The 56,285-nt window shown below is 69.6% G+C and carries 27 protein-coding genes and 1 pseudogene; 5 read left to right on the top strand and 23 right to left on the bottom strand.

The features are described 5' to 3' along the window. The 13 genes and pseudogenes from RJ05_RS03890 to rpsJ form a co-directional block, all read right to left on the bottom strand. A pseudogene (locus RJ05_RS03890) lies at positions 1–441 on the bottom strand (LLM class flavin-dependent oxidoreductase); the annotation flags it as partial. A gap of 94 nt (positions 442–535) precedes the next feature. Continuing rightward, on the bottom strand, positions 536–1,129 hold the full coding sequence (locus tag RJ05_RS03885; RefSeq protein WP_228790384.1) for a hypothetical protein: 594 nt from the start codon (positions 1,127–1,129) through the stop codon (positions 536–538). Between the two features lie 154 nt (positions 1,130–1,283). Next, entirely contained in the window at positions 1,284–1,556 is a 273-nt protein-coding gene (rpsQ, locus tag RJ05_RS03880) for a 30S ribosomal protein S17 (RefSeq protein WP_036533191.1), read from the bottom strand. Further along, a complete protein-coding gene (rpmC, locus tag RJ05_RS03875) occupies positions 1,553–1,792 on the bottom strand; it encodes a 50S ribosomal protein L29 (RefSeq protein WP_036533190.1) in 240 nt (79 codons plus the stop codon). The genes rpsQ and rpmC overlap by 4 nt, the downstream gene beginning before the upstream one ends. Then, complete coding sequence (gene rplP, locus RJ05_RS03870; RefSeq protein ID WP_014349059.1) at positions 1,792–2,208, bottom strand: 50S ribosomal protein L16; 417 nt, start codon at positions 2,206–2,208, stop codon at positions 1,792–1,794. Before rplP ends, rpmC begins: the two co-directional genes overlap by 1 nt. Positions 2,209–2,211: 3 nt before the next feature. Continuing rightward, positions 2,212–3,009 (bottom strand): 30S ribosomal protein S3, encoded by a 798-nt coding sequence (rpsC, locus tag RJ05_RS03865; RefSeq protein WP_036533189.1) that lies wholly within the window; start codon positions 3,007–3,009, stop codon positions 2,212–2,214. Then, positions 3,010–3,411: a 50S ribosomal protein L22 gene (rplV, locus tag RJ05_RS03860; RefSeq protein ID WP_036533187.1), complete on the bottom strand. Its 402-nt coding sequence runs from the start codon at positions 3,409–3,411 to the stop codon at positions 3,010–3,012. Next, entirely contained in the window at positions 3,408–3,689 is a 282-nt protein-coding gene (rpsS, locus tag RJ05_RS03855) for a 30S ribosomal protein S19 (protein ID WP_014349056.1), read from the bottom strand. The genes rplV and rpsS overlap by 4 nt, the downstream gene beginning before the upstream one ends. Before the next feature lie 15 nt (positions 3,690–3,704). After that, positions 3,705–4,541 carry a 50S ribosomal protein L2 gene (gene rplB / locus RJ05_RS03850; RefSeq protein ID WP_036533184.1) on the bottom strand — a complete coding sequence of 279 codons (837 nt, stop codon included), beginning with the start codon at positions 4,539–4,541 and terminating at the stop codon, positions 3,705–3,707. Positions 4,542–4,574: 33 nt separating this feature from the next. Next, the gene (gene rplW / locus RJ05_RS03845; RefSeq protein WP_011207266.1) at positions 4,575–4,880 is read right to left on the bottom strand and encodes a 50S ribosomal protein L23; all 306 of its coding nucleotides are present in this window, start codon (positions 4,878–4,880) and stop codon (positions 4,575–4,577) included. Next, positions 4,877–5,557, bottom strand: a complete 681-nt coding sequence (rplD, locus tag RJ05_RS03840) for a 50S ribosomal protein L4 (protein WP_036533182.1) — start codon at positions 5,555–5,557, stop codon at positions 4,877–4,879. The genes rplW and rplD overlap by 4 nt, the downstream gene beginning before the upstream one ends. Further along, positions 5,554–6,219, bottom strand: coding sequence for a 50S ribosomal protein L3 (rplC, locus tag RJ05_RS03835; protein WP_036533181.1), 666 nt, complete (start codon positions 6,217–6,219; stop codon positions 5,554–5,556). Before rplC ends, rplD begins: the two co-directional genes overlap by 4 nt. Before the next feature lie 14 nt (positions 6,220–6,233). After that, the gene (gene rpsJ, locus RJ05_RS03830) at positions 6,234–6,539 is read right to left on the bottom strand and encodes a 30S ribosomal protein S10 (protein WP_003938093.1); all 306 of its coding nucleotides are present in this window, start codon (positions 6,537–6,539) and stop codon (positions 6,234–6,236) included. Positions 6,540–7,002: 463 nt separating this feature from the next. Here rpsJ and RJ05_RS03825 point away from each other — a divergent pair, with 463 nt between their 5' ends. Next, on the top strand, positions 7,003–7,479 hold the full coding sequence (locus tag RJ05_RS03825; protein WP_036533179.1) for a hotdog fold domain-containing protein: 477 nt from the start codon (positions 7,003–7,005) through the stop codon (positions 7,477–7,479). A gap of 30 nt (positions 7,480–7,509) precedes the next feature. Here the strand turns inward: RJ05_RS03825 and RJ05_RS03820 are convergent, their stop codons facing one another. Together RJ05_RS03820 and RJ05_RS03815 are read right to left on the bottom strand one after the other, a co-directional pair. After that, a complete protein-coding gene (locus RJ05_RS03820) occupies positions 7,510–8,400 on the bottom strand; it encodes a lipase family alpha/beta hydrolase (RefSeq protein WP_036533200.1) in 891 nt (296 codons plus the stop codon). A 64-nt stretch (positions 8,401–8,464) separates the two neighbouring features. Further along, a complete protein-coding gene (locus RJ05_RS03815) occupies positions 8,465–9,475 on the bottom strand; it encodes an alpha/beta hydrolase (protein ID WP_036533177.1) in 1,011 nt (336 codons plus the stop codon). 242 nt (positions 9,476–9,717) lie between these two features. On the opposite strand from RJ05_RS03815, the gene RJ05_RS03810 reads away from it, so the two are divergent. Further along, positions 9,718–10,914: a lycopene cyclase family protein gene (locus tag RJ05_RS03810; protein ID WP_036533174.1), complete on the top strand. Its 1,197-nt coding sequence runs from the start codon at positions 9,718–9,720 to the stop codon at positions 10,912–10,914. 1 nt (position 10,915) lies between these two features. Here the strand turns inward: RJ05_RS03810 and RJ05_RS03805 are convergent, their stop codons facing one another. From RJ05_RS03805 to RJ05_RS03795, 3 genes are all read right to left on the bottom strand, one after another. After that, a complete protein-coding gene (locus RJ05_RS03805) occupies positions 10,916–11,788 on the bottom strand; it encodes an ABC transporter permease (protein WP_036533197.1) in 873 nt (290 codons plus the stop codon). Next, positions 11,785–12,564 carry an ABC transporter permease gene (locus RJ05_RS03800; protein WP_228783621.1) on the bottom strand — a complete coding sequence of 260 codons (780 nt, stop codon included), beginning with the start codon at positions 12,562–12,564 and terminating at the stop codon, positions 11,785–11,787. Before RJ05_RS03800 ends, RJ05_RS03805 begins: the two co-directional genes overlap by 4 nt. Positions 12,565–12,674: 110 nt before the next feature. Beyond that, on the bottom strand, positions 12,675–13,658 hold the full coding sequence (locus RJ05_RS03795) for a daunorubicin/doxorubicin resistance ABC transporter ATP-binding protein DrrA (RefSeq protein WP_051016205.1): 984 nt from the start codon (positions 13,656–13,658) through the stop codon (positions 12,675–12,677). A gap of 272 nt (positions 13,659–13,930) precedes the next feature. On the opposite strand from RJ05_RS03795, the gene RJ05_RS03790 reads away from it, so the two are divergent. Continuing rightward, positions 13,931–15,451 (top strand): aldehyde dehydrogenase family protein, encoded by a 1,521-nt coding sequence (locus RJ05_RS03790; RefSeq protein ID WP_174343893.1) that lies wholly within the window; start codon positions 13,931–13,933, stop codon positions 15,449–15,451. Positions 15,452–15,479: 28 nt separating this feature from the next. On the opposite strand, the gene RJ05_RS03785 is transcribed toward RJ05_RS03790, so the two are convergent. Next, a complete protein-coding gene (locus RJ05_RS03785) occupies positions 15,480–16,703 on the bottom strand; it encodes a TetR/AcrR family transcriptional regulator (protein WP_036533194.1) in 1,224 nt (407 codons plus the stop codon). 130 nt (positions 16,704–16,833) lie between these two features. Between RJ05_RS03785 and RJ05_RS03780 the strand changes: the two genes are divergently transcribed. Together RJ05_RS03780 and RJ05_RS03775 are read left to right on the top strand one after the other, a co-directional pair. Further along, the gene (locus tag RJ05_RS03780; protein ID WP_036533168.1) at positions 16,834–17,625 is read left to right on the top strand and encodes an enoyl-CoA hydratase; all 792 of its coding nucleotides are present in this window, start codon (positions 16,834–16,836) and stop codon (positions 17,623–17,625) included. Positions 17,626–17,674: 49 nt separating this feature from the next. Beyond that, on the top strand, positions 17,675–18,739 hold the full coding sequence (locus RJ05_RS03775; RefSeq protein ID WP_036533166.1) for an SDR family oxidoreductase: 1,065 nt from the start codon (positions 17,675–17,677) through the stop codon (positions 18,737–18,739). 82 nt (positions 18,740–18,821) lie between these two features. Here the strand turns inward: RJ05_RS03775 and RJ05_RS03770 are convergent, their stop codons facing one another. The 4 genes from RJ05_RS03770 to RJ05_RS03755 all read right to left on the bottom strand — a co-directional run. Then, the gene (locus tag RJ05_RS03770; RefSeq protein ID WP_036533164.1) at positions 18,822–19,847 is read right to left on the bottom strand and encodes an alpha/beta hydrolase; all 1,026 of its coding nucleotides are present in this window, start codon (positions 19,845–19,847) and stop codon (positions 18,822–18,824) included. A gap of 235 nt (positions 19,848–20,082) precedes the next feature. Next, a complete protein-coding gene (locus RJ05_RS03765) occupies positions 20,083–36,774 on the bottom strand; it encodes a non-ribosomal peptide synthase/polyketide synthase (RefSeq protein WP_444547119.1) in 16,692 nt (5,563 codons plus the stop codon). A gap of 324 nt (positions 36,775–37,098) precedes the next feature. Next, positions 37,099–49,488, bottom strand: a complete 12,390-nt coding sequence (locus RJ05_RS03760) for a non-ribosomal peptide synthetase (protein ID WP_373365050.1) — start codon at positions 49,486–49,488, stop codon at positions 37,099–37,101. Between the two features lie 438 nt (positions 49,489–49,926). Beyond that, a partial coding sequence (locus RJ05_RS03755; protein WP_036533159.1) for a non-ribosomal peptide synthetase occupies positions 49,927–56,285 on the bottom strand: 6,359 nt, incomplete at its 5' end.

Below are 56,285 nucleotides of genomic sequence, written 5' to 3'. Positions count from 1 at the left end.
GCCGGAAGATCTGCACACCCTCGCGCAACGCCCCAGCCGCTCGCGCGCCGGCGGAAACCCGTAGCCGTAGGCGCGCCACTCGTGCTCGTACCAGCCGCCGCCGATCCCCATCTCGATCCGGCCGCCCGAGATGACGTCCGCGGTCGCGGCCACCTTGGCCAGATAGGCCGGATTGCGGTAGCTCATCGCGGTGCACATCTGACCGAGCCGGATCCGGTCGGTCACCGCGCCGAGCGCCGAGACCAGCGACCACGCCTCATGGGTGGCCTCGTCGGTGGGCACCGGCACGGTATGGAAATGGTCGTAGACCCACAGCGATTCCCACTCCGTGCCCGCGTCGGCTCGCTGGGCGAACTCGCGGATGAGCGGCCACTGGCGTCGCGGCTCGATCCCGACCAGGTCCAGCCGCCACCCCTGCGGAACGAACATTCCGAATCGCATGATCACACCCGTCCGTGTCGTGGGAGCGCACGCGCGAAACGCGAACGCGGCCGCCGGTGGCGACCGCGTTCCATCCTGCCCGAGGACGGCAGGTTCAGCAGTGCTCGCAGATGCCGGTGGCGGGCAACTGGATGAAGCAGCTCGAGCACACCACGGTGCGGCTGTCCGGATCGGGCTTCGCGGCGACGGTCCGGGTGCTGCTGCTGCCGCTGCGCCGAGCCGTTCCACCCCGCGGGACGAGCGGTGGAATACCGCCGTCGGCAGGCACATCCGCGCCGTAGGCGGCGTAGCAGGCCCAACGGGCGTAGGCGGCATGCGATTCGATATCGGCGGGGATGGGGAGATCGGCGAGTTCGAGGACGTACTTGTAGCTGTCGCTGACCTTGAGGTTCTGCTTGACGCACAGTGCCGTCAGCGGCGGCTCGCCCGCGGTGTGGCAGCGGCGCGCGACCTTGCGCAGGATCGCGTCGATCCAGGTGCGCGTCGGTGCGTCGGTGCGCACTCCCGCCATGGTCTGCACCCGCTCGGCCAATTCCTTGACCGTCACGAAATGCCCGTAGCCGGTGGCGGTTTCGGCGAGCACCTCGTGCGCGGCCAGAGCCCACGCCACGGTTGCGTCCCGGAACATCACCCCCGTGCCGTCGTCGATCCGCCAGGCTCCCGATGTCGTCGTCGCAGCATCCCTCATAGCCCGTTCACGTTAGCCCCCAATACCCGCGACACGCCAAACCGGCAACCGGCGAATCATGTTTCGGCTTCATCACATTCGCCGCCGGAAACGACGAAGGCCCGCTTCCGGTGACGGAAGCGGGCCTTCGCGACTTCGAGCCGAGGAGAAGGGCTTACTTGGCCTTCTCCAGGACCTCGACCAGACGCCAGCGCTTGGTGGCCGACAGCGGACGGGTCTCCATCAGCTGAACGCGGTCGCCGATGCCGGCGATCTCGTTCTCGTCGTGCGCCTTCACCTTGGAGGTGGTGCGAATGATCTTGCCGTAGAGCGGGTGCCGGTTACGGTCTTCCAGCTCGACGACGATCGTCTTGTTCATCTTGTCCGAGACAACGTAGCCGGTACGAACCTTGCGGCTGTTGCGCTGTCCTTCCACTTTTTCGCTCATGCCGCATCTCCCTTACCAGCGGGTCCGGTGGCCAGACCGAGCTCGCGCTCACGCATGACCGTGTAGATACGCGCGATCTCGTGACGCACCACACGCAGACGACGGTTGTTGTCCAACTGTCCCGTCGCCATCTGGAAGCGCAGGTTGAACAGCTCTTCCTTCGACTCGCGCAGGCGGGCGACGAGCTCCTCTTCGGTGAGCTCACGGAGCTCTGCGGCCGGTGTTCCGGTAGCCATCAGAACTGCTCCTCCCTGGTCACGATCCTGCACTTCATGGGGAGCTTGTGCATCGCGCGGCGCAGGGCCTCACGAGCAATCTCCTCGTTGGGGTAAGACATTTCGAACATCACGCGGCCGGGCTTGACGTTCGCGACCCACCACTCCGGCGAACCCTTACCGGAACCCATGCGGGTTTCGGCAGGCTTCTTGGTGAGCGGGCGATCCGGGTAGATGTTGATCCAGATCTTGCCGCCACGCTTGATGTGGCGGGTCATCGCGATACGCGCCGACTCGATCTGCCGGTTGGTGACGTACGCAGGCTCGAGCGCCTGGATACCGAACTCACCGAACGCCACCGAGGTGCCGCCCTTGGCCATACCGGACCGGCTCGGGTGATGCTGCTTGCGGTGCTTGACCTTGCGAGGCATCAGCATGCGTCAGCCCTCCTGTGTCTCTGCCGGTGCCTCCGCCACGGCGGTGGCGGCGCGGCCGGCCTCGGTGCTGGTCGCAGTGGTGCCGGTGGAACCGGAACGACGCGGACGGCTCGGACGCTCGCGGCGCGGGCGATCGCCGGCCGGAGCGCTCGGGGCGGCCAGCTCACGCTTGCCACCGACGATGTCGCCCTTGTAGATCCAGACCTTCACACCGATACGACCGAAGGTGGTCTTGGCCTCGTAGAGGCCGTAGTCGATGTCGGCACGCAGCGTGTGCAGCGGCACCCGACCTTCGCGGTAGAACTCCGAGCGCGACATCTCGGCGCCACCGAGGCGGCCCGAGCACTGCACGCGGATGCCCTTGACGTTCGGCGAACGCATGGCCGACTGGATGGCCTTACGCATCGCGCGACGGAACGCCACACGGTTGGACAGCTGCTCGGCCACACCCTGGGCAACCAGCTGGGCATCGGACTCGGGGTTCTTGACCTCGAGGATGTTCAGCTGAACCTGCTTGCCGGTGAGCTTCTCCAGCTCGGCGCGGATGCGGTCGGCCTCGGCGCCACGGCGACCGATGACGATGCCAGGACGCGCGGTGTGGATGTCGACGCGAACCCGGTCACGGGTGCGCTCGATCTCCACCTTCGAGATGCCCGCCCGCTCCATGCCGGTGGACAGCAGCTTGCGGATGGCGACGTCTTCCTTGACGTAGTCCGCGTACTGCTTGTCGGCGTACCAACGGGACTTCCAATCGGTGGTGATACCGAGGCGGAAGCCATGGGGATTGATCTTCTGTCCCATTTACTTTGCCCCTCCCTTCCGGCGGCTACGAGTGGCGCCGGCAGTGGGCACGCTCTCGACCTCGATGGTGATGTGGCTGGTGCGCTTGCGGATCCGGAACGCGCGGCCCTGGGCCCGCGGCTGGAAACGCTTCATGGTGGCGCCCTCGTCGACGTAGGCCGTCGAGATCACCAGCGTGTCGGGGTTGAGGCCGAGGTTGTTCTCGGCGTTCGCCGCGGCGCTCGCCACGACCTTGGCGACCGGTTCGCTCGCGGCCTGCGGCGCGAACTTCAGGATCGCCAGAGCGTCTTCGACCCGCTTGCCGCGGACCAGGTCCACGACGCGACGAGCCTTCATCGGGGTGACGCGCACGTGCTTGGCGGTCGCCCGGGCAGTGGGGTTCTGAGTCTCAGTGGTCGTCATCGCCGCTTGCTCTTCCGGTCTTCCTTGACGTGGCTCTTGAACGTCCTGGTCGGCGCGAACTCACCGAGCTTGTGCCCGACCATGTTCTCCGAGACGAACACCGGCACGTGCTTGCGACCGTCGTGGACGGCGAAGGTGTGACCGATGAAATCCGGGGTGATGGTCGAACGACGCGACCAGGTCTTGATGACCTGCTTGGTGCCCTTGTCGTTCTGCACGTCCACCTTCGCTTGGAGGTGGTCGTCGACGAACGGGCCCTTCTTGAGGCTGCGTGGCATTTCTTACCTCCTCCTTCAGCGCTTCTTGCCGGTCTTACGGCGGCGGACGATGAGCTTGTCGCTCGGACGGTTGGGCTTGCGGGTGCGGCCTTCCGGCTGGCCCCACGGCGAGACCGGGTGGCGACCACCGGAGGTCTTGCCCTCACCACCACCGTGCGGGTGGTCGACCGGGTTCATGACGACACCACGGACCGTGGGACGGCGACCCTTCCAGCGCATGCGGCCGGCCTTGCCCCAGTTGATGTTCGACTGCTCGGCGTTGCCGACCTCGCCGACGGTGGCGCGGCAGCGCACGTCGACGCGGCGGATCTCACCGGAGGGCATACGCAGCGTGGCGTAGGGGCCTTCCTTACCCAGCAGCTGGATGCTCATACCGGCCGAACGGGCCAGCTTGGCACCGCCGCCGGGACGCAGCTCCACCGCGTGGATGGTGGTACCGGTGGGGATGTTGCGCAGCGGCAGGTTGTTACCCGGCTTGATGTCGGCGGTGGGGCCGGACTCGATCGGGGTGCCCTGCGTCACGCCCTTGGGGGCGATGATGTAGCGCTTCTCGCCGTCGCGGTAGTGCAGCAGCGCGATGTTCGCGGTCCGGTTGGGGTCGTACTCGATGTGCGCGACCTTGGCCGGGATGCCGTCCTTGTCCAGGCGACGGAAGTCGATCAGACGGTAGGCCCGCTTGTGACCGCCACCGCGGTGCCGGGTGGTGATGCGGCCGTGGGCGTTACGACCACCGCTCTTGGTGAGCGGACGGATCAGCGACTTCTCGGGGGTCGACCGGGTGATCTCGGCGAAGTCCGAGACAGACGACCCGCGGCGGCCCGGGGTTGTCGGCTTGTACTTACGGATTGCCATGAGTTCTTCTCTGCTTTCTGGATTCCCAGGCGCTTACGCGACCGGGCCTCCGAAGATCTCGATGGGCTTGCTGTCGGCCGAGATGGTCACGAGCGCGCGCTTGGTGTTCTTGCGCTTGCCGTAACCGAAGCGGGTCCGCTTGCGCTTGCCCTGACGGTTGGCGGTGTTGACGCTGGTGACCTTGACGCCGAAGACCTTCTCGACGGCGATCTTGATCTGCGTCTTGTTCGAGTCCGGGTGCACCAGGAAGGTGTAGGTACCTTCCTCGATCAGCCCGTAGGACTTCTCCGAGATGACCGGCGCAAGCAGGATGTCGCGGGGGTCGGCGATGGTGGTCACTTGCTCTCCTCCTGTGCCGCCTCAGCCGGCCCGTGCACGAAGGCGTTGAGGGCCTCGACGCTGAACACGACTTCGTCGCTTTCCAGCACGTCGTAGGTGTTGAGCTGATCCGGCGCGATTGGGTGCACGAACTCGAGGTTCTGCACGCTCTTCCAGGCCGCGATGTCCTCGCGACCGAGCACGACCAGGAACTTCTTCCGGTCCGACAGCTCGGACAGGAAGGTCTTCGCGGTCTTGGTCGACGGGGTCTGGCCCGCGACCAGTTCGCTGATCACGTGGATCCGCTCGTTGCGCGCGCGGTCCGACAGTGCTCCGCGCAGCGCGGCGCGGATCATCTTCTTCGGGGTCCGCTGGCTGTAGTCGCGCGGCTTCGGGCCGTGCACGGTGCCACCGCCGGCGAACTGCGGCGCGCGGGTCGAGCCCTGACGGGCGCGGCCGGTGCCCTTCTGCCGGTACGGCTTCTTGCCACCACCGCGGACTTCACCGCGGGTCTTGGTGGAGTGCGTGCCCTGACGCGCGGCGGCGAGCTGGGCAACGACCACCTGGTGCATCAGCGCGATGTTGGCGGTGGTGTCGAAGATCTCCGCGGGGAGTTCGACGGTGCCGTTGGTCTTGCCACCCAGTTCCTTGACCGGCAGGGTCAGGTTGGTCTTCTTCTCAGTGCTCACAGCGCTCATGCGTGCGCACCACCCTTCACGGCGCTCTTGACGATCACGACGCCGCCCTTGCGACCCGGGATCGCACCCTTGATCAGCAGCAGGCCGTTCTCGGCGTCCACCTTGTGAACCGAGAGGTTCTGCGTGGTGACGCGGTCGTTACCCATGCGGCCCGACATGCGCATGCCCTTGAACACGCGGCCGGGGGTGGCGCAGCCACCGATGGAACCCGGGCGACGGTGCACGGCCTGCGCACCGTGGGAGGCACCCTGGCCACGGAAGCCGTGGCGCTTCATGGTGCCGGCGAAGCCCTTGCCCTTGCTGGTGCCGGTGACGTCGACGTAGGTGCCCTCTTCGAAGACGTCGGCGGAAAGCTCCTGGCCGACCTCGAAGGAGGAGGCGTCGGCGACGCGGATCTCCGCGATGTGCCGACGCGGGGTGACGCCGGCCTTGGCGAACTGGCCGGAGACCGGCTTGTTCACCTTGCGCGGGTCGATCGCGCCGAAGGCGAGCTGCACGGCGCTGTAGCCGTCGCGCTCTTCGGTGCGGATCTGGGTGACGACGTTCGGTCCGGCCTTGATGACGGTCACCGGGACGACGCGGTTCTTCTCGTCGAACACCTGGGTCATGCCGAGCTTGGTGCCCAGGATGCCGGCCGCTGGCCTGTTCTTGTTATCAGTCATGTCTCGAGTCCCCGTCACTGAATGTTGACGTCGACGCTGGCCGGCAGGTCGATACGCATGAGCGCGTCGACCGTCTTCGGCGTCGGGTCGAGGATGTCGATCAGCCGCTTGTGCGTACGCATCTCGAAGTGCTCGCGCGAGTCCTTGTACTTGTGCGGCGAACGGATGACGCAGTACACGTTCTTTTCGGTCGGCAACGGCACCGGCCCGACGACCCGGGCCCCAGTGCGGGTCACCGTCTCGACGATCTTGCGCGCAGACGCGTCGATCGCCTCGTGGTCATAGGCCTTGAGCCTGATGCGGATCTTCTGTCCCGCCACGCTAAGTGTCCTTTTCTCCGCTTTCGTTCGTGATCCGGAAGCTGGGCTTCCGTACCACCCTCATTGGCACAGTCCGAACACACGAAGACGTCTCAGGGAGACCACGACCGGGACGCACCCAGTCTTCGCCGCTGTTCATCTGTCATGGTTCTCCGGTCCACGCGGTCGGGCGTGTCGCCCGCCCGCTCATTCCTCGGCCCCGGAATTCACTCCATGTCAGGCTCGGAACACTGTCCCGGACGTACCCACACCGAAAACGGTGAGGTACACGATTTGGTACTGCCTGCCCCGCCCGACCAACCGTTTCACGGAAACGGGCACGGCCCGGTGCAAGGCAACCCGAACAGTATGCCCGAACCCCCCAGCCCGATCAAATCGGGGTCGCCGCGCCCGGGAAAACCGGGCTGACGTGCACCGTCGCAGCCTACTACCGAGCTATCTTACCGCAGAGTAAGATAGCCGCATGAGCAAAGAGACCGCGACCTACCGCGGCTGGAAGAAGCTGCCGGACAATCGGCTGGGCCACACCCTGTTCTCGCTCGGCATGGTCGCGCGGGTGCCCTACTTCGGCACCGTGCTGCCCAACGTCGTCCGGCTGGAACCGGGATTGTGCGAGGTCACCTCGCCGAAATGGTTCGGCATCCACAACCATCTCGGCACCTATCACGCCATCGCGGCGTGCAATCTGGCCGAGGTCGCGATGAGCATGCTCAGCGAGGCCACCGTGCCCGCCACCCATCGCTGGATCCCCAAAGCGATGAACGTGCAGTACCTGGCCAAGGCCGAGACCGGACTGCGCGCGGTGGCGAAACTGCCCGAGATCCCGGATTTCGACTCGATCGTCGAAGGCACCGACGTGGTGGTGCCGGTGTCGATCTACGACAAGCACGGCCTCGAGGTCGTGCACGCCGACATCACCACCTGGGTCACCCCGAAGTAGCCCGCGCGGGCGGGCCGCCGCTGCCGCCGCTCAGCAGGGCAGCGGGCGGTCCCGGCCGTCGAGGGCGTTGAGCACCGCGGTGATCGCGCGGGCATCGGCGAGCATGGCGCTGTGATCGGCCTTGTCGGACGGGCAGCCGTCCTGCAACCAGATATTGCGGTCGTCGGCGTCGGGATGGGCGAGCACGGCGGTATCGGTGGGGGTGATCACCGTGTCGGCGCGGGAGGCGATCGCGGTGTAGCGGATGCCGGGCAGCGTCTCGCCGCCGGCATTGAGCCGGTGCAGCACGGGCGAGCCGGCCGCCTGCTGCGCACCAGGGGTGCCGAAGACCTGGGTGGCGATCTGGGCGTCGGTCAGTCCGAGCGAGGCGAGATCGGGATACATCTCGCGCAGCCCGTCCCAGGTGGTGCCCCGATACGGCGTGCCGAGAGTGACAACGGTCGCGATGTCCGCGCCGCCGCGTTCGCGCAGGTACTGCCGGATCACGGTGCCGCCGGTGGAATGACCGACCAGGGCCAGGCGCGGAGCGCCGGTGCGTTCGCGCACGGTGCGCACCACGTCGGCGAGTTCATCGGCCATGTTCTCGATCGAGGCCACACCCCAGACCGGCCGGCCGGACAGCGCCGCACCCACCGGGCCGACACCGACCGAGGAGCCCGCGTGCCCGCTGACCGCGTCGACCAGGGCGGGTCCCTGACCCAGATTCGCCGCGAACACACAGTGCCCGTCGGCATGCAGGGCCGGTGCCAGCACACCGAAACTGCGGGTGATGTCGGTGCCGGAGCCGTGTACCAGCAGCACCGGCTCCCGACCCGGCGCGAGCACGCAGCCGGAATCGTTGGCACCGGCCAGTGGCGGAAGAAATACTTGCGCCGTCCCGGAGGGAGCGAGAGTGATCGCCGCGAATGCGACGGTCGTCACTATGACAGCGAGGCGGGCTGCCCCTCGGACCAGCGGTCCCAGGGCCGATTTTCCGATCCGCATGTCATATCCCCAGCGCCGGAGCCAGCGTCGGCCAGGAATCCTTCAACGCGTCCTGCCAATAGCCCCAGGAATGGGTGCCGTCGGGCCGGAAATTGTAGGTCGCCGGAATTCCGAGATCGGTCAGCCGGTCCTGCATATTGTGCGAGCAGTAATTCGTCGCGGCCTCGATGATTCCGCCGAGCACGATTTGATTCGCGAAAAGCCATGGACCTTCGAGCGAATACTTGCCGCCGTATTGGTCGTACATACCGGGCAGGCCGCTGCCGCTGGAAATGTAGAGCGCTTTTCCGCGCAGGCCCTCGGCCTGGACATAGGGGTCGTTGGCGGCCCAGGCCGGATCGCTCGGCGGGCCGTACATGTTCTCCTTGTCGGCCAGGCCCCACTCTTCGATGGTGAGCCGGACGAACTCCTGGCCTGCCGGATCGCTGATCTGCGCGCATCCGCTGTAGGCGGCGGCGGCGTCGTAGAGACCCCCGGTGGTCGCCGCGAGCGCCAGGCTGCTGGTGCCGGACATGGAGAAGCCCGCGATGCCGTTGCGCCCGTTGCTGCCGAGATACTCGTCGATCAGCGGCGGCAGCTCGCTGGTGAGGAAGGTCTTCCACTTCTGCTTGCCCAGCCGTGGATCGTCGTGGTGCCAATCGGCGTAGTAGCTGAACATGCCGCCGATCGGCGAGACCGCGTGCACGTTCTTGTCCGCGAGGAAGTCCAGCACATCGGTCTTTGTCCCCCAATTGGAGCCGTCCACCCCGCCGCCGGCGCCGAGCAGCAGGTACAACACCGGCCGCGGCACGCCGGTATCGGCGGCCTTCATCACCTCGACCGGAATATCGAGATCCATGGCCGCCGAATGCACGGTGAGGGTGACATTGCGGGCGTCGCGCTCGGCTACCGAAACAATCGACGATGCCGCGCGGGAATCCGTCGGCTCGGCGGACGCCGAGACGGGAAGAATCGCGGCCGCGGTGACGGCGGCGGCCAGCAGCCCGAGCTGGCGGAGGTAACGGCCTCTCATGATGTCCCTTCTGCACAGTGGAACACCTCGATGCTCCGAAAGCAACGCTATGTTGCGGCACAACAACTTTCACGACTGGAATTGCGGGGACACCAGAAATGGGGGCAGCTACCGAGGGCCTGGCGGCGGAATTCGGACCTATTCGAATTTCTCTGTAACACCGGCACTTTGCCCACCGATATATCGCGGCACACGCGCGGCGATGGTTGCGTCGGCGCCTCGGATGCGGTTTGAATGCCTCTATGGCAGTCAGCGCGGTTCACAATGTCGACGTGTGCGTCGTCGGCCTCGGCCCGACCGGCCGGGCGCTGGCACACCGCGCCGCAGCCGCCGGCTTGTCCGTCGCCGCGATCGATCCCCGCCCCGACCGGTTGTGGCCCCCGACCTACTCCTGCTGGGTGGACGAGCTGCCCGAGTGGCTACCGCACACCGCCATCGCGACCCGGATCGAGGCGCCCACCGTCTGGGCCAGGACCGAGCATCGTATCCCCCGGCCGTATTGCGTGCTGTCCAAGCCGGGCCTGCGCGACGCGCTGCCGCTGGACCCGGCGAGCGTCCGCGCGGGACGGGCGGTGCGAGTGGAACCGCATGTGGTGGAACTGGCCGACGGCACCGTCATCGCCGCCGACACCGTCGTGGACACCAGGGGCCTGCCCTCCCCCGGCACGCGGCGCGCGGCCAGCGCCCACGGCATCTTCGTCGACGCCGAGACCGCCGCCCCGATGGTGGCCGACGGTGAGGGCCTGCTGCTGGACTGGCGGCCGGACAACGGCGCGAGTAATGACGAGCCGCCGTCGTTCCTGTATTCGGTGCCGCTGGGCGATGGCACGGTGATCTTCGAGGAGACCAGCCTCGGACTGCGCGGTGGGATGCCGCAGCACGAACTGCGCAAGCGCACGCTGAACCGGCTCGCCGCGCACGGCATCAGCCTCACCGGCAGCGAACCGACCGAGGCCGCGCACTACCCACTCGATCAGCCGCCACCGAGGAAGGGCACCGGCCGGGTGATCCCGTTCGGGTCCCGCGGCGGCATGATGCACCCGTGCACCGGCTACAGCGTCGCCGATTCGCTGGCACTGGTGGACACGGCGGTCGCCGCGATCCAGCAGGGCCGCGATCCGGTCGCCGCGCTGTGGTCGCCGCGGGCTCGGCTGGTCTATTGGATGCGGATGCGCGGGCTGTGGGGGTTGGGCAGGCTGACGACCGAGCAGTCCATCGCGATGTTCGAGGCGTTCTTCACCGCCTCACCGCGCGGACAGCGGGCGCTGCTGTCCGCGCACGACGACTACACCGCGCTCGGCGCCGTGCTGGTCAATACCGTCGCCCACACCTGGCCCTTCCGCTGGCGCTACGACCTGGTCGGCTGGACCAACCGCAACCGCTGGGCCGGCTACGAGTACGGGCCGGCGCCGGCCCGCGAAACCCGCCGGATCGGCTGAATCAGGCGCCGGTTTCCGCCGCGCGGCGGTAGCCGCGCACGGCCGGGTAGGCGAACACGATGACGATGCCGACGGTCCACAACAGCGTCTTGGTCATCGGCTCGGCCACCGGCCCGCCGTAGGACAGCCCGCGCATGGCGTCGATCGCGCAGCTCATCGGCTGGTTGGCCACGACATCCTGCAACCACACCGGGTAGGCGTAGACCGGGACGAATCCGGAGTTGAAGAACATCAGCAGGGTGTTGATGATGCCGATGACGTTGACCAGCATGACGCCCTCGGTGAGGGTGGCCAGCGCGGTCACGAACACCGCGAACCCGACGCCGAACAGCACCGGAATGCCGATCAACGCCAGCGCGGCCACCGGCCCCTGGTCGAACCGGAACCCGATGCAGAAGCCGACCGCGATCACGAACAGCGTGGTGACCAGGACCCGGATGGCCTCGGCGAACAAGCGCCCGGTCAGCCCGGCGGCCCGGTGCACCGGCATGGTCCAGAACCGGCCGAGCAGTCCGGTGGCTTTCTCGGTTTTGAAGCCGAGCGCGCTCACCACCGCGCCGGCCATAGCCGCGACCAAGGTGATCATCGGGACGGTGCCGTAGACGCTCGGTTTACCGGTGGCCGCGGTGATCGAATCGCCCAGCACGATCCAGAACATCAGCAGCGTCAACGCCGGATACAGGATGGTCTGGATGGTGGTCGCCGGATCACGAGCCCACACCAGCAACAGCCGCTTGGTTTGGATCAGGCTGTGGGTCCACCAGTTACCGAGCGAGCTCTCCGAGCGCGCGTGCACCGTCGGCAGCGGGGTGTTCCAGCCGGTCGGCGCCGACGCCGGCGCTTCGACGGTCTCGGGTGTCTGCACTGAACTCATGACCGCCTCACGCTCGCCCACACCGCCAGCGGCGCGAAGATCACGCCCGCGCCGATCAACCACACCAGCGGCACCCACAGCACCTGCCAGGTCACGCCGTCTGCGGCCATATCGCGCAGCGCGAACGACAGCTGCGAGATCGGCTGATTGCGCACGAACGGCCGGATCCACTCCGGGAACCCGGACTCCGGCACGAACCCGCAGGAGAGCATGCCGAAGATCAGCGTGGGCAGGGTGAGCGCCTGGCTCAGCGACTCCGGGCTCTTGGTCAGGCTGCCGAGCGCGTCGGCGCCCAGCGACAGCACGATGCTGATCGCCAGCGAGAACACACAGAACAAGATCGCCTGGCCCCAACCGGCCTCGAACCGGAAGCCGATGATGTGGCCGTAGATCAGGGCCGCCGTCAACGAACACACCGACCGCACCACACCGGCGGAGATCCGCGCCGACAGCGGCACCAGCGTGCCGATCGGCATGGTCTGCAACCGGGTGCTGAGCCCGGTCAGCGCCTCGAACGCCGACAGCTGGGCGTTCGACATCATGGTGAACGCCATCGTCTGCAACACGATGATCGGCATGACGAACTGGGCGTAATCGATGCCCTGGAATTTCATCACGTACCGCAGCGGCAGATAGAAGCCGAGGGTGAACACCAGCGGGGTGATGATCGCGACGATCAGCTCACCCTTGGTGGCCATGGTCCAGATGATGCGGCCGGTCAGCGCGCGCCACTGAGCGAAGGAGGACAGCTTGGCGACGGGCAGTTCGGCGAACAACTGGGCGCCGCCCGCCTCGGTGGTGGCAGCAGCGGTCACGCTCTGCCCATCTGACGTGAGTGAGGGGCCTGCGTGGTTACGCTCCGCTACCGCCTCCGGCCCTGACCCACTCACGCCGCCCCGCCCGAATGACCGGTGATGGAGAGGAACACGTCGTCGAGGGAGGGCCGCCGCAGCGCGATATCGGCCAGGTCTACCCCGGCGGAGTCCAGCCGTCGCAACGCCTCGGCCAGGGTCGCGGCGCCGTCCGGGGCGGGAATCGAGAGCCGGTCGGCGCCGTTCAGTTCGGCCGAGACCGCCGACGGCACCAGATCACCGAGCGCGGCTGCCGCCTTGGACAGATCCGACGGGTCCAGCGGGACGACTTCGCAGTAGCTGCCGCCGGTCTTCTCCTTGAGTTCGTCGGCGGTGCCCTCGGCGATGACGGTGCCCTTGTCGATGACGATGATGTTGTCGCTGAGCACGTCGGCCTCTTCGAGGTACTGCGTGGTCAGCAGGACGGTGATGCCCTGCGCCTTGAGGGCGTTGACCAGGTCCCACACGCCTTGGCGGCTGCGCGGATCCAGGCCCGTGGTCGGCTCGTCGAGGAACACCACTTCGGGCCGCACCACCAGGCCGCAGGCGATATCGACGCGCCTGCGCATGCCGCCGGAGTAGTTGCGTACCGCGCGACGACCCGCGCTGACCAGATCGAATTCCTCAAGCAGGGTGTCGGCGCGCTTGCGGGCGGCCGATTTGCTCAGGCCCATCAGCCTGCCGAACAGTTCCAGGTTCTCCCGGCCGGACAGGTTCTCGTCCAGCGCGGCGTACTGGCCGGTCATCATGATCGAGCGGCGCACGCCCGCCGGATCCTTCTGCACATCGTGACCGGCGACGATCGCGGTGCCCGAATCCGGCCGCAGCAGGGTGGACAGGATCTTGACGGTGGTGGTCTTGCCTGCTCCGTTGGGGCCGAGCACACCGAGCACACTCGCCTTCTCGGCGGTGAAACTGATGCCTTGCAGCGCGTGCACCTCACCGAACGACTTCCGCACGTCCACGACCTGGACGGCGGGCTCGCTCGCGGGCGACTCGACATGATTCGAACTCGGCATCAACTCTCCACTATCGGCCGGGCAGGGGTGGGTCGCCGGAGCGCACGCAGCGACGTCCCGCATGGTGATCCGTACCGCCGGGCGCGATGTTACCGGCCCGGGTTTCGCATCCGGGGCGGTCCGGGCGCACCGCAGCGGCGGACCGTTCGGTTGTGCGCTTACTCACACTATCCGCCGGGTTTCGAATAGGCGCAGGTACGGCGAGTGTTCGGCAGCGGTATGGCAGCGCAGGTACCTTGTCGCCCGGTCACCGCGCCCATAGTCTTGGACGCATGGCCGAGTCCGCGCAGCCACATGTGGCGGCGCGTTCGGGAGGATCGGGCCGACCGAGCGTGCTTACGTCCTACGACCCACGCACCGGGGAAACGGTCGGCACTTACGCCGTCCAGGGTTCCAGCGAGCTGAAACGTGCCGTTCGCGCGGCCCGTGCGGCCGAAAAGTGGTGGGCGCACCTGAGTTTCGGTGCCCGCAAGCGATGGCTGCTGGACTGGAAACGCAGCATCGCACGGCGCTCAGGGGAACTGATCGACCTCGTCCGCGAGGAAACCGGCAAGCCCGAAGCCGACGCCGCCATCGAGGTGATGCTGGCGATCGAGAACCTCGATTGGGCCGCCCGCAATGCCGGGCGAACCCTCGGCCGCCGCGTCATCGATTCCACCTGGCTCACCCGCAATCAGCGCGCTTCGGTGGGGTTCCTGCCGCTCGGGGTGATCGGCGTGATCGGCGCTTGGCACAACCCGGTTTTCACCCCGATGGGTTCGATCGCCTACGCGATGGCGGCGGGTAATGCGGTCGTGTTCAAACCGCACGAACTCACCACCGGCGTCGGCGTGTGGCTGGCCCAGACCTGGGCCGACCTCGCGCCCGATCAGCCGGTGCTGCAAGCGATCACCGGTGATGCGACCACCACCGCGACGCTGTGCCGGGCCGGGGTCGACAAGATCGCCTACGCGGGCCCGGAAGCCGAGGGCCGCAAGGTGATCGAACTGTGCGCCCAGACGCTGACGCCGGTCGTGGTCGAGTACAGCGGCAAGGGCGCCATGGTGGTGCAGGTCGACGCGAAGCTCGACGAGGCCGCCGAGGCGGCGGTGTTCGGCGCGATGGCCAATGCCGGCCAGAACGCCGCCGGGATCCAGCGCGCCTATGTCGCCGAATCGGTGTACGAGCCCTTCCTCGATCTGGTGATCGAGCACGCGAGGCGGCTGCGCCCCGGCGCGGCCAAGCACGCCTGCTACGGGCCGATGATTCTCGAAGAGCAGACCGACGTGGTCCGCAGGCAGGTGCGCGACGCACTGGCCAGGGGCGGGCGCGCGGTGGTCGGCGGGCTCGATTCGATCCGCGAACCGTATGTCGAGCCGATCGTGCTGGCCGAGGTGCCGGAGGAGAGCCTGGTCGTCAGCGGCGAGGCCATCGGTCCGGTCCTGGTGGTCAACAAGGTCGCCGATATGGACGAGGCGGTGCGGCGGGTGAACGCCGTCGGCAGCGGGTTGTCGGTCTCGGTGTTCACCCGCGATGTCGCCAGCGTCGAAGCCTTCGCCGAACGGCTGCGGGTCGGCGTGGTGACGGTGAACTCCGCGACCGCGTGCACGGGCATCCCGGCGCTGCCGTTCGGCGGGGTCGGCGAATACGGGCAGGGCCACAGCCACGGCGAACTGGGGCTGCTGGAATTCACCCGCACCCTCGCGATCGCGCGGACCAAGTATCGCGCGCCGCTGAAACTCACCACTTTCGAACGCAATTCGCGCCAGCTGCGGATCGCGCGCACGATCTTCCGGCTACGGCACGGGCGCTGAGGCGCGCCCGGTCGGCCGGAGAAGCGCGTCAGCGCGCGGGACCGAGCAACACCGCCATCATCAGCGCGTGGACCCGGGAAATGTGCTCGGGTCGCGCGTCGAACCGCACCAGCCTGCCCACATCGATCACCTGCCCGATCGCGGCGTGCACCCGGAAACGTGCCTCGATCGGGTCGCCGTCGAGCAGGTTGGCCCACTCGAGGACGTTCTGCCGCTGGATCGCGCGCAGCTTGTGCTGCTCGGCCTGCGGCAGATTGCTGAACTCGGCGTAGTAGACCGGCATGATCTCCGGCATCGCGAAGCTGAGCCGGGCGTACCGGTCGGCGATGCGGTCGACGGCGTCGGCGCGGCTGGTGGCCTCGGCCAGCGCCTCGCTGATGGCGATGGCGAGCCGGTCGCCGGTGCGATGGAAGGCCGCGGCCAGCAGGTCGGATTTGCTGCTGAAGTAGCGGTAGACGCTCGAGGCGTTGATCCCGACCGCCGAACCGATCTCTTCGATGCTGGCCTCGTGATAGCCCTGCCTGCCGAAGATGCGGATGGCCTCGGTGAGCAGCTGTTCGCGTTTCGAGGTGACCGGAAGCCCGCGCGGCTGCGGCGCCGGATCGGCCGCACTCGGCGCGGGTGGCAGCTCGGCGCGCACGATCGCGGTCGACATCTCACGCAGCAGCGGCAGCAGCCGGGCGGTGGACAGTGCGGTGCGGTGAGCGGAGATGCTGCCGATGGTGCTGAGCACGCCCGCGGCGAGCAGCGCGACGTCCTCCGGCGCGGATTCCGGGCGCAGCTGCGCGATCGGCGCGGCGAAGGTGGCGTTGAGCCCGTCGTAGAGGGTCTTGATGCGGGTGCGGTCCGCCTTCTCCAGGTAGCGCCGCTCCCAGCGGTAGAGCCCGGCTTCGCGCCGGATATCGATGGTGTGGTCGGCGACGGCGCGGATCAGCGCGTCCAGGCGGTCGGCGGGATCGAGCGCCGGATCGTCGGCGGCGACGGCGACGTCGAGCAGTTGACGCGCGCCCTCTTCCGCGGCGGCGACCAGCAAGGCGTATTTGTTGGCGAAATGGCGGTAGAGCGCCGGGCCGGAGATGCCGACCTCGGCGGCGATCTCGTCCACCCCAACCGGGTAGTAGCCGCGTTCGCTGAAGGCACGAGCCGCCGCCCGGATGATCTGGACCTTGCGATCCTTGGGCCTGCGACGCACGGTTCGACCGCCCGCCGGCCGCGTGCGCACGAGGTCGACCTCGCTGCGATCGGCGACCATGTTGCTCTCCATTCTGCGGCGGCGCCACCGGTTGACAGCGCCGGACGAATCATCCTAAGTTAACCACAATTCGCAAAGTTAACCACGATTCACGGCCGGTGTCCGCCGAATCGCAGCACAGGGAGCGGAAATGGTCAGCGACGGTTCATCATCCCCGACGGCCGGGTTCACCGCGGTGCGGGACGGCAGGGTCCTGCGGATCACCATCAGCAATCCGGGCCGGAAGAACGCCATCTCCTATCAGACGATGGTCGCCCTCGGCGACACCTTCCTGGCCCTGGCCGAGGACACCGGAGTGCGGGTGGTCCTGCTGACCGGCGACGGCGAGGATTTCTGCACCGGCGCGGATCTGGCCGCCGACACCGACGGCATCACCCCCGAGATGACGATGGACGCGGCCAACCGGCTCGTCCGCGCGATCGTCGACGCTCCGGTACCCGTGATCGCCCGGATTCGCGGGGCGGCCGCGGGCATCGGTGTCGGCATCGCGCTGGCCGCCGACCTCGTCTACGCGGCCGACGATTCCTATCTGCTGCTCGCCTTCATCAATATCGGCCTGATGCCCGACGGCGGTGCGGCGGCCCTGGTGGCGGCCGCGGCCGGACGCCCGCTCGCCACGGAGATGGCGCTACTCGGCAAGCGCCTGCCCGCCACGGCCGCGCGCGAGGCCGGTTTGCTCACCGCGGCACTGCCGGTCGACGAACTCGACGCCACCGTGCAGGCGGCGGTGGACAAAATCGCGCACGGCCCGCGCCGCGCGCTCGAGCTCACCAAGAAAGCGCTCAATCTGGCCACCCTGCGCGCCCTGGACGACGTGCTCGACGCGGAGAAGACCGGTCAGGTCGAACTGCTGGAGTCGGCCGATTTCCGCGAGGGCGCCGCGGCCATGCTCGGCAAGCGCAAGGCCGTTTTCGCCGACTAGCCCACACCGGTCGCGGCGGCCCCGAGACCGGGGACTATGTTGACCGGCTATGACTTACCTGGTTACCGGGGCGACTGGGTTCATTGGTCGGTTCCTCATCCCCGAACTCCTCAAACGTGCGGATGACATTCACGTCGTGGTGCGGCCGGGGCCGAATTCGGCCGCACGTTTCGACTATTGCGCCAGAGAGTGGTCGGCCGGCGATCGGGTGCGGCCGGTGCCCGGCAATCTCGGCGCGCCGGGACTCGGCCTCGACCCGATGTGGCTGGCCGAGCATCGCGGACGCATCGACCACGTCTTCCATCTGGCCGCGGGCTACGACGAGCAGCGATATCGGGACGCGCAGCAACGGCCGCTCGCCGAGCCCGGCGTCGGGAACGACACCCGCAACGTGGTCGAGCTGGCGGCCGACCTGCGCGCACAGCGACTGCATCACCTGTCCACGGTCGAGGTCGCCGGGCGCTTCGAAGGCCTGTTCACCGAAGACATGTTCGACGTCGGACAGCAGGTGGCGACACCCGCCCAGCGGGCCGCCTTCGAGGCCGAGCGGATCGTGCGCGCATCCGGGCTCAACTGGCGGATCTACCGGCCCTCGATCGTCGTCGGGCATTCGGTGACCGGCGTCAACGATCGCGTCGACGGGCCCTACTACTTCTTCCGGCTGCTGCGGATGGCCGCCCAGCTGCCACGCCTGCTGCCGGTACTGGTGCCGAAACTGGGCGAAACCAACATGGTTCCGGTGGATTTCGCCGCGCAGGCGCTGGCCCATCTCGCCCACCTGCCCGGACCGGGTGAGCAGACCTTCCATCTGGTCGACCCGCGCCGGCGGGGCGCGGTGGCGGCATTGAATCTGTTCGCCGACGAGGCGGGCGCGCCGCATCTGGTGGAGATCATGCCCAAACGCACGCTGGAGATGATGCTGCGCCTGCCCGGCGCCGAGCGGGTACTGCCCAGAGTGGGCGTGCCGCTCGACCTTCTCGAGCACAGCGAGTTCAGCTGCTGGTTCGATTGCCGGCACACCACCGCCGCGCTGGCGGACAGCGGAATCGCGGTGCCGCCGCTGGAGTCGTACGCGCCGGTGCTGTGGCGGTACTGGATCGAGAACTGGGTCTAGCCGGGCGCACGGCGACAACTAGCCCACGAACGGCGACAGCCGCCCCGGTGTACCGGAGCGGCTGTCGTAGGTCGACGAAGGATCAGATCCCGAGGCCCTTGGCCAGGACCGGCCAGGAACGCTGGAACTCGTCACGCCAGTAACCCCACGAGTGGGTGCCGGAATCCCGGAAGTTGTAGGTGGCCGGGATTCCGAGCGAGTCGAGCTTGTTCTTCAGGTTGTGGGTGCAGAAGTTGGTGCCCGCCTCGATGACGCCACCGATGACGATCTGGTTGGCCAGGCCGTAGGCGCCGGGCAGCGCGTAGGGGCCGTTGAGGGTGTCGTACTGGCCGGGCAGGCCGTTGCCGGTGGAGATGTAGAGATCGAGGCCGCGCAGGCCCTCGGCGTTGACGTACGGATCGTTCTTGACCCATTCCTCCGAGCCCTGCGGACCCCACATGTTCATGGTGTCGCCGCCGCCCCAGGTCTCGACGGTCAGCTTCACGAACTCCGAGCCCACCGGGTCGCTGGTCTGGGCGCAACCGCTGTAGGCGGCGGCGGCCTTGTACAGGCCGGGCTTGGCGATGGGCAGCGCGAGCACGGTGGTGCCCGAGGTGGACAGGCCCGCGATGGCGTTGGTGCCGTTGGTGCCGAGCGCGCCGTCGATCAGTGGGGGCAGCTCTTCGGTGAAGAAGGTCTTCCACTTGTTGCGGCCGAGCACCGGATCGTCGGCGATCCAGTCGGTGTAGTAGCTCCACTTGCCGCCGACCGGCTGCACCACGTTGACGTTCTTGTCCGACAGGAACTCGAGGGCGTCGGTCTTCACCTGCCACGAGGCGTCGTCCTCGCCGCCGCCGGCACCGTTGAGCAGGTACAGGGTGGGGCGCGGGACCGAGGCGTCGGCCGGGCGCTGCACGTCGATGATGACGTTCTCGTCCATCGCGGTGGAGTGCACGTGCAACCGGATGTTGCGGTCGTCCTTGTACTCGGCCTTGACGATGCGGGAACCGTCGGGCGCGGTGGGGTCGGCCAGCAGACTCCGGTTGTCGATGATCGGGTCAGCCGCTGCCGCCGGGGATGCGCCGAGTCCGGACATGACGCCCGCGAGAACTGCCGTTGCCGCGATCATCGCCGCGGCACGAGTACCGCGGCGCCGGGTGGGTCGACGTGTCAATTTCGCACCTTCGCTTCTTATCGAGATTTATCGGGCATTCCCATGACGACTTCGGTCGGCGGGCATCCCGGGCCGGGCCGGGACAGACACCGCCGCGTCACGCCCGACCATACGGTCTATGTAGTCGTGACAACAGTGGACATCGTTACCTCACCGTTGCCACCATCATGCCGGAGCCGCCCATATCTGATCATGTCCGACCCGCCGTACGGGCGGGATCGAGCCGGTCGGCGAGCAAGGGACCGATCTCGGCCAGCGCCTCGGGCGAGGTCATCTGATCGTGATCTGCCGCCACCGGGTGGTCGGCGACGGTGCCGTCGACGTAGGCGTCCCAGTTCCCGGCCGCCGTGTCGTGGCCCGCGGCGCTGAAGTAGTCCAGCCTGCCGCGGAACACTCCGGGCCGGTGCTCGGCGATGAGTTCGGCCGAGCGGACCGCGCTGCGGTAGATGCGGCGCACCCGCTCGGGTGTGAGCACCGCCATATCCGGCGGGATGGTGGCGTGCAGGGCGGCCAGTGCCTCGTCGGTGAGGTCGTGGATATCGCCGTCGGGCAGTTGGGCGTCGCCGATGCCGAGTTCGGCCAGCGCGTCGCGGATGGCGGCACGGAAATCGGTGACGTCGATGGCGGGATGGCTGTCCAGCATCGCCAGCAGCGTCACCTCGTGGCCCGCGGCCTGGAGCTCGGTGGCGATCGCGTGCGCGATCACCCCGCCCAACGACCAGCCGAGCAGCCGGTACGGGCCCTGCGGCTGGACCGCGCGGATCTCGGCGGCGTAGCGGCGGGCCATCTCGGTCAGCGATCGCGGCAGGTAGCCGTCCTCCGACAGCGCCGGCGACTGCAGGCCGTAGATCGGGTACCGGGCGGGCAGGTAGCGGGCGAATCCGGCGTAGCACCAGGACAGTCCGTACATCGGGTGGATGCAGAACACCGGGTCGTCGGGCGCGGTGTCGTGCGGCACCCGGGTGCGGATGGGCAGCACCACGCCGAGCGCGGCGTTGGAGTCCAGGTCGTAGTCGTGTTCGCCGGACAGCACGGCCAGGATCCTCGTTGCCAGGTCGGCCGGGGTGGAGTCGGTGAAGAACCACTGCACCCGGATCTCGGCGCCGGTGCGAGTACGCAGCCTGCTCACCGCACGGGTGGCGATGAGCGAGTTGCCGCCGAGGTCGAAGAAATCATCGTCCATGCCGACCCGCTCGACGCCGAGGACTTCGGCGAACACCTCGGTGATGGTGCGCTCCAGCGGGGTGGTCGGTGCCCGGAAAGGACGGCCCGACAGTTGCGGCACCGGCAGCGCCATCCGGTCGAGTTTGCCGCTGGCGTTCAACGGCATCTGCTCGAGCACCACCACGGCCGAGGGCACCATGTACGACGGCAGTGCGGCCCGCGCGTGGGCGAGCAGTTCGCGGTCGTCGATGGTGTGGCCCGGCGCGGCGACCACATAGGCCACCAGACGGTCGCCGGTGGCGGCGCGCACCAGCGAGACGGCCGCGTGCCGGACCGTTTCGTGGCCGAGCAGGATCGTCTCGATCTCGCCGAGCTCGACGCGCTGGCCGCGCAGTTTCACCTGGAAGTCGCTGCGGCCCAGGTATTCCAGGGCCGCGTCCGCGCCGGTGCCGGTCCAGCGGACCACGTCGCCGGTGCGGTAGAGACGGGTGCCGCCCGCGCCCGCGACGAAGCGTTCGGCGGTCAGCGCGGGCCGGTCGTGGTAGCCGCGGGCCAGCTGCACCCCGGCGACATACAGCTCACCGGCCGCACCGGGCGGCACCGGCCGCAGCTGCCGATCCAGCACCAGCACCTCGGTATTGGCCACCGGGGTGCCGATCGGGATCGCCGTGACACCGGTGTCGGTGACCGGATGCGCGGTCACCACCGTGGCTTCGGCGGGCCCGTACCAGTTGATCAGCGCGGTGCCGGGCAGCGCGGCGGTGAACGTCGCGGCGGTCTCCCCGGACAATGCCTCACCGGCGGCGAACACCCGGCGCAGCGACGGGTATTCGGCCACGGCGGCACCGCTGGCCACCGGATCGAGGAACGCGTCCAGCATCGAGGGCACGAAATGCACGGTGGTGACGGCATTGTCGGCGATGGTGCGTGCGAGGTAGGCCGGATCGCGGTGCCCGTCGGGTTCGGCGATCACGATCGAGGCGCCGGTGTGCAGCGGCCAGAACAGCTCCCAGGTGGAGATGTCGAAGGTGATCGGCGTCTTGTGCAGCACCACATCGCTCGTGTCGTGCGGGTAGGTGCGCTGGGCCCAGCGGAACTGGTTGGCCATCTGCCGGTGCGTGATCATCACACCCTTGGGGCGGCCGGTGGAGCCGGAGGTGTAGATGACGTAGGCGATGTCGTCGGGGTGCACGCGGGGGCCTGCGAAGCCGTCGGCCGGTGCGAGATACAGCGTGTCCACCGCGACCACCGGCACACCGGTGCCGGTGCCGAAACCGTCGGCGCTGGTGGTGAGGACGCAGATCGGCGCGGCACCGGAGAGCACGTATTCGCTGCGCTCGGCCGGATGGTCCGGGTCGATCGGGACATAGCCCGCCCCTGCGCGCAGTACCGCGTAGATCGAGACGACCAGATCCAGACCGCGACGCATGGCGACACCGACCAGCGTGCCGGGGCCGACGCCGAAGGTGTTCAGCTCGGCGGCCAGCGCCCGCGAGCGCGCGTCGAGTTCGCGGTAGCTGAGCACCGCGTCGCGGTAGCGGACGGCCGGCGCGTCCGGAGTGCGGGCCACCTGGGCGTCGAACAACGTCAGCAGGGTCGCGTCGTCGAGCAGTTCGGGCACCGCGGTGGCATTGCGCGCGGCCAGTTCGGCGGCCTCCGCGGGCAGCAGCACGTCGATATCGGCGACCTTGGCCTGCGGCTCGGTGACGAACCGGCCGATCGCCGCTTCCAGCCTGCGTGCCAGGGCGTCGGCGGCGGCGGTGTCGAACAGATCGCGCAGGTACTTCACCGACACTCGCAGCTGGTGGTCGAGCACCACCATGACCGTCACCGGATAGTGGGTGCCGTTGACCGCGCCGACACCGGTGATGTTCATTCCGTCGATGGCACTGGCTTCGGCCAGCCCCTCGCGGTCGACCGGGAAGGACTCGAAAACGACCAGCGAGTCGAACAGGCCCTCCACACCCACGGCGTCCTGGATATCGCTGAGCCCGAGGTAGTGGTAGCCGAGCAGATCGGCCTGTTCGGCCTGCAACTGCCGCAGCAGCCCGCCGAGGGTGTCGGTCGCGCCCAGCCGCACCCGCACCGGGATGGCGTTGAGGAACAGCCCGACCATGGCTTCCACGCCGTCGAGCTGCGGTGGGCGACCGGACACGGTGGCGCCGAACACGACGTCGTCACGGTCGACGCTGCGACCGATCAGCAAGCCCCACGCGGCCTGGACCACGGTGTTCACCGTGACGCCGAGGTGGGCGGCCAGCCGGGTCAGCGCGGTCGTATCGGCCTGGGACAGTTCGAATCCCACCTCACCGACGCCGGCCGAGATCTCCCGGCCCGGATCCACCGGCGCCAGCGGCGTCGGCTCGGTGATGCCGGCCAACGCGGTGCGCCAGGCCTGCCGCGCGGCCTCCGGGTCCTGCGCGATCAGCCAGGCCAGGTAGTCGCGGTAGGGCGGGACCTGCGGCAGATGCCGCGAGTTGCCGCCGAGCGCGTAGAGGGTGAGCAGATCCTTCATCAGCAACGGCATGGACCAGCCGTCGATGAGGATGTGATGGCTGGTGACCAACAGCTGGTAGGCGCTTTCGGCACCGATTCCGGCGGCGCTGGTGCGGATCAGGGTGAAGCGCAGCAGCGGCGCTGTCCGCATGTCGAAATGGTCGGCCAGATCAGCGGATTTGATGCGTTCGGCCTCGGCAGCGGCGGCAGCCGGGTCCAGATGCGAGAGGTCGATCATCCGCCACGGAACCTCGATGCCGTCCTGCACGATCTGCACCGGCGCGCCCTCGGCGTCGTCGGCGAAGGCCACCCGCAGGTTGGCGTGCCGGTCCAGCACCGCCTGCGCGGCGGCCTGCATCCGGGCCGGATCGACGGTGCCGCCGAGCTCGAGCACGAATTGGGTGGTGTAGACGTCGACGGAGGTGTCGGCCAGCAGCGCGTGGAACAGCATGCCCGACTGCAACGGCGTCACCGGCCAGGCATCGGTCAGCTGCGGATAGTCGCGGGCGAAACGGTCGATATCGTCCTGGCGCAACGAGATCAGCGGGAAATCCGACGGGCTGAACCCGCCGGCGTCGGGCCGCAGCCCGTGCTCGGCGAGTCCACCGAGGGCCCGGATCCAGTGCTCGGCGAAGGTCTTCACCTCATCGGCGGCGAACACCGCTGCCGCGTAATCGAATCGGGCCAGCAGGCCGTCGTCGGTGGCGTCGACGGTGAGCGCGAGCAGCAGATCGTCGGCCGGTGCGTCGGTGTGCACCCGGGCCGGGCGCAGATCCCGGTAGCGCAGCGCGAAGCGCCCGCGACCGAAATCGCGCAGACCCGCGGCGGCTTCCGGATTCAGGTAGCACAGCAGGCCGTAGCCGACGCCGCGTCCTGGCACCGCCCGGTGCAGTTCCTTGATCTGGGTGAGCGCGGCGCCCGCGGCCCGGCCGCCGACCAGCGCGTCGGGGACGTCGATGCCGTCGAGGCGCAGCGGCAGCGGGTACGCGGTGCGGAAGCCGCCGACGATATTGCTCGCGTCGATCTCGGCGACGGCGCGGCCGTCGGCGTCCAGGCGGATCACCGAACCCACCGCGCGGGTGACGGATTCGCGCTGCGCGGTGTGCAGGGCCAGCGCGACGGCGGTGAGCAGCACCTCGTCGACGGAGGCGTGGTAGGCCTCGGCCACCGCGGCCACGGCCTCGGTGCCCTCGGCGGTGATGGTGAGCGAGACCCGGCGCCGGGAGCGCAGGTCGGCGGCGCCGGTGGGCAGGTCGTCGCGGGTGGCGGCGGCCAGCGTCTGCTGCCACCACTGCGCTTCGGCGGCGATGGCGGGCGAATGCGCCCGCTCGGCGAGCGAGCGGATCAGCGCGCCGAGACCGGATTCCGGCGCGGCGGGGGCGGCGTGCCTGCCACGGTTCCATGCGGTGGTGAGCTGGTCGATGATGGTCCGCCAGGACACATCGTCGACGACCATCGCGTTGGCCACCACCACCAGCCGGAAGGCCTCCGGGGTCCCGGTGGCCACGAAGTGGATGTTGCGGCCCTGCTCCGGGTCGAGGGCGTCGACGGCCGCGCCGACGACGTCATCGATGGGCAGGGTGGTCTCGCCGAGTTCGGGATCGAGCCAGCTGAACTGGCGCTCGCCCCGGTCGGCGGCCACGGGGATGCGCAGCACCGGGACGGCACCGCGGGTGTCGAGCCGCGCCCACAGCATCGGATGCTGATCGAGCACCGCACCGACGGCGGTCTCCACCGCCTCGGCCGGGCAGCTGGCGGGCACCTCGAGCACGATGGCGCGCGGCTCCACCCCGGAACCGCCGTGCTCGAGCAGCCGCATCGCGGTGGGTGTGGCGGGCAGCTCGCCTGCCTCGTCGCCGGGCGCTCCACCGACGGTGGCCGCGGCGGCCAGCGCCTCGACGGTCCTGGCCTGGAAGACCTCGCGCGGGGTGAAGTCGACGCCCTTGGCCCTGGCCCGCGACACCACCTGGATGGAGACGATGCTGTCGCCGCCGAGGGCGAAGAAATCGTCGTCCAGGCCGACCTGGTCGACGCCGAGAACCTCGCCGATGACCTCCGCGATCACCTGTTCGGCGGTGCTGCGCGGGGCCCGGTAGGCGCGGGTCTCCAGCACCGGTTCCGGCAGCGCGCGGCGGTCCAGTTTGCCGACCGGGGTCAGCGGGATCTCGTCGAGCACCACGATGGCGGTGGGCACCATGTAGTCGGGCAGCACCCGGCCCAGTTGGGCGGTCAGCTCGCCGACGTCGGGGGTAACACCGCGCTCGGGCAGCACATAGGACACCAGAATGGTCGCGCCCGCGGCGGTTTCGCGGCCGATGGTGACCGCGAAACCGATGCCCGGTTGGGCGGCCAGCGCGCTGTCGATCTCGCCGAGTTCGATGCGGAAACCGCGAACCTTCACCTGGAAGTCGTTGCGGCCCACATACTCCACTTCGCGGCCAAGCCAGCGCACCACGTCGCCGGTGCGGTAGAGCCGCTCACCCGGTGCGCCGTAGGGGTCGGCGACGAAGCGGGCGGCGGTGAGGCCGGCTCGCGCGTGATAGCCGCGGGCCAGCTGGATCCCGCCCAGGTACAGCTCACCGGCGACGCCCTCGGGCACCGGCCGCAACCTGGTGTCGAGTACCAGCGCCCGCATACCGCGGATCGGCGCGCCGATGGTCACCGGATCGCCGGGACGCAGCGGGTCGCTGATGTTGGTCATGATGGTGGTCTCGGTGGGCCCGTAACCGTTGTGGAAGGCCCGCCCGTTCATCCCGCCCCACTTGGCGACCAGCTCGGCCGGCACGGCCTCACCGCCGGCCACGATGGCGCGCATCCCCGACAGCGCCGACGAATCCAGCGACGCCAGTACCGACGGGGTGATGAAGGCGTGTGTCACGCCTTCGGTCCTGATCAGTTCGGCCAGCTCGTCACCGCCGAACATCAGCGGCGGCGCCACCACCAGCGTGCCGGCCGACCCGAGCGCGAGCAGCAACTCGAGCATCGAGGCGTCGAACGACGGCGAGGCGAAAGCCAGTGCGCGGGTGGAGGTGTCGAGGTGGTAGCGCTGCACCTGCTCCGCGCTGAAATTCGCCAGGCCCGCGTGGGTGACGACGACGCCCTTGGGCAGGCCGGTGGAGCCGGAGGTGTAGATGACGTAGGCGGCGTTGCCCGCGCGGATCGGCCCACGCCGGTCGGCGGCGGTGATCGGGCGATCCGAGCGTGCGGCCACGTCCATGGTGAAGCCGCGATCGTCCATCCGGATCCAGCCGCCGCCGGTCATCGGGGGCAGGTCGTCGAGTTCGGCGTTCATCGTGATGCCGAGCGAGGCACCGGAATCGCGCACCATATGCGCGATCCGGTCGGCCGGATAGGTCGGGTCGATCGGGACCAGCGCCGCGCCGGTCTTGGCCACCGCCCACAGCGCCAGCACCGATTCCACCGAGCGGCGCAGGGCCACCGCCACCAGCACATCCGGTCCGGCGCCGCGCTCGATCAGCGCGCGCGCCAGCTGGGCGGAGGCGGCATCGAGTTCGGCGTAGCGGAAGGAACGCTCACCCACCACGACGGCCACGCCGGTGGGATTGGCGGCCACCGCGTCGGCCATCAGCTCGGGCAGGGTGCGCACGGGCTCGGCCGGTGCGCCCATGCGGCTGATCAGGTCGAGGCGTTCGGAGTCGTCGAGGATGTCCAGATCGCCGACGGCGCGGCTGCTGTCGCGGGCCACAGCGGCCAGGATGCGCCGGAAGCGACGGCCGAAATCCACCACCGTCGACTCGTCGAACAGGTCACGCGCATAGGTGAATTCGGCGGCGATACCGGCTTCGGCGCCGTGCTCGTCGCGCTGCTCGCGCACGGTGAGCAGCAGATCGAACTTGGCGGCGTCGGCGGCCGGATCGAGGGCGGCGAAGCTCAGGCCGGGCAGCTCGAAGCCGGTGGCGGCCAGGTTCTCGAACGACAGCGCCACCTGGAACAGCGGATGACGTCCGGCCGAGCGTTCCGGGTCCAGCGCTTCCACCAGCCGCTCGAACGGGATGTCGGCGTTGGCGAAGGCGCGCAGATCGGTATCGCGGTTGGCGGCGAGCAGCTGGTCGAAGCTCAGCTCCGGTGCGACCCGGGTGCGCAGCACCAGGGTGTTGACGAACATGCCGATGAGGTCGTCGAGTTCGGCTTCGCCACGGCCCGCGATCGGGGTGCCGACCGCGATGTCGTCGGTCCCGGACATGCGCGACAGGAAGACCGTCAGCGCGGTGTGCACCACCATGAACAGGGTGGCGTTGTGGGTGCGGGCAAGGTCGGTGAGCGCGGCGTGCACGCCGGCGTCGACCACGAACTCGGTCTTGCCGCCGGCGAAGCTCTGCGCCGGCGGACGCGGCCGGTCCGACGGCAGGTTCAGCTCGTCGGGCAGGTCGGCCAGTTCCTTGGTCCAGTAGTCGAGCTGGGCGCCCGCCACCGAGTCCGGATCGGTTTCCTCGCCGAGCACTTCGCGCTGCCACAGCGCGTAGTCGGCGTACTGCACCGGCAGCGGCGTCCAGGCGGGCTCGTTGCCGTTGCTGCGGGCGGCGTAGGCCAGCATGAGGTCGCGGGTCAGCGGGCCCATCGACCAGCCGTCGGCGCTGATGTGGTGGGCCACGAAAACCAGCACGTATTCACTGCCGGCGAGCTGGAAGAGCTTGGTGCGGAACGGGACTTCGGCGGTGACGTCGAAGCCGGTGCCGACCACCGCGGCCACCTCGTGGCCAACCCGCTCCTCGCCGATCTGAGCGGGGGTGAGGTCGACGGGCACCTCGCGCGGGGCCAGCACCTGCTGGACCGGGCCCTCAGGGGTGTTCGGGTAGATGGTGCGCAGGATCTCGTGGCGGGCGACGATATCGCCGACGGCCTGCTCGAGCGCCCGCACATCCAGCTCGCCGGAGAGCCGGATGGCGGCCGGGATGTTGTAGACCGCGGCGGCGGTGTCGAACTGGTTGAGGAACCACATCCGCTGCTGGGCGAACGACAGCGGAATCCGCTCCGGCCGGGGCCTGGCCACCAGCGGGACGCGCGCGGACCCGGTCGCGGTGTGCTCGACCTTCACCGCGAGGGCCGCGACGGTCGAGGCCTCGAACAGCGCCCGCACCGGCACCCGGGTGTCCATGGCCGCGCCGATGCGGGCGGCGACCTGGGTGGCCAGCAGCGAGTTGCCGCCGAGGGCGAAGAAATCGTCGTCGGCGCCGACCTGATCGACGCCGAGGACCTCACCGAAGACCGCGGCCACGATCTCCTCGACCGGCGTTGCGGGGACACGGTATTCGCGCGCCTCGAACTCCGGTTCCGGCAGGGCGTTGCGGTCCAGCTTGCCGTTGACGTTCAACGGCAGCGCGTCCAGCACCACGAACGCCGAGGGCACCATGTACGACGGCAGGGCCGAGCCGAGCGCGGCGAGCACCTGCGGCAGATCGAAGCCGGCGCCGTGCTGCCCGGCCGGAACCACGTAGGCGACGAGCCGGTCACCGGTGTGCGGGTCCGACTTGGCCAGCACCGCGGTCTGCGCCACCTCCGGCAGCGCAAGCAGCGCCGCCTCGATCTCACCGAGTTCGATGCGGAAGCCGCGGATCTTCACCTGGAAGTCGGTGCGGCCGCGGTATTCCAGCTCGCCGTCGCGGTTCCACACGACCAGGTCGCCGGTGCGGTACATGCGCTCGCCGGCACCGAACGGGTCGGCGACGAAGCGGTCGGCGGTCAGATCCGGGCGGCCGAAATAGCCGCGGGCCAGCTGCGCACCGGCCAGGTACAGCTCACCGGGGACGCCCACCGGCACCGGTCGCAGCCGGGCATCGAGGACGTAGGCGCGGCTGTTCCATTCCGGGCCGCCGATCGGCACCGTCGTATGGTCGGCGCTGGTGACCCGGTGGCTGGTGATCGAGACCGCGGCCTCGGTCGGGCCGTACAGGTTGTACAGCGCCACAGCGGGATTCGCGGCCAGGAAGCGCTGGGCCAGCGTGCCGGGCAGCGCCTCACCGATGGCCAGCACCCGGCGCAGCGAAGGCGGCGCGGTGTCGGCGGCGACCAGCAGCGCGTCCAGCATGGACGGCACCACATGCAGCGTGGTGACCTGCTCGCGCACCATGAGGTCGTGCAGGTAGGCGGGGTCGCGGTGGCCGTCGGGGGCGGCGATGACGAGCCTGCCGCCACTCACCGCCGCCGACCAGAACTCCCACACCGACAGATCGAAGGTTGCCGCCGTCTTCAACAGCACGGCGTCGTCGGCACCGAGCGCGAATTCCGCGGTCTTCCAGCGCAACTGGTTGACGATCGCGCTGTGCGGAACCGCCACGCCCTTGGGCCGGCCGGTCGAGCCGGAGGTGAAGATGACATAGGCGGTGTGGCCGGGTCGGATCGGCGCCACCCGCTCGGCGTCGGTGATGGGCGCGGCGGAGGTCAGCGGGTCGACATCGTCGAGGCGGACCAGCAGCGCCTGATCGGTATGGAAACCGGTGGCCGCGTCGGTCAGCACGCAGACCGGTCGCGCGGTATCGAGGATGTAGCCGGTGCGGTCGATGGGCTGGTCCGGATCCAGCGGAACGTAGGCGCCACCGGCCCGCGCGACCGCGTACATGGCGATGACCAGCTCGGGCGAGCGGCGCAAGGCCAGCGCGACCCGGGATTCCGGGCCGACGCCGAGGGCGAGCAGGTGCCGGGCCAGCCGGTTGACGCGGGCGTCGAGCTCGGCATAGCTGAGCCGGGTCGGCGTGCCGTCCTGATCGGCGACGAGCGCCACGGCCTCGGGCGCGGCGGCGACCGTGCGGTCCACCAGCGTGACCAGAGTGGTCCGATCCGCCTCGGGCAGTTCCCGGCGGGTGTCGTTCCAGATGGTGAGCACATCGGCGCGTTCGGCGGAGTCGAGCAGGTCGATATCGCCGACCACCGCGCTCGCATCCGCGACCACGGCGTTCAGCAGCCGCACGAGCCGATCGCCGAAGGCGCGAACGGTGGCGGCATCGAACAGGTCGGTGGCGTAGGTGAAGAAGCCGCCGAGGCCCGCGGGTGCGCCGGACTCGTCATAGACGTCCGAGACGATCAGATGCAGATCGAACTGCGACACATCCAGATCGGCGTCCACCGCGCTGACGCTCAAGCCGGGCAGTTCCAGTTCTGCCCTTGCGACGTTCTGGAACGACAACCCGACCTGGAACAGCGGATGCCTGGCGGTCGAGCGCGGCGGGTTCAGCACCTCGACCAGCCGCTCGAACGGCACATCGGCGTGGGCGAAGGCCTGCAGGTCGACCTCGCGCTGGCGGGCGAGCAGATCCTCGAACGAGGCGCCGCCGTCGACCCGGGTCCGGAAGACCACGGTATTGACGAACATGCCGATCACGTCGTCGAGTTCGCGCTCACCGCGCCCGGCGACCGGGGTGCCGACGGCGATGTCGTCCTGCCCCGACAGCCGCGACAACAGCACCGCGAACGCGGTGTGCACCACCATGAACAGGGTGGCGTTGTGGCTGCGCGCCAGGCTCATCAGGCCGGCATGGGTGTGCGCGTCGATCGACACCTCGACCCGTCCACCGGCCATCGACGCCACCGCCGGACGTGGCCGGTCGGCGGGCAGCTCCAGCACATCCGGCAGTCCGGCCAGCTGCTCACGCCAGAACGTGATCTGGCGCGCGGCAACGGATTCCGGATCGGCTTCGTCGCCGAGCACCGCGCGCTGCCACAGCGCGTAATCGGCGTACTGCACCTTCAGCGGCGCCCACGACGGTGCCTCGCCCGCCACTCGCGCGGCGTAGGCGACCATCACGTCGCGCACCAGCGGGCCCATCGACGAGGCATCGCCCGCGATGTGGTGCACCACGACGGCGAGCACGTACTCGGGTGCCGAGCCGGCCGGGGTATCGGTGATTTCCATCAACCGCACCCGGACCGGCACTTCCTCGGTCACGTCGAACGGCTGCGAGGCCAGCGCGTACACCGCGCCGGCGACGTCGACCTGGGCCAGCTTGCGCACCGCCACGTCGAGACCGACCTGCCCGGCCGGCAGCACGACCTGGACCGGGCCCTGCGGCGTCTCCGGGTACACCGTGCGCAGCACCTCGTGCCTGGCGACCACGTCGTCGAGGGCGGCGCCGAGCGCGGCGGTGTCCAGCGCGCCGGTCAGCCGCAGCGCGAACGGCAGGTTGTAGGCCGCCGATCCGGCCGCGGCGGCCGCGCCTTCGCCCTGGTCGAAGCGGTTGAGGAACCACATGCGTCGCTGCGCCAGCGACAACGGCAGCTGCGGCGGGCGCGGGATGCTGCCGAGCGCGACGCGGTTGTCGTCGGTATGGGTCTGCGAATCGAGCGCGGCGGCCAGCGCCGACACCGTCGAGGTCTCGAACAGCGCGCGGACCGGGACGCGGGCACCCATGGCGACGCCGAGCCGCGCGACAACCTGGGTGGCGACCAGAGAGTTGCCGCCGAGGGCGAAGAAGTCGTCATCCGCGCCGACGCGGCTGAGCCCGAGCACTTCACCGAACACACCGGCGACGATCTCCTCCACCGGCGTGGACGGCGCGCGGAAGGCGCGCGTCTCGAACACCGGCTCGGGCAGGGCTTTGCGGTCCAGCTTGCCGCTCGGGTTCAGCGGGAACTCGTCCAGCGCGACGATGGTCGCCGGCACCATGTAGGCGGGCAGGGTCTCGCCGACGGCCGCGAGCAGCGCGTTCTGGTCGATGCCGTGGCCGGGCGCCGGGACGGCGTAGGCCACCAGCTGATCGCCCAGCGCGGTACCGACCACCAGGGCCACGGCCTGGCTCACCGACGGCTGTGCCAGCAGTGCGGTCTCGATCTCCCCCAGTTCGATCCGCTGGCCACGGAACTTCACCTGGAAGTCGGTGCGGCCGAGGTAATCCAGGCGATGCGGGGTGGTGCTGGTGGCTTCGCGCCACACGCACAGATCGCCGGTGCGGTACATGCGCTGGCCGTTGCCGAACGGGTTGGCCACGAAGCGGTCGGCGGTCAGGTCCGGGCGGCGCACGTAGCCGCGCGCCAGCTGATCCCCGGCCAGGTACAACTCACCGGCGACACCTGGCGGCACCGGGCGCAATCGCGAATCCAGCACGTACACGCGGGTATTCCACTGCGGCAGGCCGATCGGCACCGTGCGTTCGATGGATCCGGCGGCGGGCCAGAAAGTCACCGAGACCGCGGCTTCGGTGGGGCCGTACAGGTTGTGCACATTCGCCGTGCACACCGCGCGCAGCGCCGCCACCGTCTCCGGCGGCAGCGCCTCACCGATGACGAACACCTCACGCAGCGTCGGCACCGAGCCGGGACGAGTGTGCGCGGCGAACACCGTCAGCATCGACGGCACGAAGTCGGTGACCGTCACCTGCTGTGCGGCAATGGTTTCCGCGACGTAGGCCGGATCGCGATGCCCGTCCGGGGTGGCCACGACCAACCGTGCGCCCGCGCGCAGTGGCATGAAATAGCCCCACAGCGATACGTCGAAGGTGGTGGCGGTCTTCTGCAGATACACGTCGTGGAAGCCGAGCGGGTACTCCGCGAGCATCCAGGTGATCTGGTTGTGGATGGCCGCGTGCGAGATCGCCACACCCTTGGGGCGGCCGGTGGAGCCCGAGGTGAAGATGACGTAGGCCGGGTGGTCGGGCCGCACCGGACGCAGCAGCTCCTGCGGGCGCACCGGCGCGGCGTCGAAGCCGGACAGATCGGCGGTGTCGATGTGCAGTGCTGGGGTGCCCGCCGGCAGCGACCGGGCGTCGGTGCTGGTGGTGACCACGCACACCGGTTGCGCGGTGTCGAGGATGTGCGCGATCCGCTCGGCCGGATGATCCGGATCCAGCGGCACATACGCACCGCCCGCGGTGACGATGGCGTACATGCCGACCACCAGGTCCAGCGAACGCCGCACCGCGAGACCGACCAGCGATTCCGCACCGACACCCTGCGCGATCAGCAGCCGGGCCAGCTGGTTGACCCGGTCGTCGAACTCGCGATAGGTGAGCTCCTCGCCCTCGTACACCACGGCCACCGCGTCGGGCCGCTGCTCGACCGTGCGCCGGTAGCCGTCCAGCAGCAGTTCCGGCGCGACCGGGAAGCGGGTGTCGTTCCACTCCCGCAGCACGCGGTCGCGGTCGGCCGCGGCCAGCAGCTCGATCTCGCCGACCGGAGCCTGCGGGTCGGCGGCGACACCGGTGAGCACCCGGGCGAAACGCTGGGCGAACTCGGCCACCGTCGGCTCGTCGAACAGATCGGTGGCGTAGGTGAACTGGGCCGACAGGCCGGCGGCCGCACCGTCGACGGTGCGCGGCACGATCGTCAGCTGGAGATCGAATTTGGCGATCGCACCGGCGAATTCGACGCCCTCGGCGGCCAGGCCGGGCAGGTCCAGCCGCGGCGCGCTCATGTTCTGGAAGAACAGCGCCACCTGGAACAGCGGATGATGGGCCTGCGAACGCACCGGGTCGAGCACCTCGACCAGCCGCTCGAACGGCAGCTCGGCATGCGCGAACGCGGCCAGGTCGGCGTCTTTGACCTCGTCGAGCAGTGCGGTGAACGAGGAGCCGATGTCGACGTGGGTGCGCAGCACCAGCGTGTTGACGAACATGCCGATGAGCGCGTCGAGTTCGCGTTCGCCGCGGCCGGCGACCGGCGTGCCGATGGTGACGTCGTCGGTGGCGGCCAGCCGCGCCAGCAGCACCGCGAAGGCCGCGTGCACCACCATGAACTCCGAGGCCCCGGTGTGCTGGGCGATCTCGGCCAGCCTGGCATGGGTGGCGGCGTCGATCTCGAAGTCGTAGACCGCGCCGCGACCGGAGGCGACCGTGGGTCGTGGCCGGTCAGCGGGCAGTTCGATGCGATCGGGCACGCCGGCCAGCGCGTCGCACCAGAACCGGATCTGGGTGGCCGCCAGTGACTCCGGGTCGTCCTCGGAACCCAGCACCTCGCGTTGCCACAGCGTGTAATCGGCGTACTGCACCGCCAGCGGCGCCCACGACGGGCGGGCACCGTTGCGGCGGGACAGGAACGCCGCGAGCAGATCCCGCATGAACGGCGCCACCGAGGCGCCGTCGGCAGCGATATGGTGCACCGCCACCGCGACGACGTGCTGTTCGGGCCCCACCTCGGCCAGCGCCATCCGCAACGGCACCTCGGCCGCCACATCGAAACCGGTGAGCGCGAGCCGGCCGAGCCACTCCGGCAGTTCGGCCTCCGGCACCGGCTTCGGCGCCAGATCCGGCACCACCTCGGCCGCGGGCAGCACCACCTGATAGCCGGTGCCGTCGATGGCCGGGTACATCGTGCGCAGCGTTTCGTGCCGTTCGATGACGTCGGCGACGGCGGCTTGCAGCGCGGCGACGTCGAGCTGGCCGTCCAGGCGCACCGCGAACGGGATGTTGTTGGCCGCCGAGGCGGTGTCGAACTGGTTGAGGAACCACATGCGCTGCTGGGCCAGCGACAGCGGGACGTGCTCGGGGCGCGGCATGGGAGTGAGCGGGCGACGTCCACCCGCACCCTTCAACGGTTCGAGCTTGCCCGCCAGCCCGGCCACCGTCGGGGCCTCGAAGATGAGCCGGGCAGGCACGCGCGCGCCGACGGCTTCACCCAGCCGGGCGGCGACCCGGGTGGCGATGAGCGAGTTGCCGCCGAGTTCGAAGAAGTCGTCGTCGGCGCCGACGGGTTCGCCGGTGCCGAGCAGCTCGCCGAAGACCTCGGCGACGGCCTGCTCCAGCGGACCGCTCGGCGCGCGGAACACCCTGGTCTGCAACTGCGGTTCCGGTAGTGCGCGCCGGTCCAGCTTGCCGACCGGCGTCAGCGGGATCTCGTCGAGCACGGTGATCGCGGTGGGCACCATATGCGCGGGCAGGCTGCGTTCGGCGAACGCGTCCAGTTCCGCGACATCGATGACGGCACCGGGCGCGGCGTGCACATAGGAGGCCAGGATGGTGGCGCCGGATTCGAGCCGGTGCCCGACGGTCACCGCGAAGTCGACGGTCTCGTGCGCGGCCAGCACCGCGTCGATCTCACCGAGCTCGATCCGGAAACCACGGATCTTGACCTGGAAGTCGTTGCGGCCCAAGTACTCCAGCGCACCATCGGCAGTGATGCGCACCAGGTCGCCGGTGCGGTAGAGGCGGGCGCCGCTCGGGTTGAACGGGTTGGCGACGAAACGCGCCGCCGTCAACGCGGGACGGTCGTGGTAGCCGCGCGCCACCTGCGCACCGGCGATGTAGAGCTCGCCGACGGCGCCGTCGGTCACCGGAGCCAGCCGCTCGTCGAGGACGTATTCGGTGATGGCGCGGATCGGCCCGCCGATGGTCACCGGTTCGCCCGGCACCAGCGGCGCGCTGATATTGGTCATGATGGTGGTCTCGGTGGGACCGTAACCATTGAAGAATTCGCGGGTGCGCCCCTCGGAAATGGGCAGCACCCAGCGGCGCACCAGCTCCGGCGGACAGGCCTCACCACCGGCGACGATCACCCGCAGCTCGTCGAGGCCCGCCGGATCCACCGAGGCCAGCGCGGCCGGGGTGATGAACGCGTGCGTCACGCCTTCGCGCCGCAGCAGCGCGGCCAGCTCGTCGCCGCCGTACACCGTCGGCGCGACCACCACCATGGTGGCCGGGCCGCCCAGCGCCAGCAGCAATTCCAGCACCGAGGCGTCGAACGACGGGGACGCGAAGTGCAGGGTGCGCGACTCCGGGCCGACCCGGTAGCGCTCGCGCTGTTCATCGCAGAAACTCGACAGCCCGGCCTGGGTGACGACGACGCCCTTGGGCAGACCGGTGGAACCGGAGGTGTAGATGACGTAGGCCGGATGTTCGGCGCGCAGCGGCCGCACCCGGTCGGTATAGGTCACCGGATCGACCGGATAGCTCTCCAGTGCCCGCGCCGTCTCCGGGGTATCGATGAGCAGCCACTGCACCCGGTCGGGCAGGTCATCGCGCACCGCGTCCACGGCCAGGCCGAACACCGCACCGGAGTCGGTGACCATGTGCTCGACCCGGTCGGCGGGATAGTTCGGGTCCACCGGCACGAAGCCGGCGCCGGTCTTGGCGACCGCCCACACCGCGATCACCGATTCCAGCGACCGCGGAATGCCGACGGCGACCAGATCCTCCGGACCGATGCCGCGCGCGATGAGCAGATGCGCCAGCCGGGTGGAACGTTCGTCCAGCTCGGCGTAGGTGAGGCTGCCGAGGGAGGTGGTGGCGTCGGCGTAGGTGACCGCGACACCACCCGGATTCGCCTCGACGGCGGTGGCCAGCAATTGCGGCAGGGTGGTGACCCGCGGGCGCCGGATGCGGGTGGGGCGAACTCGTGCCGGGCGCTGACCGGTCATGCCGGCATCGTCCCCCGGACCTCGCCGCGCCACTGCCCACCCACCGGTTTCATGTAGCTGCCTCACCCTGCCTGTAGTCGTATCTTCGGGCCATGCGGGACCGATCGACGGAGCACGCCGTCATCACTCAATCGAGTGGACATGTGCCGATCGTTACCGTTCGCGGCGGTTCATCGCTGCCACCGACGAACTACCGGGGCCGATTATCCCCCGCCCGCGCAAGCAGCGGGCGGTCACGGCCACGTCCGGTCAGTCCGCGGGATCGAGCAGGGCGGCCAGGCGCGGGCCGATCACTTCGAGCGCGGCGGGTGCGGTCATCTGATCGTGGTTCACCGGAACCGGATGATCCACCACCGATCCCGAGACATAACGCTGCCAATCCGCGGCTCGCGGGCCCCCGGTGAGCTGGCGCGGATGCGGGACCGAGGCGCTGAAGTATTCGACTGTGCCGTCGAAGACGCCCGGCCGGTACCCGGAGATCAACTCCGCCGAGCGCACCGCGCCGCGATAGACCCGCCGCAGCCGCTCGGGGGTGAGGGCGAGCAGTTCGGACGGGATCATCGCGTGCAGTGTGGCCAAGGCCTCGTCGGACAGGTCGTAGATATCGTCGCCGTCGCCGAGCACATCGGTGCCGAGGCCCAGTTCGGACAGGGCCTCACGCACCGCGGCCCGGAATCCGGCCACATCGGGATCGGGATGGCTGTCCAGCATGGCCAGCAGGCTCACCTGCTCGCCCGCGGCCTGGAGTTCGGTGGCGATGGCATGGGCCAGCACGCCGCCGAGCGACCAGCCGAGCAGCCGATACGGGCCGTGCGGCTGGACCGTTCGGATCTCGGTCAGATAACGATGCGCGAGTTCGGCCAGCGTCTCGGGCAGTTCGCCCTCGCCCGACAGCGCGGGCGACTGCAAGCCGTACAGCGGCACCCCGTCCGGCATGTGCCCGGCGAGCCCGGCATAGGACCAGGCCAACCCGTACATCGGGTGCACACAGAACAGCGGCTCGGCCTCGCCTTCGGCGCGCAGCGGCAGCAGCACATCGAGGGCGGCGCCCGCGTCGAGTTCCGCTGCGGGGGCATGCAGCCGGGTGGCCAGGCCGGCGACGGTGGCGTCGGTGAACAACCACTGCACCGCCACCGGCACACCCGTCGCCGCGCGCAGTCGTGCCACCGCGCGGGTGGCCAGCAGCGAATTGCCACCGAGGGCGAAGAAGTCGTCGTCGAGCCCGACGCGAGTGGCGCCGGTCAGGTCGGCGAACACCTCCGCGACCGTCCGCTCCAGCTCGGTCTCCGGTGCGCGGAAGGCAGCCGCGCCGGTGAACTCCGGTTCCGGCAGGGCGCGGCGGTCGAGCTTGCCGTTCGGGGTCAGTGGCAGCGCGTCGAGCACCACGAAGGCATCCGGAACCATATAGCCGGTGAGGAACTCACCGACCTGACCGCGCAGCCGAGCGGCGTCGAGGGCGGCGTCGGCGGCCGGGACGACGTAGCCGATGAGCCGCTCGCCCGCGACCGCATCGGTGCGAACCATGGCGACGGCGTGGCCGACGCCGGGGCAGCGCAGCAGTGCGGCCTCGATCTCGCCGAGTTCGATCCGGAAACCGCGCAGCTGGACCTGTTGATCGCTGCGGCCCGCGTACTCGAGCGAGGCCGGTGCGTCACGCCAGCGGCCGACGTCGCCGGTGCGGTACATCCGCGAGCCGGGGGCACCGAACGGATCTGCCACGAACCTGGTGGCGGTCAAGCCGGGGCGGCCCAGATAGCCGCGGGTGAGCTGGGCACCCGAAATGTGGATTTCGCCCGGCACGCCGACGGGCGCCGGGTGCAGCCGATCGTCGAGCACCCTGGCGTCGAGGCCGGGCAGGGCACGCCCGATCAGGCCGGGCCGGTCGGCGGTGTGCTCGTCCAGCGACAGGAACGACACGTGCACCGTGGTCTCGGTGATGCCGTACATGTTCACCAGGCGCGGCACGTCCATCGGATGACGTTCGTACCAGCGCGACAGCCGGCGGGCGTCCAGCGCCTCACCGCCGAAGATCACGTAGCGCAGCGCCAGCTCGCCGTCGGCGTCGCGGTCGGCCTCGGCCAGTTGGTAGAACGCCGACGGCGTCTGGTTCAGCACCGTCACCCGTTCGCGAATCAGCAACTCGCGCAACTGTTCCGGCGACCGCGAGGTCAGGTAGTCGACCACGACCACGCTGCCCCCGTGGGTGAGTGCGCACCACAGCTCCCACACCGAGAAGTCGAAGGCGTAGGAGTGGAACAGCGTCCACACGTCGGCGGGGCCGAAACCGAACAGCGGCTGGGTATTGGCGAACAGCTCCACCACATTGCGGTGGGTGACGCCGACGCCCTTGGGCACACCGGTGGAACCGGAGGTGTAGATGACGTAGGCGAGATTGTCCGGCCGCAGCGCGGCGATGCGGTCGACGTCGTCGATGCGGGCATCGGAGTAGACGGCGGTGTCCTCGAGCAGCACCACCTCGCGCTCGCCCACCGGAACGCGGTCGCGGTCGGCGGCGGTGGTGAGCACGCAGACCGGGGCGGCGTCGTCGAGCATGAACTCGAGCCGCTGGGCCGGATAGGTGGCATCGATGGGCAGGTAGGCCGCGCCGGTGGCGAGCACGCCGAGCAGCGCGACCGGCAGGTCCTCGGTGCGCTCGACGGCCACCGCCACCAGCGTTTCCGGGCCTGCGCCTCGTGCGATGAGGGCGCGGGCGACGCGGTTGGCGCGCCGCTGGAGTTCGGCGAAGGTGAGCGTGACGGCGCCGGCGCGGATAGCAACGGCCTCCGGGCGACGCCAGGCCTGCTCGGCGATGAGCGCAGGCAGCGTGGTCCCCGGCACCCAGGCGCCGGGGGCGTTCCAGGCGTGCAGCACGCGTTCGCGTTCGCCGGGGGCGAGCAGGTCGATCCCACCGATGACGGTGCTCGCGTCGGCGGCGACGGCGGTCAAGATGCGCTGGAAACGATCGGCGAACGAGCGCACCGTCGCGGCGTCGAACAGGTCGGTGGCGTAGGTGAACACCGCGCTCATCCCCGAACCGTCCGGCCGCTCGGCCATGGTGACCTGGAGGTCGAACTTGGCGACAGCGACGTCGAGATCGACCGCCGACACGGTGAGGCCGGGCAGCGCGAGCTCGGTGCGGCCGAGGTTCTGGAAGGTCAGCATGACCTGGAACAGCGGGTGCCTGGCCGTCGAGCGCACCGGTTCCAGCAGTTCAACCAGCCGCTCGAACGGGACGTCGGCGTGGCCGAAGGCCGCCACATCGGTGCCACGGACTTCGCGCAGCACGGCGTCGAAACCGGCGCCCGAATCGACCTCGGTGCGCAGCACGAGGGTATTGACGAACATGCCGATCAGCTCGTCGAGTTCGGCTTCGCCGCGACCGGCGACCGGCGTGCCGACGGCGATATCGCTGGTACCGGACAACCGCGCCAGCAGCACCGCGAGCGCGGCGTGCACGACCATGAACAGCGTCGCGTCGTGTGCGGCGGCAACGCGTTCCAACGCGGCGTGCAATTCGGCGTCGAGATCGACGGCGAAGGTCTCGCCGCGATAGGACGCCACGGCAGGGCGAGGACGATCCGCGGGCAGCGGCAGTTCTTCCGGCAGCCCGGCCAGCGCTGTGCGCCAGTACTCGGTCTGGGTGGCGATGAGGCTGTCCGGATCGGCTTCGTCGCCGAGGATCTCGCGCTGCCACAGGCTGTAGTCGGCATACTGCACCGGCAGCGGCGTCCACTGCGGTTCGCTGCCGCCGCTGCGCGCGGTGTAGGCCAGCATCAGATCGCGGGTGAGCGGTCCCATGGACCAGCCGTCGGCACTGATGTGGTGAGCGACGAAAACCAGCACATGATCGGTGGACGTGATGCGCAGCAGCGCGGTGCGGAACGGGAGTTCGCGTGTCACGTCGAATCCGGCCGCGGCCACCTCGCGCACCGCCTCCGCGATCCCGGATTCGGCGACGGTCCGGATGGTGAGGGTCACCGGTGCGGCGTCGGCCACGGCCTGGATCGGGCCGTCGTCGGTCTGCGGGTAGGTGGTGCACAGGATTTCGTGCCTGGCCACCAGATCGGTGATCGCCGCGGCCAGCGCCTCGGTGTCCAGCGCTCCGGTCAACCGGATGGCGGCCGGGATGTTATAGACCGACGACGAGGTGTCGAACTGGTTGAGGAACCACATCCGCTGCTGCGCCGGCGACAACGGAAGGTGCTCCGGGCGCGGCATCGGGGTGAGCGCGCGGCGGCCCGAGCCTGCGTACTGCGCCAGATTCGCCGCGAGCCCGGCGACGGTGGCGGCCTCGAACAGTGCGCGCACCGGCACCCTGGTGTCCAGCGCCGCGCCGAGTCGGGCCGCTACCTGCGTGGCCAGCAACGAATTACCGCCGAGCGCGAAGAAGTCGTCGTCGGCGCCGACCTGCTCCGCGCCGAGGACATCGGCGAACACACCGGCCACGATCTCTTCGGTCGCAGTCGACGGCGCACGGAACTCCCGCGCCTCGAACTCCGGCTCCGGCAGGGCTTTCCGGTCCAGCTTGCCGTTGACGGTGAGCGGCAGGGCATCCAGCACCACGAAGACGGATGGAACCATGTAGGACGGCAATGCAGCCGCGAGCGCTGATTTCACCGCTGAAACGTCCACTGCGGTGGACGTGGATCCGTGCGCGCGATGGCGGGAGTCGTCGGCGTCCGAATCCGGCACCAGGTAGGCCACCAACCGGTCGCCGGTCCGGGCCTCGGATTTCGCGACGACCGCGGCCTGAGCGACGCCCGGCAGCTCCAGCAGCGCCGCTTCGATCTCGCCCAGTTCGATCCGGAAGCCGCGGATCTTCACCTGGAAGTCGGTGCGGCCCCGGTACTCCAGCTCGCCGTCGCCGGTCCACGCGGCCAGGTCGCCGGTGCGGTACATGCGCGCGGCGGGCTCGAAGGGATTGGCGACGAAACGCTCCGCGGTCAGGTCCGGGCGGGCGACGTAGGCGCGCGCGAGTTGGGTGCCCGCGAGGTACAGCTCACCAGTGACGCCGGGCGGCACCGGGCGCAGGCGTGCGTCCAGGACGTAGCCGCGGCTGTTCCATTCGGGCGCGCCGATCGGCACCGAGACCTGGTCGGCGAGGGTGACGCGGTGCGCGGTGATGGACACCGCGGCCTCGGTCGGGCCGTACAGATTGAACAGCTCGACGGCCGGGCGCTCACGCAGCACGCGCTGCGCAAGGGCGGCGGGCAGTGCCTCACCGATGGCGAGCACGCGGCGCAGCGAATCGGGCAGACCGGCGGTCACCAGGGCGTCGAGCATGGACGGCACCGCGTGCAGGGTGCTCACCCGCTGCTCGGCCATGAGCTCGGCCAGGTACGCGGGGTCGCGGTGACCGTCGGGTGCCGCGATCACCAGGCGTCCCGCGCAGGCGGCGGCGGACCAGAACTCCCAGACCGACAGGTCGAAGGTCGCCGCGGTCTTCAGCAGCACGGCGTCGTCGGCGGTAAGCCCGAATTCGGCGGTCTTCCACCGCAATTGGTTGACGATCGCGCGGTGCGAGACGGCCACACCCTTCGGGCGGCCGGTGGAGCCGGAGGTGAAGATGACGTACGCGGTGTGCTCCGGACGCAGCGCGGCGAGCCGGTCCCGATCGGTGACCGGCGCGGCGCTGAACCCGGCCAGCTCGACCTCGTCGAGCGAAATCACCGAGGCGACGGAATCGAATCCGGCCTCCGCGTTCGTCAGCACACACACCGGTTCGGCCGTGGCCAGGATGTAGTTCGTCCGCTCGGCGGGCTGATCCGGATCGACCGGCACGTATGCGCCGCCCGCGCGGGACACGGCGTACATGGCCACGACGAGGTCGATCGACCGGCGCAGTGCCAACGCCACCCGCTCCTCCGGGCCGACGCCCCGCTCGATGAGGTAGCGGGCGAGCCGGTTCACGCGCTCGTCGAGTTCGCGGTAGGTCAGAGTCGCGACGCCGGAGGCGGGCTCGGCCGGTTCGCCGCCGACCTCGGAGCGAGCCGAATCCGCACTGTTCGGCGAGGTTTCTGCCGCACCCTCCGAACCAGCCGACGCACCCGCGCGGTCCGGCGAGAGGGTGTGGACCGACGACCGGTCAGCGACAACCGCCACGCGATCGGGCTCGGCGGTGACGGCCGCATCCAGGATCGATGCCAGCGTCGGAGTCTCGTCGGCGAGCGAGTGATCGGTAGCGTTCCACCAGCGCGTCACCTGCTCGCGCTCCACGGCGTCGAGCAGCTCGATCTCCCCCACCACCGCGTCCGGTCGGGCGACCACGGCCGCGAGCACCCGACCGAGCCGGTCGGCGAAGCCGCGCACAGTCGCCTCGTCGAACAGGTCGGTGGCGTAGGTGAAGAAGCCGCCGATTCCCTGTGGCGTACCGGATTCGTCGTAGCTGTCGCCGACGATCAGGTGCAGATCGAACTGCGACACATCGAGATCGGCGTCCACACCGCTCACCGTGAGGCCGGGCAGTTCGAGTTCCGCGCGGGCCACGTTCTGGAACGACAGGCCGACCTGGAACAGCGGGTGGTGCGCCGTCGAGCGCGGCGGGTTGAGTACCTCGACCAAGCGCTCGAACGGGATGTCTGCGTGGGCGAATGCGTGCAGGTCGGCATCGCGCTGACGGGTCAGCAGGTCGGCGAAGGATTCGCCGCCGTCGAGGCGGGTGCGGAAGACGACGGTGTTGACGAACATGCCGATCAGATCGTCGAGTTCGCGTTCACCACGCCCGGCCACCGGGGTGCCGATGGCGATATCTCCGGACCCCGACAGCCGTGCCAGCAGCACCGCGAAGGCCGTGTGCACCACCATGAACAACGTCGCGTTGTGCTCGCGCGCCAAGGCGGCCAGCCCGGCATGAGTTTCGGCGTCGATAGTGACGGGCACCTTGCCGCCCGCCATCGACGCGATCGCCGGACGCGGGCGGTCGGTGGGCAGGTCGAGCACATCGGGCAAGCCGGCCAAGTGCTCGCGCCAGAACGCGATCTGCTGGGCGGCAACGGAATTCGCGTCGTCTTCGGCGCCGAGCACCTCGCGCTGCCACAGTGCGTAGTCCGCGTACTGCACCCGCAGCGGCTCCCATTCGGGCGCCACCCCCGCCGCGCGCGCGGCGTAGGCGATCATGACGTCACGCACCAGCGGCGCCATGGAGGAGGCGTCACCGGCGATGTGGTGAACGACGACAGCGAGCACGTAGGTGCCCGGCTCCGCCCCGGTCGACCCGCCGGCGGCCGGCTCACCGGCTCCGGCAGCCGTCGTTCCGGCACTGTCGGAAACCTCGTCAGCGGCCGTCCGGTCCACTGCGTCCGTTTCGCGTACCCGCAACAGCACGGCCCGCAGCGGCACTTCATCCGTGACGTCGAACGGCGTCGAAGCCAGCGCATAGACCGCGCCGGGCACCTCCGCCTCGGGCACCGAACGTACGCGCAGCACCGGCGCGCCCTCACCGGGCGGCAAGATCACCTGCACCGGCCCGTCCGGCGTCTCGGGGTAGACGGTCCGCAGCACCTCGTGCCGGGCCACCACATCCGCCAGCGCCGCGCCGAGCGCGTCGACATCGAGTGCGCCGGTCAACCGGAGCGCGAAGGGCAGGTTGTAGGCCGAGGAGCCGACCGCGGCGTCCTGGTCGAAGCGGTTGAGGAACCACATGCGCCGCTGCGCCAGCGACAACGGCAGCTGCGGCGGGCGCGGGATGCTGCCCAAATCGACCGTGCGACGACCGTGGGTCTGCGATTCCACCGCGGCCGCGAGCGCACCGACCGTCGGCGTCTCGAACAGCACCCGCACCGGCACCCGCACATCGAGCGCCGCACCGAGCCTGGAGACCGCCTGGGTGGCGATCAGCGAATTGCCGCCGAGTGCGAAGAAGTCGTCATCGACGCCGACGCGGCCGGCACCGAGCACCTCGGCGAACACTCCGGCCACGATTTCCTCGACCGGCGTGGACGGCGCACGGAAGGCACGGGATTCGAACCGTGGTTCCGGCAGGGCTTTCCGGTCCAGCTTGCCGCTCGGGTTCAGCGGGAACTCGTCCAGCGCGACGATGGTCGCCGGCACCATGTACGCGGGCAGGGTCTCGCCCACGGCTGCGAGCAGCGCGTTCTGGTCGACGCCGTGCCCCGGCGCGGGAACGACGTATCCCACCAGCTGATCGCCCACCGCCGTAGCCGCCACCAGCGCCACCGCCTGGCTCACCGACGGCTGCGCCAGCAGCGCGGTCTCGATCTCCCCCAGCTCGATCCGCTGACCACGGAACTTCACCTGGAAGTCGGTGCGGCCGAGATAGTCGAGCACCGCTTCGTCGCCGTGCCCGCGCCACACCACGAGGTCGCCGGTGCGGTACATGCGTTCGCCGGTGCCGAACGGGTTGGCCACGAAGCGATCCGCGGTCATGTCCGGGCGGCGCACATAGCCGCGCGCCAACTGATCACCGGCCAGATACAACTCACCGGCGACACCCGGCGGGACCGGACGCAATCGCGAATCCAGCACGTACACCCGGGTATTCCACTGCGGCAGCCCGATCGGCACCGACCGCTGCTCGGCGTCGTCGGCTTGCCAGTAGGTCACCGAAACGGCGGCCTCGGTGGGGCCGTACAGGTTGTGCACAGCGGCGTCGGAGACCGCGCGCACGGCGGCAACGGTTTCCGGCGGCAGCGCCTCACCGATGACGAACACCTCACGCAGCGTCGGCACCGAACCCGGCCGAGTGTGCGCGGCGAACACCGTCAGCATCGACGGCACGAAATCGGTGACCGTCACCCGTTGCGCGGCAATGGTTTCGGCCACGTAAACGGGGTCGCGGTGTCCGTCCGGCGTCGCGATGACGAGCTTGGCGCCGGCGCGCAACGGCATGAAGAAGCCCCACAGCGACACGTCGAACGTCGTCGCGGTCTTCTGCAGGTACACGTCGTCGGGACCGAGCGGGTACGCGGTCAGCATCCACTCGATCTGGTTGTTGATAGCGGCGTGGGTGACCGCCACACCCTTCGGGCGCCCGGTGGAGCCGGAGGTGAAGATGACGTAGGCCGGATGCTCGGGGCGCACCGGGCGCAGCAACTCGCTCGACCGGATCGGCGTCGCGGCGTAGCGCTCCAAATCGACGGCATCGATGCGCAGCACCGGAATCCCGGCAGGCACGTCGACCGCATCGCGGGTGGTCGTGATGACAGCGACGGGCCGCGCCGTATCCAGAATGTGCGCGATCCGCTCGGCCGGATGATCCGGATCCAACGGCACATACGCACCGCCGGCGGTGACGATGGCGTACATGCCGACCACCAGGTCCAGCGAACGCCGCACCGCGAGACCGACCAGCGATTCCGCACCGACACCCTGCGCGATCAGCAGCCGGGCCAGCCGGTTCACCCGCTCGTCGAATTCACGGTAGGTCAGCTCGCGACCCTCGTACACCAGCGCCACCGCATCGGCGTGCGCGGCGACGGCGTGCCGGTAGCCGTCCAGCAGCAGTTCCGGGGTCAGCAGATTGCGGGTGTCGTTCCACTCGTGCAGGATTCGGTCCCGCTCGACCATCGACAGCAGGTCGATATCGCCGATGGGCCGGTGCGGCTCGGCGGCCACCGCGCGCATCGTGCGCCGCAGCCGGGCCGCGAACCCGGCCACCGACGCCTCGTCGAACAGATCGGTGGCATAGGTGAACTGGGCCGACATCCCGCCATCGGCCATCGGCGCGATGGTGAGCTGCAAGTCGAATTTTGCTACCGCGTCGTCGAATTCGACCGCCTCGACCGATAGGCCGGGCAGGTCGAGCGCGGGCGCGGCCATGTTCTGGAAGAACAACGCCACCTGGAACAGCGGATGATGGGCCTGCGAACGCACCGGATCCAGTGCCTCCACCAGCCGCTCGAACGGCAGCTCGGTGTGCGCGAAGGCGGCGAGATCGGTCTGCTTCACCGCTTCGAGCAGTTCGGTGAAGCTCGCCCGCGGGTCGATCTCGGTCCGCAACACCAGGGTGTTGACGAACATGCCGATCAGCCCGTCGAGTTCGCGCTCACCGCGCCCGGCCACCGGGGTGCCGACGGTGATGTCGGCCGAACCGGACAGGCGCGCGAGCAGCGCGGCGAAGGCGGCGTGCACCACCATGAACAGCGAGGCGCCCGCGTCGCCGGCCAGACCGTCGAGCCGGGTCGTGGTGTCGGTGTCGATGGCGAAATTCAGTGTCGCGCCGCGCCCGGACGCTCGGGTGGGCCGCGGCCGGTCGGCGGGCAGGTCGATCCGGTCCGGGATGCCGGCCAGCGCCTGCCGCCAGAACGACAGCTGGCGAGCGGCGAGCGATCCTGGATCGTCCTCGTCGCCGAGCAGTTCACGCTGCCACAGCGTGTAATCGGCGTACTGCACCGGCAGCGGCTCCCACTGCGGTGCCGCACCGGCGATCCGCGCCAGGTACGCCGTCATCAGGTCGGTGGCCAACGGCGCCAGCGAGGTGCCGTCGGCGGCGATATGGTGCACCACCACGGCCAGCACGTGCTCGTCTGCGCCGAGTTCGGCCACCGCGATCCGCAACGGCACCTCGGCCGCCACATCGAATCCGGCCAGCGCGCGGCCGGCCAGCCACTGCGGCACCTCGTCCTGGGACACCGGCTCGGCGGTCAGCTCCGGCAGCACCTGCTCGACGGGCAGGATCACCTGATGGCCGGTGCCGTCACTGGCCGGATACACCGTGCGCAGGCTCTCGTGCCGATCGAGCACATCGGCGATGGCCGCGCGCAGTGCCGCGAGGTCGAGGGCACCGGTCAGGCGCAGGGCGAACGGGACGTTGTTCGCCGCGGACGCGGTGTCGAACTGGTTCAGGAACCACATCCGCTGCTGGGCGGGCGACAGTGGAATGCGCTCCGGACGCGGCCTCGGCGTCGGCACCCGGCGCCCACCGCTGCCCCGCTCCGCGCCGAGGCGTTCGGCCAGGGCCGCCACGGTCGGCGCCTCGAAGATCACCCGCGCCGCGATCCTGGCGTCGACGGCGGCGCCGAGCCGCGCGGCGGCCTGGGTGGCGATCAGCGAGTTGCCGCCGAGTTCGAAGAAATCATCGTCGGCGCCGATCGGCGCCTCGGTGCCGAGCAACTCGGCGAACACCTCGGCCACCAGCTGTTCGGCCCACCCGGACGGCTCGCGGAAGGCGGTGGTCTGCAACCTCGGTGTCGGCAGCGCGCGCCGGTCCAGCTTGCCGACCGGGGTCAACGGGATCTCGTCGAGCACCGTGATCGAGGTCGGCACCATATGCGCGGGCAGGCTGTTGCTCGCGAACGCGAGCAGCGCGTCCGTGTCGACCTCGGCGCCGTCGGCGGGGTGCACATAGGCGGCGAGAATCGTGGCGCCGGTATCGAGCCGATGCCCGATCGTCACGGCGAAATCGACGGATTCGTGCCTGCCGAGCACCGCGTCGATCTCACCCAGTTCGATCCGGAACCCACGGATCTTGACCTGGAAATCGTTGCGGCCCAGATACTCCAGATCGCCGTCGGCGGTCCAGCGCACGAGGTCGCCGGTGCGGTAGAGCCGGGAGCCGTTGTCGGCGAACGGGTTGGCGACGAAACGCTGTGCGGTCAGGCCGGGCCGCTCGTGGTATCCGCGCGCCAATTGCGCACCGGTGATGTAGAGCTCGCCCGCGACACCCGTCGGCACCGACGTGAGACGTTCGTCGAGCACGTATTCGGTGACCGCCCGGATGGGCCCACCGATGGTGACGGTGTCCTGCGGGCTCAGTGGCGCACTGATATTGGTCATGATGGTGGTCTCGGTGGGACCGTAACCGTTGAAGAATTCCCTGGTGCCGTCGGTGACCGGGCGCACCCAGCGGCGCACCAGATCCGGCGGGCAGGCCTCACCGCCGGCCACCACCACCCGCAGCTCGTCGAGCCCGGACGGATCCACCGAGGCCAGCGCCGCCGGGGTGATGAACGCATGGGTGACGCCCTCGCGGCGCAGCAGAGTCGCCAGCTCGTCGCCGCCGTAGACGGTCGGCGCGGCCACCACCATGGTCCCCGCGCCACCGAGTGCGAGCAGCAGTTCGAGCACCGAGGCGTCGAAGGAGGGCGAGGCGAAATGCAGGGTCCGCGAATCCGGCGTCAGCCGATACCGTTCGCGCTGCTCGTCGCAGAAACTCGACAGCCCGGCCTGGGTGACCACCACACCCTTGGGCAGTCCGGTCGAACCGGAGGTGTAGATGACGTAAGCGGGATGATCGGCGCGCAGTTGACGCACCCGGTCGGCGAAGGTGATCGGTTCGGCGGAGTACTGCTCACGCAGCCGTGCACCGGCCTCGTCGTCGATGACCAGCCAATCGACCTGTCCCGGCAGGGTTTCCGCGGCGGCGGTCACCGTCAAGCCGGTCACCACACCGGAATCCTTGACCATGTGCTGGACGCGGTCGGCGGGATAGTTCGGGTCGATCGGCACGAAGCCCGCACCCGACTTGGCCACCGCCCAGACCGCCACCACCGATTCGATGGAACGCGGGATGCCGACGGCGACCAGATCCTCCGGCCCGACCCCGCGCTCGATCAGCGCACGGGCCAACCTGGTGGACCTGGCGTCCAGTTCGGCGTAGTCGAGCTGCCCGCGGGTTGCGGAAGCGTCGGCGAAGACAACAGCGCGACCACCGGGGTTGGCCTCGACAGCGGCCGCCATCAGTTGCGGAAGCGTGGTTACCCTCGGCCGCCGGGTACGGGTCGGCCGTACACGAGCGGGACGAGTCATCCGCGATGGCTCCTACGGCATCCACTGACACCGATCACCGCGGACTGCCGCTCATGAGTCAGTCGCCCCCCGACTGCGCCAATCATGAAAGTCTGCCCACCTAGCTGTCGAAACACGTCTTCGCCAGGCTTCCAGCGCTTCTGCCCATTCGCCAAACCGATGTGCTGTGGCACTTATCACAAGCCTTGCCCACCTGCACCGACCCAAAATATCGGGGCAAGAATTCATGGGGCATTCACCAGGCCTGGCAAGTACTGGTCACATGACCAGGTGATATTGCGCGTATGTATGGGGACCCGCGCGACGCCGACGGCCGCCGTTAGCCGAGACCGGTGAGCGCGAAGACACGCCCACCGGTCGCCAGGAAGGTGCTCAGTCGCGGGACAGATCCGCCAACGTCAGCACAGTCGCGACCGCCGACCATGCCGCAGACACCCCGGCCGCGCCGCCGTCGATGACGACCGCACGCAGATCCTCCAGCGGACGCGGGTCGATGACGTCGAGCCCGGCGCGGTCGGTCAGCACATGGGTGACCCACTCGTCGGCCAGCTCATCGGTCAGCGCGCCCGTCCCGGGCACCAGCACCACAGAGGCGCCCTGCGATCCCGCCGCGACGGCTTCCAGCACCGCCGCGAACGAATCCGAGCCGCCGTGCTGGAACAACCGCGATTCGAAGGTCAGCTCGGTGGCGGCGACGAATCGGGCGGCCGCGGCCGCGAGGTCGTCGTAGCTCACCGATACCGCGCCCGCATAGGCGAGATCGGCACCGCGCAGCGCCCGGGTGCGGTGGGCGTAGGTGACCGGCCGTGGTGATTCCGCGGCGATCTCCGCGCCCACCGAGGCGTCGTCGAGCACCAGCCAGTCGATCCCGGCCACCGCCTGCGCACCGCCGGCGGTGATGCCCACCTTGACCTCGAGACCGGCCGCGGTCGCCGCGCCGATCCCGTCGAACGGCACCACCGCGGCACCGGCCTTGAGCACCGCCCAGGTGACGACCACCGCGTCCACGCCGCGATCCAGCCGCACGGCGACACCCGCGCCGGGGCCGCTGCCACGGGCGATGAGTACCCGGGCCAGCCGGGAAGACTTCGCGTCGAGCTCCTGGTAGGTGAACGCGTCCGAGCCGGAGACGACCGCGGGACCGTCCGGATCGTCCTCGACGGTGGCGGCCAGGGTCTGGCTCAGCGCGGTGCCCGCCGTCGGGGCGACCTCGGCCTGCACCGGCTTCGGGGCCGGAGCCGCCGTCATCCGCTCGCGTTCGGCGGCATCGAGAATGTCGATATCGGCAATGCGCATCCGGGGATCGGATGCCACCGCGGTCAGGATGCGTTCGAAACGGCGGCCGAACGACTGCGCGGTCGACTCGTCGAACAGGTCGGTGGCGTAGGTCAGCACGGTGATCAGCTCACCGGGGGTGCCGTCGGCCTCGTGCCGCGGGTCGACATTGACCTGGAGATCGAACTTCGCGGCGATGGCACCCGCATCGAGCGCGGTCACCGTCAGACCCGGCAGTTCCAGGCTGGGCTGTTCGTTGTTCTGGAACGACAGCACCGTGCCGAACAGCGGGTTGTGCGCGGTCGCCCGGCCGGGTGCGACCACCTCGGCGACCCGTTCGAACGGGATGTCGGAGTTCGCGAACGCCGCCAGATCGGTCTCCCTGGCCTGATCGACCAGCGCGGCGAAGCTGTCACCGCCGTCGACCCTGGTGCGCAGCGTGAGCGTGTTGACGAACATGCCGACCAGATCGTCGAGCGCGCGTTCGCCGCGCCCGGCGATCGGCGTACCGACGGCCACGTCCGATTCACCCGACAGCCGCGACAGCAGCACCGCGAGCGCCGCGTGCACCACCATGAACAGCGTGGAATTGTGCTCGCGCGCAATTCGGGTCAGCGCCTGGTGCGCCTCGGGGGACAGCGCGAATCCGGTCGAGGCGCCGCGCATCGACGGGATCGCCGGGCGCGGCCGGTCCAGCGGCAGTTCCAGTTCGCCGGTGAGGCCGTCGAGTTGCTCGCGCCAGTACGCCAGCTGGCGTGCGGCGATGGAGTTCTCGTCGTCATCGGTGCCGATGACGGCGCGCTGCCAGATCGCGAAGTCCGCGTACTGCACTTCCAGCGGCGACCAGCGCGGCGAGTTGCCGCCCCGGCGCGCCAGATACGCGGTCATCAGGTCGCGGGCCAGCGGCGCCATCGACGCACCGTCCGCGGCGATATGGTGCACCACCATCGCCAGCAGGTATTCGTCGGCGCCGTTGCCGAGCAGCAGCGCACGCACCGGAACCTGCTCGGTGACATCGAATCCGGTGGACATCATCTCGGTGATCCGGCTGATCGGATCGGAGGTCGTCACCGTCTCCAGTCCGCCCGGCAGGGCCGCGCTGACCGGCAGGATCTCCTGATAGGCCACCTCGTTGCCGGCGGCCGCCGGGTAACGGGTGCGCAGTGTCTCGTGCCGTTCCAGCACGTCGGCCACCGCATGCCGCAGCGCGGGCACGTCCAGCGAACCGGACAACCGGATCGCCAGCGGAATGTTGTAGGCGGGCGAGGCCGGATCGAACTGGTTGAGCAACCACATCCGCTGCTGGGCCAGCGACAACGGTGCCCGGTCGCCGCGTTCGGCGCGCACCAGCGGCGGGCGTTCGGCGCCGCCGCCCGCGCCCGGTTCGATCCGGGCCGCGAGTTCGGCGACGGTCGGGGCCTCGAACAGCTCACGCACGGCGAGATCGGCATCGAGCGCCTCGTTGATCCGCGCCACCGCGCGGGTGGCCAGCAGCGAGTTGCCGCCGAGACCGAAGAAGTCGTCGTCGAGGCCGACCTCGGCGGCGCCGAGCAGCCCGGCGAATACCTCGGCCACGGCCTGCTCCACCGGCGAGCCCGGCGCGCGGAAAGCCGCGCCCGACGAGAACTCCGGTGCGGGCAGGGCCCTGCGGTCGAGCTTGCCGTTGGGAGTCAGCGGCAGTGCGTCGAGCACCACGATGGCGTCGGGAACCATGTAGCCGGTGAGGAATTCGGCGACCTCGGTGCGCAGCGCGACCGGATCGAGTTCGGTGCCCGGCGCACGGTCGGCCGCGGGCACGACGTAGCCGATCAGCCGATCGCCGGTGTGTTCGTCGGAACGCACCAGCGCGACGGTCTGGCCGACACCCGCACACCGTTGCAAGGCCGCTTCGATCTCACCGAGCTCGATGCGGAAACCGCGCAGCTGCACCTGCTGGTCGCTGCGGCCGGCGTACTCGAGATTGGCGCGGCCGCCGAAACCGACCCAGCGGCCGATATCGCCGGTGCGGTACATCCGCGAGCCCGGTGCGCCGAACGGGTTGGCGACGAACCTGGTCGCCGCCAATCCCGGCCGCCCGAGGTACCCGCGCGAGAGCTGCGCGCCGGCCACGTAGATCTCACCCGCGACGCCGACCGGTGCCGGATGCAGGCGGTCGTCGAGGACGACGGCGTCCAGGCCGGGCAGCGCCCGGCCGATGACGCTGGCCGGGTTGTCCACCAGCTGTTCGTCCACCGACAGGAACGACACGTGCACCGTGGTCTCGGTGATGCCGTACATGTTCACCAGCCACGGCGAGCTGTTCTCGGCGGAGTCGTGACCGCCGTGCCGCTCGTACCAGCGGCGCAGTTGCCGCAGGTCGAGAGCTTCACCGCCGAAGATCACATAGCGCAGCGCGAACTTGCCCTCGTCGTCGGGATGGACCGCGCGATCGGCCTCGGCCAGCTGATAGAACGCCGACGGCGTCTGGTTGAGCACCGTCACCTGTTCGCGAATCAGCAACTCGCGGAACTGTTCCGGCGAACGCGAGGTCAGGTAGTCGACCACGACGACCGCACCGCCGTTGGCCAGCGCGCACCACAGCTCCCACACCGAGAAGTCGAAGGCGTAGGAGTGGAACAGCGTCCACACGTCGGATTCGTCGAACTCGAACATCAGCTGGGTGTTCGCGAACAGCTCCACCACATTGCGGTGCGCGACGCCGACGCCCTTGGGCACACCGGTGGAACCGGAGGTGTAGATGACGTAGGCCAGGTTGTCCGGGCGCAGTGGCGCGATCCGTTCGGCATCGGTGACCGGGGCGTCGGGGAAACGGTCGGTGTCCTCGACCAGCACGACCGGAATATCGCCCGCCGGAACCGAATCCAGTTCGGCGGCGGTGGTCAGGATGCAGATCGGCCGCGCGTCACCGAGCATGAACTCCAGCCGCTGCGCGGGGTAGCTGGTGTCGATCGGCAGATAGCCCGCGCCGGCGGTGAGCACGCCCAGCAGCGCGACCGGCAGCTGCTCGGTGCGCGGCATAGCCACGGCCACCAGCGTTTCCGGCCCTGCGCCCTGCGCGATCAGCGCACGCGCCACCCGGTTGGCGCGGCGTTGCAACTCGCCGAAACCGAGGGTGGTGCCGTGGTAACGGATGGCGTCGGCGTCCGGGCGCCTGCGCGCCTGCGCCTGGATCAGGTCGACCAGCGTGACTTCGGGAATCGAGACGCCGGGGGTGTTCCATTCGTGCAGCACCAGGTCGCGTTCACCGGGGGCGAGCACATCCACATCGCCGACGATCGCGCCCGAATCGGCGGCCGCGGCGGCCAGGATGCGGCCGAACCGGTCGGCGAAATCCTGCACGGTGGCGGCGTCGAACAGGTCGGTGGCGTAGGTGAACGCGGCCGACATGCCCTGCGGCGCGCCGTGCCGGTCGATGTTCTCGACCAGCGCCAATTGCAGGTCGAACTTGGCCAGCGGCACCGCCAGATCCACGCCGGCCACCTTCAGCCCCGGCAGCTCGAGCTCGGTCTGCGCGAGGTTCTGGAAGGTCAGCATCACCTGGAACAGCGGATGCCGGGAGGCCGAGCGCACGGGGTCGAGCAGCTCCACCAGCCGCTCGAACGGCACGTCGGCGTGGCCGAAGGCCTGCACGTCGGTCCGGCGGACCGCGGCCAGCAGCTCGTCGAAGCTCGCGCCCGGATCGACCTCGGTGCGCAACACCAGCGTGTTGACGAACATGCCGATCAGATCGTCGAGCGCGGCCTCGCCACGACCGGCGACGGGCGTGCCGATGGCGATGTCCCTGGTGCCCGACAGGCGGGCCAGCAGCGCGGCCAGCGCGGCGTGCACGACCATGAACAGCGTCGAGTTGTGCTGGTGCGCAAGGTGAGTCAGCGCTGCATGGACGTCGGCGTCGATCTCGAAGGCCAGCGTGGCGCCCCGGTTGGAGGCCACCGCGGGACGCGGCCGGTCCGCGGGCAGATCCAGCTGCTCGGGCAGCGCGGCCAATTCCCTGCGCCAGTAGTCGATCTGCTGGGCCAGCACCGACTCCGGATCGTCCTCGGCGCCGAGCACCTCGCGCTGCCACAGCGCGAAATCGGCGTACTGCACCTGCAACGGCGGCCATTCCGGCGCGCCGCCATGCGTGCGATCCACGTAGGCCGCCATCAGGTCGCGGGTCAGCGGCCCCATCGAGAAACCGTCACCGGCGATGTGGTGGATGACGCAGATCAGCACATGTTCGGTCTCGCTGAGCACCAGCAGCCGCAACCGCACCGGCGGCGCGGCGGTGACGTCGAAGCCCGCGGTCACCGCGGCGGCGACCAGTTCGGGCACCTGTGCTTCGGTGGCGGGTTCGACGGTCAGGGCCGGGATCGCCCGCGGATCGCCGATCGGCAGCACCAGCTGGTAGCCCTCGCCGTCGACCTCCGGGTAGCGGGTGCGCAGCACCTCGTGCCGTTCAGCCAGATCGCGCACCGCGGCGCGCAGTGCGTCCACATCCAACCGGCCCGACAAACGCACCGCGACCGGGATGTTGTTGACCGCGCTGTCGGGATCGAAGCGGTTGAGGAACCACATCCGCTGCTGGGCATACGACAGCGGAATCCGTTCCGGGCGCTGCACGGCGGTCAGCGCGCGACCGGCCGCCGAACCCGAATGCTGTTCCACCCGTGCGGCCAGTGCGGCGACGGTGGTCGCCTCGAACAGCAGCTGCACCGGCACCCGCACATCCAGTGCCGCGCCGATGCGGGCGGCAGCCTGGGCGGCCAGCAGCGAGTTGCCGCCGAGCTCGAAGAAGTCGTCATCGGCGCCGACCCTGGTGTCCTCGCCCGAGACCAGCAGCGCCGCGAAGACGTCGGCGACGATCTCCTCCACCGGCGTCGACGGCGCGCGGAAGGCCCGTGCGGCGAAGACCGGTTCGGGCAGCGCGGCCCGGTCCAGCTTGCCGACCGGGGTCAGCGGGATCTCGTCCAGCACCATGATCGATGCCGGAATCATGTAGCCGGGCAGCGATTCGCCGATGAAATCGACCAGTTCGCCGGTGTCGACGCTGGTTCCGGCACGCGGCAGCACATACGACACCAGCGCCGTCGCGCCCGAGGGCAGCGTCTTGCCCAGTGTCGCGGCGTAGTCGATATCCGGGTGCGCGGTGAGCGCGTTGTCGATCTCACCCAGTTCGATCCGGAAGCCACGGATCTTGACCTGGAAGTCCGAGCGGCCGAGATATTCGATGACGCCGCCCTCGGGCCCACCGGTCTCGGTGCGGCGCACCAGGTCACCGGTGCGGTACAGGCGGGCGCCCGGATTGCCGGTATCGGCGCCGAAGGGGCTGGCCACGAAACGCTCGGCGGTCAGGCCGGGGCGACCCAGATAGCCCTGGGCCAGCGCCGGACCCGACAGGTACAGCTCGCCGACCACGCCGGCGGGCACCGGCCGCAGCCGCGAATCCAGCACGAACGCACCGACGCCCGGAATGG

The organism is Nocardia cyriacigeorgica NBRC 100375, assembly GCF_000308555.1.
GTDB classification, from domain to species: domain Bacteria; phylum Actinomycetota; class Actinomycetes; order Mycobacteriales; family Mycobacteriaceae; genus Nocardia; species Nocardia cyriacigeorgica.
The sequence above is the reverse complement of the archived record's forward strand: the minus strand, read 5'-3'. Positions and strand labels throughout refer to the sequence as shown.

Excerpts from the sequence above, each read along its gene's own strand:
- RJ05_RS03775 (WP_036533166.1), top strand. The coding sequence starts at position 17,675 with ATGACTTACCTGGTTACCGGGGCGACTGGGTTCATTGGTCGGTTCCTC.
- rplC (WP_036533181.1), bottom strand. The coding sequence starts at position 6,219 with ATGACTGATAACAAGAACAGGCCAGCGGCCGGCATCCTGGGCACCAAG.
- RJ05_RS03785 (WP_036533194.1), bottom strand. The coding sequence starts at position 16,703 with ATGGTCGCCGATCGCAGCGAGGTCGACCTCGTGCGCACGCGGCCGGCG.
- rpsS (WP_014349056.1), bottom strand. The coding sequence starts at position 3,689 with ATGCCACGCAGCCTCAAGAAGGGCCCGTTCGTCGACGACCACCTCCAA.
- rpmC (WP_036533190.1), bottom strand. The coding sequence starts at position 1,792 with ATGGCTACCGGAACACCGGCCGCAGAGCTCCGTGAGCTCACCGAAGAG.
- RJ05_RS03815 (WP_036533177.1), bottom strand. The coding sequence starts at position 9,475 with ATGAGAGGCCGTTACCTCCGCCAGCTCGGGCTGCTGGCCGCCGCCGTC.
- RJ05_RS03790 (WP_174343893.1), top strand. The coding sequence starts at position 13,931 with ATGGCCGAGTCCGCGCAGCCACATGTGGCGGCGCGTTCGGGAGGATCG.
- RJ05_RS03780 (WP_036533168.1), top strand. The coding sequence starts at position 16,834 with ATGGTCAGCGACGGTTCATCATCCCCGACGGCCGGGTTCACCGCGGTG.
- rplP (WP_014349059.1), bottom strand. The coding sequence starts at position 2,208 with ATGCTGATGCCTCGCAAGGTCAAGCACCGCAAGCAGCATCACCCGAGC.
- RJ05_RS03825 (WP_036533179.1), top strand. The coding sequence starts at position 7,003 with ATGAGCAAAGAGACCGCGACCTACCGCGGCTGGAAGAAGCTGCCGGAC.
- rpsQ (WP_036533191.1), bottom strand. The coding sequence starts at position 1,556 with ATGAGCGAAAAAGTGGAAGGACAGCGCAACAGCCGCAAGGTTCGTACC.
- rplB (WP_036533184.1), bottom strand. The coding sequence starts at position 4,541 with ATGGCAATCCGTAAGTACAAGCCGACAACCCCGGGCCGCCGCGGGTCG.
- RJ05_RS03770 (WP_036533164.1), bottom strand. The coding sequence starts at position 19,847 with ATGATCGCGGCAACGGCAGTTCTCGCGGGCGTCATGTCCGGACTCGGC.
- RJ05_RS03805 (WP_036533197.1), bottom strand. The coding sequence starts at position 11,788 with ATGAGTTCAGTGCAGACACCCGAGACCGTCGAAGCGCCGGCGTCGGCG.
- rplD (WP_036533182.1), bottom strand. The coding sequence starts at position 5,557 with ATGAGCGCTGTGAGCACTGAGAAGAAGACCAACCTGACCCTGCCGGTC.
- rpsC (WP_036533189.1), bottom strand. The coding sequence starts at position 3,009 with ATGGGACAGAAGATCAATCCCCATGGCTTCCGCCTCGGTATCACCACC.
- RJ05_RS03810 (WP_036533174.1), top strand. The coding sequence starts at position 9,718 with ATGGCAGTCAGCGCGGTTCACAATGTCGACGTGTGCGTCGTCGGCCTC.
- RJ05_RS03885 (WP_228790384.1), bottom strand. The coding sequence starts at position 1,129 with ATGAGGGATGCTGCGACGACGACATCGGGAGCCTGGCGGATCGACGAC.
- rplV (WP_036533187.1), bottom strand. The coding sequence starts at position 3,411 with ATGACGACCACTGAGACTCAGAACCCCACTGCCCGGGCGACCGCCAAG.
- RJ05_RS03795 (WP_051016205.1), bottom strand. The coding sequence starts at position 13,658 with ATGCCGAGTTCGAATCATGTCGAGTCGCCCGCGAGCGAGCCCGCCGTC.